The sequence below is a fragment of the Dokdonella sp. genome (genome assembly GCF_041395345.1).
GTDB lineage: Bacteria > Pseudomonadota > Gammaproteobacteria > Xanthomonadales > Rhodanobacteraceae > Dokdonella.
Window position 1 is genome coordinate 1 of sequence record NZ_JAWLAR010000002.1, and the last position, 56,093, is coordinate 56,093.

At 61.7% G+C, this 56,093-nt stretch carries 58 protein-coding genes, 1 tRNA gene and 1 pseudogene (1 of these 60 running past the window's edge); 25 read left to right on the top strand and 35 right to left on the bottom strand.

What is annotated here, in order from left to right:
* From R3F00_RS02020 to R3F00_RS02060, 9 genes and pseudogenes are all read right to left on the bottom strand, one after another.
* Window positions 1-318, bottom strand: a 318-nt coding sequence (locus tag R3F00_RS02020; protein WP_371280035.1) for a YerC/YecD family TrpR-related protein, incomplete at its 3' end; no start/stop codon positions are given.
* A gap of 314 nt (window positions 319-632) precedes the next feature.
* Complete coding sequence (locus R3F00_RS02025; RefSeq protein WP_371280036.1) at window positions 633-1,172, bottom strand: GNAT family N-acetyltransferase; 540 nt, start codon at window positions 1,170-1,172, stop codon at window positions 633-635.
* A gap of 8 nt (window positions 1,173-1,180) precedes the next feature.
* Window positions 1,181-2,434 (bottom strand): cysteine desulfurase, encoded by a 1,254-nt coding sequence (locus tag R3F00_RS02030; protein ID WP_371280037.1) that lies wholly within the window; start codon window positions 2,432-2,434, stop codon window positions 1,181-1,183.
* A complete protein-coding gene (gene sufD / locus R3F00_RS02035) occupies window positions 2,431-3,762 on the bottom strand; it encodes a Fe-S cluster assembly protein SufD (RefSeq protein WP_371280038.1) in 1,332 nt (443 codons plus the stop codon). The genes R3F00_RS02030 and sufD overlap by 4 nt, the downstream gene beginning before the upstream one ends.
* A complete protein-coding gene (gene sufC / locus R3F00_RS02040; protein WP_371280039.1) occupies window positions 3,762-4,523 on the bottom strand; it encodes a Fe-S cluster assembly ATPase SufC in 762 nt (253 codons plus the stop codon). The genes sufD and sufC overlap by 1 nt, the downstream gene beginning before the upstream one ends.
* 49 nt (window positions 4,524-4,572) lie before the next feature.
* Window positions 4,573-5,055 (bottom strand): annotated as a pseudogene (locus R3F00_RS02045) (N-acetyltransferase family protein); the annotation flags it as partial.
* Between the two features lie 15 nt (window positions 5,056-5,070).
* A complete protein-coding gene (locus R3F00_RS02050) occupies window positions 5,071-5,412 on the bottom strand; it encodes a DUF3703 domain-containing protein (protein WP_371280040.1) in 342 nt (113 codons plus the stop codon).
* Entirely contained in the window at window positions 5,409-6,881 is a 1,473-nt protein-coding gene (gene sufB, locus R3F00_RS02055) for a Fe-S cluster assembly protein SufB (protein WP_371280041.1), read from the bottom strand. Before sufB ends, R3F00_RS02050 begins: the two co-directional genes overlap by 4 nt.
* A gap of 71 nt (window positions 6,882-6,952) precedes the next feature.
* Window positions 6,953-7,402 carry an SUF system Fe-S cluster assembly regulator gene (locus tag R3F00_RS02060; protein ID WP_371280042.1) on the bottom strand — a complete coding sequence of 150 codons (450 nt, stop codon included), beginning with the start codon at window positions 7,400-7,402 and terminating at the stop codon, window positions 6,953-6,955.
* 243 nt (window positions 7,403-7,645) lie between these two features.
* Between R3F00_RS02060 and R3F00_RS02065 the strand changes: the two genes are divergently transcribed.
* Both R3F00_RS02065 and murU read left to right on the top strand, forming a co-directional pair.
* A complete protein-coding gene (locus tag R3F00_RS02065; RefSeq protein ID WP_371280043.1) occupies window positions 7,646-8,716 on the top strand; it encodes an aminoglycoside phosphotransferase family protein in 1,071 nt (356 codons plus the stop codon).
* Window positions 8,717-8,730: 14 nt separating this feature from the next.
* A complete protein-coding gene (gene murU, locus R3F00_RS02070; RefSeq protein WP_371280302.1) occupies window positions 8,731-9,432 on the top strand; it encodes an N-acetylmuramate alpha-1-phosphate uridylyltransferase MurU in 702 nt (233 codons plus the stop codon).
* Here the strand turns inward: murU and hda are convergent.
* From hda to R3F00_RS02090, 4 genes are read right to left on the bottom strand one after another with little or no spacing between them, the layout of a single operon-like run.
* Window positions 9,427-10,146, bottom strand: coding sequence for a DnaA regulatory inactivator Hda (gene hda / locus R3F00_RS02075; protein WP_371280044.1), 720 nt, complete (start codon window positions 10,144-10,146; stop codon window positions 9,427-9,429). The genes murU and hda overlap by 6 nt on opposite strands.
* Window positions 10,143-11,360 carry an AI-2E family transporter gene (locus tag R3F00_RS02080; RefSeq protein WP_371280045.1) on the bottom strand — a complete coding sequence of 406 codons (1,218 nt, stop codon included), beginning with the start codon at window positions 11,358-11,360 and terminating at the stop codon, window positions 10,143-10,145. Before R3F00_RS02080 ends, hda begins: the two co-directional genes overlap by 4 nt.
* Window positions 11,341-11,898 (bottom strand): CDP-alcohol phosphatidyltransferase family protein, encoded by a 558-nt coding sequence (locus R3F00_RS02085; RefSeq protein ID WP_371280046.1) that lies wholly within the window; start codon window positions 11,896-11,898, stop codon window positions 11,341-11,343. The genes R3F00_RS02080 and R3F00_RS02085 overlap by 20 nt, the downstream gene beginning before the upstream one ends.
* Before the next feature lie 6 nt (window positions 11,899-11,904).
* Window positions 11,905-12,648: a DUF2066 domain-containing protein gene (locus R3F00_RS02090; RefSeq protein ID WP_371280047.1), complete on the bottom strand. Its 744-nt coding sequence runs from the start codon at window positions 12,646-12,648 to the stop codon at window positions 11,905-11,907.
* 109 nt (window positions 12,649-12,757) lie between these two features.
* On the opposite strand from R3F00_RS02090, the gene purM reads away from it, so the two are divergent.
* The 3 genes from purM to R3F00_RS02105 all read left to right on the top strand — a co-directional run bounded on the left by purM (window position 12,758) and on the right by R3F00_RS02105 (window position 15,254).
* A complete protein-coding gene (gene purM, locus R3F00_RS02095; protein WP_371280048.1) occupies window positions 12,758-13,795 on the top strand; it encodes a phosphoribosylformylglycinamidine cyclo-ligase in 1,038 nt (345 codons plus the stop codon).
* Between the two features lie 18 nt (window positions 13,796-13,813).
* Window positions 13,814-14,488, top strand: a complete 675-nt coding sequence (gene purN / locus R3F00_RS02100; RefSeq protein WP_371280049.1) for a phosphoribosylglycinamide formyltransferase — start codon at window positions 13,814-13,816, stop codon at window positions 14,486-14,488.
* Between the two features lie 61 nt (window positions 14,489-14,549).
* The gene (locus R3F00_RS02105) at window positions 14,550-15,254 is read left to right on the top strand and encodes a DUF3108 domain-containing protein (protein ID WP_371280050.1); all 705 of its coding nucleotides are present in this window, start codon (window positions 14,550-14,552) and stop codon (window positions 15,252-15,254) included.
* Window positions 15,255-15,396: 142 nt separating this feature from the next.
* Here R3F00_RS02105 and murA read toward each other — a convergent pair whose 3' ends face one another.
* Together murA and R3F00_RS02115 are read right to left on the bottom strand one after the other, a co-directional pair.
* The gene (gene murA, locus R3F00_RS02110; protein ID WP_371280051.1) at window positions 15,397-16,656 is read right to left on the bottom strand and encodes a UDP-N-acetylglucosamine 1-carboxyvinyltransferase; all 1,260 of its coding nucleotides are present in this window, start codon (window positions 16,654-16,656) and stop codon (window positions 15,397-15,399) included.
* Window positions 16,657-16,761: 105 nt separating this feature from the next.
* Window positions 16,762-16,998, bottom strand: a complete 237-nt coding sequence (locus R3F00_RS02115) for a BolA family protein (protein ID WP_371280053.1) — start codon at window positions 16,996-16,998, stop codon at window positions 16,762-16,764.
* 246 nt (window positions 16,999-17,244) lie between these two features.
* On the opposite strand from R3F00_RS02115, the gene R3F00_RS02120 reads away from it, so the two are divergent.
* The 5 genes from R3F00_RS02120 (at window position 17,245) to lptB (ending at window position 20,768) form a co-directional block, all read left to right on the top strand.
* Window positions 17,245-18,189, top strand: a complete 945-nt coding sequence (locus tag R3F00_RS02120; protein WP_371280303.1) for a KpsF/GutQ family sugar-phosphate isomerase — start codon at window positions 17,245-17,247, stop codon at window positions 18,187-18,189.
* A 149-nt stretch (window positions 18,190-18,338) separates the two neighbouring features.
* A complete protein-coding gene (kdsC, locus tag R3F00_RS02125; protein WP_371280054.1) occupies window positions 18,339-18,887 on the top strand; it encodes a 3-deoxy-manno-octulosonate-8-phosphatase KdsC in 549 nt (182 codons plus the stop codon).
* A gap of 42 nt (window positions 18,888-18,929) precedes the next feature.
* Entirely contained in the window at window positions 18,930-19,505 is a 576-nt protein-coding gene (lptC, locus tag R3F00_RS02130; protein WP_371280055.1) for an LPS export ABC transporter periplasmic protein LptC, read from the top strand.
* Complete coding sequence (lptA, locus tag R3F00_RS02135; RefSeq protein WP_371280056.1) at window positions 19,471-20,049, top strand: lipopolysaccharide transport periplasmic protein LptA; 579 nt, start codon at window positions 19,471-19,473, stop codon at window positions 20,047-20,049. The genes lptC and lptA overlap by 35 nt, the downstream gene beginning before the upstream one ends.
* Entirely contained in the window at window positions 20,049-20,768 is a 720-nt protein-coding gene (gene lptB / locus R3F00_RS02140; protein WP_371280057.1) for an LPS export ABC transporter ATP-binding protein, read from the top strand. The genes lptA and lptB overlap by 1 nt, the downstream gene beginning before the upstream one ends.
* 135 nt (window positions 20,769-20,903) lie before the next feature.
* Here the strand turns inward: lptB and R3F00_RS02145 are convergent, their stop codons facing one another.
* Window positions 20,904-23,135: an arylsulfatase gene (locus R3F00_RS02145; protein ID WP_371280058.1), complete on the bottom strand. Its 2,232-nt coding sequence runs from the start codon at window positions 23,133-23,135 to the stop codon at window positions 20,904-20,906.
* 367 nt (window positions 23,136-23,502) lie between these two features.
* On the opposite strand from R3F00_RS02145, the gene R3F00_RS02150 reads away from it, so the two are divergent.
* The 14 genes from R3F00_RS02150 (at window position 23,503) to R3F00_RS02215 (ending at window position 36,968) form a co-directional block, all read left to right on the top strand.
* Window positions 23,503-24,951 carry an RNA polymerase factor sigma-54 gene (locus tag R3F00_RS02150; protein WP_371280059.1) on the top strand — a complete coding sequence of 483 codons (1,449 nt, stop codon included), beginning with the start codon at window positions 23,503-23,505 and terminating at the stop codon, window positions 24,949-24,951.
* 153 nt (window positions 24,952-25,104) lie between these two features.
* A complete protein-coding gene (gene hpf / locus R3F00_RS02155; protein ID WP_371280060.1) occupies window positions 25,105-25,425 on the top strand; it encodes a ribosome hibernation-promoting factor, HPF/YfiA family in 321 nt (106 codons plus the stop codon).
* 148 nt (window positions 25,426-25,573) lie between these two features.
* Window positions 25,574-26,053 (top strand): PTS sugar transporter subunit IIA, encoded by a 480-nt coding sequence (locus tag R3F00_RS02160; RefSeq protein ID WP_371280061.1) that lies wholly within the window; start codon window positions 25,574-25,576, stop codon window positions 26,051-26,053.
* Window positions 26,041-26,991: an HPr(Ser) kinase/phosphatase gene (hprK, locus tag R3F00_RS02165; protein WP_371280062.1), complete on the top strand. Its 951-nt coding sequence runs from the start codon at window positions 26,041-26,043 to the stop codon at window positions 26,989-26,991. The genes R3F00_RS02160 and hprK overlap by 13 nt, the downstream gene beginning before the upstream one ends.
* A 4-nt stretch (window positions 26,992-26,995) precedes the next feature.
* On the top strand, window positions 26,996-27,880 hold the full coding sequence (rapZ, locus tag R3F00_RS02170) for an RNase adapter RapZ (protein WP_371280063.1): 885 nt from the start codon (window positions 26,996-26,998) through the stop codon (window positions 27,878-27,880).
* A 102-nt stretch (window positions 27,881-27,982) separates the two neighbouring features.
* Window positions 27,983-28,375, top strand: a complete 393-nt coding sequence (locus R3F00_RS02175; protein WP_371280064.1) for a PTS sugar transporter subunit IIA — start codon at window positions 27,983-27,985, stop codon at window positions 28,373-28,375.
* Complete coding sequence (locus R3F00_RS02180; protein ID WP_371280065.1) at window positions 28,368-28,637, top strand: HPr family phosphocarrier protein; 270 nt, start codon at window positions 28,368-28,370, stop codon at window positions 28,635-28,637. Before R3F00_RS02175 ends, R3F00_RS02180 begins: the two co-directional genes overlap by 8 nt.
* Window positions 28,638-28,875: 238 nt before the next feature.
* Window positions 28,876-30,654 (top strand): phosphoenolpyruvate--protein phosphotransferase, encoded by a 1,779-nt coding sequence (gene ptsP / locus R3F00_RS02185; RefSeq protein WP_371280066.1) that lies wholly within the window; start codon window positions 28,876-28,878, stop codon window positions 30,652-30,654.
* A gap of 48 nt (window positions 30,655-30,702) precedes the next feature.
* Window positions 30,703-31,647, top strand: coding sequence for a 2OG-Fe(II) oxygenase (locus R3F00_RS02190; protein WP_371280067.1), 945 nt, complete (start codon window positions 30,703-30,705; stop codon window positions 31,645-31,647).
* A gap of 6 nt (window positions 31,648-31,653) precedes the next feature.
* Window positions 31,654-33,057 carry an MBOAT family protein gene (locus R3F00_RS02195; RefSeq protein WP_371280068.1) on the top strand — a complete coding sequence of 468 codons (1,404 nt, stop codon included), beginning with the start codon at window positions 31,654-31,656 and terminating at the stop codon, window positions 33,055-33,057.
* A gap of 12 nt (window positions 33,058-33,069) precedes the next feature.
* Entirely contained in the window at window positions 33,070-34,941 is a 1,872-nt protein-coding gene (locus R3F00_RS02200; protein WP_371280069.1) for a hypothetical protein, read from the top strand.
* A gap of 4 nt (window positions 34,942-34,945) precedes the next feature.
* Window positions 34,946-36,088, top strand: a complete 1,143-nt coding sequence (locus R3F00_RS02205; RefSeq protein ID WP_371280070.1) for a hypothetical protein — start codon at window positions 34,946-34,948, stop codon at window positions 36,086-36,088.
* 71 nt (window positions 36,089-36,159) lie between these two features.
* Complete coding sequence (locus R3F00_RS02210) at window positions 36,160-36,549, top strand: hypothetical protein (RefSeq protein WP_371280071.1); 390 nt, start codon at window positions 36,160-36,162, stop codon at window positions 36,547-36,549.
* A gap of 113 nt (window positions 36,550-36,662) precedes the next feature.
* On the top strand, window positions 36,663-36,968 hold the full coding sequence (locus R3F00_RS02215; protein WP_371280072.1) for a hypothetical protein: 306 nt from the start codon (window positions 36,663-36,665) through the stop codon (window positions 36,966-36,968).
* A gap of 188 nt (window positions 36,969-37,156) precedes the next feature.
* Here the strand turns inward: R3F00_RS02215 and R3F00_RS02220 are convergent, their stop codons facing one another.
* Window positions 37,157-38,419: a 2OG-Fe(II) oxygenase gene (locus R3F00_RS02220; protein ID WP_371280073.1), complete on the bottom strand. Its 1,263-nt coding sequence runs from the start codon at window positions 38,417-38,419 to the stop codon at window positions 37,157-37,159.
* A gap of 74 nt (window positions 38,420-38,493) precedes the next feature.
* Between R3F00_RS02220 and R3F00_RS02225 the strand changes: the two genes are divergently transcribed.
* Entirely contained in the window at window positions 38,494-39,294 is an 801-nt protein-coding gene (locus tag R3F00_RS02225) for a methyltransferase domain-containing protein (protein WP_371280074.1), read from the top strand.
* 13 nt (window positions 39,295-39,307) lie between these two features.
* Here R3F00_RS02225 and tsaB read toward each other — a convergent pair whose 3' ends face one another.
* From tsaB to aspS, 18 genes are all read right to left on the bottom strand, one after another.
* Window positions 39,308-40,006 (bottom strand): tRNA (adenosine(37)-N6)-threonylcarbamoyltransferase complex dimerization subunit type 1 TsaB, encoded by a 699-nt coding sequence (tsaB, locus tag R3F00_RS02230; protein WP_371280075.1) that lies wholly within the window; start codon window positions 40,004-40,006, stop codon window positions 39,308-39,310.
* The gene (gene creD, locus R3F00_RS02235; protein WP_371280076.1) at window positions 40,003-41,343 is read right to left on the bottom strand and encodes a cell envelope integrity protein CreD; all 1,341 of its coding nucleotides are present in this window, start codon (window positions 41,341-41,343) and stop codon (window positions 40,003-40,005) included. Before creD ends, tsaB begins: the two co-directional genes overlap by 4 nt.
* A 129-nt stretch (window positions 41,344-41,472) precedes the next feature.
* Window positions 41,473-41,547, bottom strand: a tRNA-Lys gene (locus R3F00_RS02240).
* 363 nt (window positions 41,548-41,910) lie between these two features.
* Entirely contained in the window at window positions 41,911-42,591 is a 681-nt protein-coding gene (queC, locus tag R3F00_RS02245) for a 7-cyano-7-deazaguanine synthase QueC (RefSeq protein WP_371280077.1), read from the bottom strand.
* Between the two features lie 244 nt (window positions 42,592-42,835).
* Entirely contained in the window at window positions 42,836-43,525 is a 690-nt protein-coding gene (gene queE, locus R3F00_RS02250) for a 7-carboxy-7-deazaguanine synthase QueE (RefSeq protein WP_371280078.1), read from the bottom strand.
* Window positions 43,526-43,550: 25 nt separating this feature from the next.
* Window positions 43,551-44,411: a tol-pal system protein YbgF gene (gene ybgF / locus R3F00_RS02255; protein ID WP_371280079.1), complete on the bottom strand. Its 861-nt coding sequence runs from the start codon at window positions 44,409-44,411 to the stop codon at window positions 43,551-43,553.
* A 50-nt stretch (window positions 44,412-44,461) separates the two neighbouring features.
* Entirely contained in the window at window positions 44,462-44,974 is a 513-nt protein-coding gene (pal, locus tag R3F00_RS02260) for a peptidoglycan-associated lipoprotein Pal (protein WP_371280080.1), read from the bottom strand.
* A gap of 111 nt (window positions 44,975-45,085) precedes the next feature.
* A complete protein-coding gene (gene tolB / locus R3F00_RS02265) occupies window positions 45,086-46,381 on the bottom strand; it encodes a Tol-Pal system beta propeller repeat protein TolB (protein ID WP_371280304.1) in 1,296 nt (431 codons plus the stop codon).
* Window positions 46,382-46,690: 309 nt separating this feature from the next.
* The gene (gene tolA / locus R3F00_RS02270; protein ID WP_371280081.1) at window positions 46,691-47,584 is read right to left on the bottom strand and encodes a cell envelope integrity protein TolA; all 894 of its coding nucleotides are present in this window, start codon (window positions 47,582-47,584) and stop codon (window positions 46,691-46,693) included.
* Window positions 47,584-48,036 (bottom strand): protein TolR, encoded by a 453-nt coding sequence (gene tolR, locus R3F00_RS02275; RefSeq protein WP_371280082.1) that lies wholly within the window; start codon window positions 48,034-48,036, stop codon window positions 47,584-47,586. Before tolR ends, tolA begins: the two co-directional genes overlap by 1 nt.
* Before the next feature lie 134 nt (window positions 48,037-48,170).
* Entirely contained in the window at window positions 48,171-48,851 is a 681-nt protein-coding gene (gene tolQ / locus R3F00_RS02280; protein WP_371280083.1) for a protein TolQ, read from the bottom strand.
* Window positions 48,848-49,264 (bottom strand): tol-pal system-associated acyl-CoA thioesterase, encoded by a 417-nt coding sequence (gene ybgC, locus R3F00_RS02285; RefSeq protein WP_371280084.1) that lies wholly within the window; start codon window positions 49,262-49,264, stop codon window positions 48,848-48,850. Before ybgC ends, tolQ begins: the two co-directional genes overlap by 4 nt.
* 37 nt (window positions 49,265-49,301) lie before the next feature.
* Complete coding sequence (gene ruvB / locus R3F00_RS02290) at window positions 49,302-50,348, bottom strand: Holliday junction branch migration DNA helicase RuvB (RefSeq protein ID WP_371280085.1); 1,047 nt, start codon at window positions 50,346-50,348, stop codon at window positions 49,302-49,304.
* 168 nt (window positions 50,349-50,516) lie between these two features.
* Window positions 50,517-52,406 carry a potassium transporter Kup gene (locus tag R3F00_RS02295; RefSeq protein ID WP_371280086.1) on the bottom strand — a complete coding sequence of 630 codons (1,890 nt, stop codon included), beginning with the start codon at window positions 52,404-52,406 and terminating at the stop codon, window positions 50,517-50,519.
* A 64-nt stretch (window positions 52,407-52,470) separates the two neighbouring features.
* Complete coding sequence (ruvA, locus tag R3F00_RS02300) at window positions 52,471-53,061, bottom strand: Holliday junction branch migration protein RuvA (RefSeq protein ID WP_371280087.1); 591 nt, start codon at window positions 53,059-53,061, stop codon at window positions 52,471-52,473.
* Window positions 53,058-53,579 (bottom strand): crossover junction endodeoxyribonuclease RuvC, encoded by a 522-nt coding sequence (gene ruvC, locus R3F00_RS02305; RefSeq protein WP_371280088.1) that lies wholly within the window; start codon window positions 53,577-53,579, stop codon window positions 53,058-53,060. The genes ruvA and ruvC overlap by 4 nt, the downstream gene beginning before the upstream one ends.
* 141 nt (window positions 53,580-53,720) lie before the next feature.
* Window positions 53,721-54,368, bottom strand: coding sequence for an esterase/lipase family protein (locus R3F00_RS02310; RefSeq protein ID WP_371280089.1), 648 nt, complete (start codon window positions 54,366-54,368; stop codon window positions 53,721-53,723).
* A 43-nt stretch (window positions 54,369-54,411) separates the two neighbouring features.
* Window positions 54,412-56,093, bottom strand: partial view of an aspartate--tRNA ligase gene (gene aspS / locus R3F00_RS02315; protein WP_371280090.1) — the 3' portion only. Its footprint extends 85 nt past the window's final position; the window shows 1,682 of its 1,767 coding nt (coding positions 86-1,767); the start codon falls outside the window, past its right edge; its stop codon occupies window positions 54,412-54,414.

Consider the following 56,093-nt stretch of genomic DNA (forward strand, 5'->3'; position numbering starts at 1 on the left):
CCTGGCAGGCCTTGCTGTCTCCGGATTCGCCAGGGCAGCGAGGTAGCCGCCGTTGCCCTGGCTCAGGAATCGGGCGACACGGCCAATGGTGGTGATGCTGACCGCCGTGCGATCGTGGATCTCCCGATAGGGCATGCCCTTGAGAATGTAGGGCACCACACGCCAGCGATCCGCCAACGCCTCCAGCTCGGAAGGCGTGCACAAGTCGCGCAGGAATGCGCGCATCGCAGGGACGGAATCAAGGGCAAGCAATGCCTTGCACAGGCTGTCCTCGGCCTTCGCAGCCGGCGTCTCCGCCTCGATCGATCGACGCTTCATAACGTATTAACGCGTTAGTACATTGGCGCGCAGTGTATCGGCACTTGTTGCGCTGCGCAAGAGCCGAGCAAAACTCTTTGGGCTGTTCGAGGGCTTGCAGGCCCCAATGGCCGCGCCTGCAAGGACGGCGACGCGGATACATCGTGGGAGGCTTCTACGACATGGCCCGTTGGAGCCCTTGCAGCTTCGACCGCGTTCTGCGGGGTATCGGTTTTGCTCGCGCCAACCCCGCATTGGCGGCCTGGTTTTCGCGCATGGAGACTCGATGCATTCTTTGCTCGCCGCAATCCATGCCGACGAAGCTTTCCCAATTCCTACTGCGCTGCTGTATTCAGGGGCTTACGCAACACTTCGAAGCGCAGGTCATCCCGGCGCGGGATGCCGAAGCGCTCGTCGCCGTAGGGAAACGGCTTGTACTCGCCCGTGCGCTGGTAGCCGCGGCGTTCGTACCAGGCAATCAGCTCGTTTCGGATGTCGATCACGGTCATGCGCATTTCCCGGCACTGCCATTCTTCCGTGGCAATCCGTTCCGCCTCGACCAGCATCCGGTTTCCTATGCCGCTGCCCTGCCCCTCGGGCCGCACCGAGAACATGCCGAAGTAGGCGATGCCGCCCTGATCCTGAAGCTCGCAGCAGGCCAGCAGCTCCGCATCACGTTCTAGCAGGACGACGCGCGCATCATCCCGTTGTATCAACTCGATGAGCAACTGCCGGTCGATGCGCTGGCCGTCGAGAAAATCGGCTTCGGTAGTCCAGCCCTTGCGACTCGCATCGCCGCGGTAGGCGGACTCGACCAGAGGAATGATCGCGTCGACATCGGCCAGGGTTGCTGCCCGAAAACTCGATTCAGTCATGAAAAACCTCAGGCAAGAAGTTTGCGTACCCGAGCCATTGCCGCGATGAATGCGTCAATCTCGTCGAAGGTATTGTAGAACGCCATCGAGGCACGCAGGGTGGCTGCCACGCCGTAGAACTGCATCAAGGGATGGGCACAATGATGCCCGGAACGCACGGCCACGCCCTCGTGGTCGAGCAAGGTTGCAAGGTCGTGCGCATGCGCGCCTTCGATCAGGAAGGAGATCACAGGCACCTTTTCCGCCGCTTCACCGATGATGCGCAGTCCGGGTACACGTCGCATCGCCTCGGTGGCATGCGCCAGAAGGTCACCTTCGTGCGCAGCCAGCTTCTCGAACCCGATCCGTTCCACATAGTCCAGTGCTGCACCGAGTCCGACGAAGCCGGCGATATTCGGCGTACCGGCCTCGAACTTGTGCGGTGGATCAGCGAAGGTGGTGCCTTCGAAACGCACTTCGCGGATCATCTCGCCGCCGCCAAAGAATGGCGGCATGGCATCGAGATGCTCGCGCCTGGCCCAGAGCATGCCGGTCCCGGTCGGGCCGAACAGCTTGTGCCCGGTCAAGGCATAGAAGTCGCAACCCAGCGCGCGTATGTCGATACGCAAATGCGGCCCAGCCTGCGAGCCGTCGACGAGCAGGGGAATTCCACGCTTTCGGCATTCGCGAGACAGCGATGCGACCGGATTGATCGTACCGAGCACATTCGAAACATGCGCGACTGCGGCCAGCTTGACCTCCGGGGTCAGCAGCTCGACGAAGCGCTCGACGATCAGCTCGCCTGCCTCATTGATCGGCGCGACCTTGAGCTTCGCGCCGCTGCGCTCGCAAACCAGCTGCCACGGCACGATATTCGCGTGGTGCTCCATCTGGGTAACGAGAATCGTGTCGCCGGGCTTCAGCCGAGGCAAGGCGTAGCTGTAGGCAACCAGATTGATCGCCTGGGTCGTCCCCGAGGTGAATACGATTTCGTTGCGTGACGGCGCATTGATGAACCGGGCGAGTTTGTCGCGGGTCGATTCATAGGCACTCGTGGCTTCCTCTCCCAGCGCATGCACGGCCCGGGCGACATTGGCATTGGTGTGGCGGAAAAAGTTGTCTACCGCGTCAATGACCGCCGACGGCTTCTGCGAGGTGTTCGCGCTGTCCAGGTAGATCAGCGGCTTGCCGTGAACCGTTCGAGCCAGCAGCGGGAAATCCGCGCGGATCCTCGGGACGTCGAGCGGGCCTTCCTCGACCCTGGTCGAAGGATTCACATTCATTCCGAATCTCCTGGCTCGAGCAGCGCTTCCGTCATTCGCGGCAGGCGCTCCCGCATCAGCGAATCCATGTGCTCGCGCAGCGCATCGTTCTCGATCGAATCAAATGCAACGCGGCAGAATGCAAGGGTCAGCATCGAGCGTGCTTCGTCTACCGACAGGCCGCGCGAGCGCAGGTAGAACAATGCAGCCTCATCCAACTGGCCAACCGTGGCTCCATGAGCGGCCTTGACCTCATCCGCGTGAATTTCGAGAACCGGCTGGGTATCGATCTCGGCCTGCTCCGAGAGCAGCAGGTTCTTGTTGCTCAGCTGCGCGTCGCTGCCGTCAGCTCCGGGCGCAACCGTGATGGCGCCATGGAACACGCCGCGAGAGCGCTGGTCGGCAACGCCGCGCCAGACGATGTCGCAAGCGGTATCACGCGCCGCATGACGCACATCAAGGCGCGTGTCGGAATGCTGGCGATTGCGCAAGGCGAACGCGCCTCGCGACACGAACTGCGCGCGGTCGCCGCGCAGACCGACAGCCAGGTCATGCCGCATCCACTGCGCGCCTGCTTCGATCGAGCGCAAGTGAAAGACCGCGTCCGCATCAAGCGTCGCTTCGGTTCTTCGCACCAGGCTGGACGACTCTGCCGCATGCTGGATCTGAAGCATGTCGAGCCGAGCGCCATCGCCGACCGAAACCTGGCTGAGCAGATTGCCCAGGTGCTGCTGCCCTGCTTCGCCGACGTGGTGCTCGACCAGCTTCAGGCTCGCCCCCTTGCCGAGCTCCACGATGCCGCGCAAATGCCAGGCCAGATCAGCTGATGCGGCAGCACCCGCGATGACCACATGCACGACGGGAGCGATGTTTTTGCCCGCAGCAACACGGATCACAGGGCCGTCAGCGGCGAGTGCCGTGTTCAGCCTTGCAAAGACCTCCGAGACATCGTCCCAGGACTGCGCCAGAAAGCGTTGCAACGACTCGGGATTGCTTTCGAGGAGATCTGAAATCGTTCCTGTTTCGAGCCCGTCGATCGCTGGTAAATTCGAAAGTTCGGCGCGGAAGGCACCATTCACGAAGACCAGACACGGACCATCGACCCCGGGCAAATCGAACAGCCTGGCGTCCAGTTCACGATCGCTGGCACCTGCGTCGCCGCGCTGGTACCTGCGCTGGTCCAGGGCGCGAAGGCTTGAATACTTCCATGCCTCGTTGCGCGGTCCGGGCATGCCCTCGCGGGCCAGTTGCTGCAAGGCGTGCGTGCGCGCCTCGTCCAGCCACGCGGCCCGACCGCCCGCGCTCACGGCGCCGTCGGCAAGCAGGGGTTCGAGAAAGCCACCGGCCATCAGGCCGCTCCGGCCAGCTTGCGCTCGGCGATCCAGGAATAGCCATGCTCCTCCAGCTTCAGGGCCAGCGACTTGTCCCCGCTTTCGACGATGTGGCCGTCGGCCAGCACATGAACGAAATCGGGAATGATGTAGTCGAGCAGGCGCTGGTAGTGGGTAATGACCACGAAGGCGCGACTCGGATCGCGCATTGCGTTGACGCCATCGGCAACCATCTTCAGCGCGTCGATGTCGAGACCGGAATCGGTCTCGTCGAGGATCGCGAGCCTGGGTTCGAGCAGGGCCATCTGGAAAATCTCGTTGCGCTTCTTTTCGCCGCCCGAGAAACCTTCGTTGACGGCGCGATGCAGCAACTCGTCCTTCAGGTGCAGCACGGCCAGCTTCTCGCGCACCAGCTTGAGGAACTGCATGGAATCGAGTTCGGGCTCGCCTCGACGCTTGCGTTGGGCATTGAGTGCGGCACGCAGGAAGTAGGTGTTGTTCACGCCCGGTATTTCCACCGGATACTGGAAGGCCAGAAACACGCCTTCGGCGGCTCGCTCTTCCGGATCAAGCGCAAGCAAGTCCTTGCCGTTGTAGCTGACCGAACCCTCGATCACTTCATAGCCTTCACGACCGGCGAGCACGTTGCCAAGCGTCGATTTGCCGGCCCCGTTCGGCCCCATGATCGCGTGCACTTCCCCCGCCTTCACTTCAAGATCGAGGCCGGTGAGGATGTTCTTGCCCGCAATGCGGACGTGCAGGTTTTCGATTTTCAGCATTTCATGTAGTCCATGTGGCGCCATGCGGCGCACCTTGTTTCAAATGAATTCAATGTGTCTGATTCGTTACTTGTCCGGGACGCACCGCGACATTTCTGCGGTAGACGACCTCTCCCCTGGCATTGAGCTCGCCGCGCTCCCAGCCCTGCTTCAGGTAAAAATTGTCAGCGCGGGTTTGCGCAGCCGTACTCAGTTCAATGACTGTGACACCTTCCGAAGTCAGCCACCGGGCAGCCAGATCAAGCAGGCGCTGGCCGATGCCGCGCCCTTCGAACTCTGGATCGACGAACAGCGCCCAGATGTCCGCTTCGCGAACGCGTCCAGTCGAGAACCCGACGATTTTTCCGTCGAGCTCGCAGACCCACGAGTTCGCGTTGCCACTCGCTTGCAGGCCATCGAGCCACATCCGCGGAGTCAGATAGCCGGGATCCGAAAGCCGGTTTTCGCGCACGGCAAAACGTACGGCGACCATTCCCGGAATATCCTGCTCGCCGGCCACCCGAAACCTGATCGACTTGTTCGCGTTCATTGCCCGTTCGCAATGCCTTCAATCGACATGGTGGCGCAGGTCATCCGCAACCGGCATCGACCGGAACGGATTGACGTTGGCGCCTCCGGTGTTGCCAACCGGCACCCAGATCCGGGATTTGGTCAGCGCCGCGGGGATGCGCAGGATTTGACCGACCACCTCGCGCAGGTCGCGCTGACGCAGTCCGAAGCGGAACATCCGCCAATGTGCGCGGGTGTGCGCCAGGGTCATGCGCTGCCCGAGCACATGTGCACGTTCCAGATGGGCAAATTCGGCTTGCGCATCACCGCGGACCTGCGCGGCGGAGGCCGCTGCCAATTCGCGTTCGAATGCTTCCCTCTGTCCGACCTTCCAGCTCATCCGACCGCTCCTTCCAGCGAGACTTCGAGCAATTTCTTGGCCTCGACCGCAAATTCCATCGGCAATTCGCGGAACACCTGCTTGCAGAAGCCATCGACAATCAGGGACACCGCATCTTCCTCGGCAATGCCTCGCGTGCGGCAATAGAACATCTGGTCATCGGATATCTTCGATGTGGTGGCTTCGTGCTCGACGATCGCACTCGGATTCCTGACTTCGATATACGGGAAGGTGTGCGCACCGCATTGTTTTCCGATCAGCAGGGAATCGCACTGCGTATAGTTGCGCGCGCCGGCAGCGCCCTTCTCGACCTTGACCAGGCCGCGATAGGAATTCTGGCCGCGCCCGGCGCTGATGCCCTTGGCGATGATCTTCGACTTCGTGTTCCTGCCGACATGAATCATCTTGGTGCCGGTGTCGGCCTGCTGGTGGTGATGCGTCAGCGCAACCGAATAGAACTCGCCGACTGAATCGTCTCCACGCAACACGCAGCTCGGGTACTTCCAGGTGATCGCAGAGCCGGTCTCGACCTGGGTCCAGGAAATCTTCGAGCGCGCGCCACGGCAATCACCGCGCTTGGTGACGAAATTGTAGATGCCGCCCTTGCCATTTTCGTCCCCCGGGTACCAGTTCTGCACGGTCGAATACTTGATGCTGGCATCATCCAGCGCAACGAGTTCGACGACCGCGGCATGCAGCTGGTTCTCGTCGCGCATGGGCGCCGTGCAACCTTCGAGATAGGACACGCTGGCACCTTCCTCGGCCACGATCAGGGTGCGTTCGAATTGCCCCGTGTTGATCGCGTTGATGCGGAAATAGGTGCTCAGTTCCATCGGGCAGCGCACGCCCTTCGGAATGAAGACGAAGCTGCCATCGGAAAACACTGCCGAGTTGAGCGCGGCGAAATAGTTGTCGCTGCTCGGCACCACGGTTCCAAGATAGGCCTGGACCAGCTCGGGATGTTCCTTCAGTGCTTCGGACATCGAGCAGAAGATCACGCCTGCCTCGGCCAACTCCTTGCGGAATGTCGTGCCGACCGAGACCGAGTCGAACACGGCGTCGACCGCGACACCGGCCAGTCGGGCCCGCTCATGCAGCGGTACGCCGAGTTTCTCGTAGGTCTCGAGCAGTTTCGGATCGACGTCGGCCAGCGATTTCGGTCCTTCCTTCGGCGCGGCGAAATAGCTGATCGCCTGGAAGTCGATCGGATCGATGCGCAATTTGGCCCACTCGGGCGAGATCATGGTCAACCAGTGACGATACGCCTTGAGACGCCATTCGGTCATCCATGCCGGCTCACCCTTGCGATGCGATATCCAGCGCACGACATCCTCGTTGAGGCCGGGAGGCAGACTGTCGGTTTCGATGTCGGTGACAAAGCCGGCCTCATAGCGACGATTCATCGCCTCGACGATGCGCTCGTTGCCGATGCTGGTGAGAGGTTCGGCGATTTGGGCGTCGGTTGTCATGAAGTCTGGAAATCCTTGGTCAGGTTGCGGCGTGGATTCGTCGAATCCGTCCAGCCGCTCGCCTTCGAGAGCTATGCAATGGCGACGTGGACGGGGATGCCCATCGAACGTCTTGGGGGTACCGCAATCATGTCGGCCAGGGTGACGCCTTCCAGGGCAACCCGGATGGCCAGGCTGATGCGCTGCCAGTTGATGCGCACACCGCAGTGCGGCTCGTGGTTGCAGGTTCCCGACTGCGCACTGCATTCGGTCATCCCGATCGGCCCCTCCATGGCGGTGACGATATCCGCCACGCTGATCGCGGCCGGCGCACGCGCCAGACGATAGCCGCCATTGACACCGCGTCTGGATTCAACCAGCTCGGCATGGGCCAGCTGCTTGAGCAACTTGCTGACCGTGGGGACCTCGAGACGCGCGCGTTCAGCCAGCTGCTGCGCACTGAGGATTTCCTCGGCATCCGCCAGCGCGAGGCAGGTCATCACGACCGTCGCGTAATCGGTGAGTTTGCTGACACGAAGCATGGCGCCTCCAACTAGGACCGAAATTGTACTATTTAGACCGGATGCTTACAAATCAAGGTCGTCTGGCTCGCCTGGGTATCTGTCGAATGGAGCGCAAATGACTCTTCTCCCGCCAGCGGGCGAAGCAACGGTTCGGACAATTTGCGGGCCGAACTGATATTGCGACCGGCCAGCGATTCGGCAATCCGCTCCCGCGGCGTGAGTCAATTACACTGTCTGCCAATTCGCTGAATAGAAATTCCCTTGAGTACCCGCACCGACCGCCCCGCCCAGTTGCGCCGTTTTGTCGAAGCCCGGCTTGGGCGTACCGACCTTGATATCGAGCGCGCCTCTGCCGACGCCAGCTTCCGCAGCTACTGGCGCGTCTCGGGCCAAACCGGCGATTCCGGCAGCCTGGCCACCTGGGTCGTCATGGATGCGCCGCCCGACAAGGAGGATCTGCTGCCCTGGCTCGAGATCGATGCGCGCCTGCGCGAAGCAGGCTTGCATGCGCCCGAAGTGTTCGCCGCCGATGCGCAGCAGGGCTTCGTGCTGATGGAGGATCTCGGCCATCGCACCTATCTGCCCGAGCTGAATGCGCGTACTGCCGACCGTCTCTACGCGGACGCACTCGATGCACTGTCGAGGATGCAGCGTGAGGTCCGCGTCGACGGATTGCCGCACTACGACCGTCGGCGCCTGATCGATGAAATGAACCTGATGCCCACCTGGTTCCTGCAGCGACACCTCGGATACAGCCCGAGCGATGAAGACGAAAAGATCATCGAAGCGGCCTTCGGTTTCCTGGTGGAATCCGCCGAAGAGCAACCGCAAGCGTTCGTCCACCGCGACTACCACAGCCGCAATCTGCTGCTCATGTCACCCGGACCGTCCGAAAGCCATGACGGGATGCTCCCGAATCCGGCCATCGTGGATTTTCAGGATGCCGTGATCGGTCCGGTTACCTACGATCTGGTGTCCCTGTTGCGCGACTGCTACATCGAGTGGGATCGCGAACACGTGGATGGCTGGGTCGAAAGCTATCGCATGCGCCTGCAGTCCAGTCACCAGATCGGGCCGGAAGTCGATGCGACCCGCTTCGCGCGCTGGTTCGACCTGATGGGTCTGCAACGCCACATCAAGGTGCTCGGCATCTTTTGCAGGCTCTGGTATCGCGATGGCAAGAACCAGTATCTTGCCGACCTGCCCCTGGTCTGGCGCTACACCGTCGAGGTCGCCGCCCGCTATCCCGAACTGGATGGATTGCGCGCACTGCTCTTGCGTGCAAAGGGTCAGCGCGATGTGCGCGATGCTGCGGAGACGACTGCGTCGTGAGCGCACGCCATGCCATGATCTTTGCCGCCGGACGCGGCGAGCGCATGCGCCCACTGACCGATACCACGCCCAAACCCTTGCTCAAGGTCGGCGGCAGGAGGCTGATCGAATGGCATCTGCAAGCGCTGGCCGAGATCGGCGTCAGCGATGTGGTCATCAATACCTCGCACCTGGCCGGGCAGTTTCCATCGGCCCTGGGCAACGGCGATCGCTGGGGCCTGAAGCTGCACTTCATCGACGAGGGGCCGATTCCACTGGAAACCGGTGGCGGCATGCCCAATGCACTGCCCGTGCTCGGCCAGGACCCGTTCCTGCTGCTGAATGGCGATGTCTGGTCGGACTTCGATCTGCGCGACCTGCCCGCAAACCCAGGCGGCGCGGCACATCTGGTCCTGGTCGCAAATCCGCAGCACAGCGAAAAAGGCGATTTCGTCCTTCAGTCCGATGGATCGGTTGTCGACGAAGGAGCGCCACGTCTGACCTATTCCGGAATCGGCATTTATCGAGCCAGCCTGTTTGACGGATGGCAGGACGTTTTTGCGGGCCAGCCGTGCACCCTGCAGTCGTCACCGCGTTTCCCACTCGCACCCCTGCTGCGCGCAGCGATGCTGAGAGGCGAGGTCAGTGGCCAGCACCATGCCGGTCACTGGACCGATGTCGGAACGCCGCAGCGCCTGCAGGATCTCGATGCCGAGTTGACAGCCGGACGTTCATGAACCGGGTTCGTCGGGCTGCCTGACATTCTCCAGCAGCTCGCGCAGGAACGGCACGGTGACCCGGCGTTTCGCAGCCAGCGCGGCAAGATCGATCTGATCCAGCAATTCGGTCAGGGCGCCAAGATCACGTGCCCGACGCGTGAACAGCCAGTCAAGCACAGCCTGATCCAGCTCGATGCCGCGCGAAGCGGCGCGTTCGCGCAAGGCCTCGCGCCGGCTGGTTTCGTCCAGCGCGCGCAGTTGCCACTGCGTGCAGGCCGACAGCCGTGAGGTCAGGTCGGGCAAGACCAGCGGCAATGCCGCCGGCGGATCGGAAGCCGCGAACAGGAGCGTGGTTCCTTCGGCGACGCAGCGGTTGTGCAGATCAAACAGTGCGTGCTCGGCTTCGGCGCTACCGGCGATGAGGTCAACGTCATCAATGGCGAGCATGTCGCTGCCGCCGAACTGTCTGATGGCCTCGGTCAAGGGGCCTGAAACGGTGGCCGGATCCAGGTATTGCGCACGGCGGCCGAGACTGCTTGCCTCGGCACAGGCAGCAATCAGCAAATGCGTCTTGCCGCTGCCGCCGGGCCCGGCCAGAAACACCTTGTCGATGCCATCCGCATGGGCCGCCCGGCGCAGAATATCGACGCCCGCCGCATTGGCACCGGCCAGGAAACTCTCGAATCGCTGGTGCGCCGGCCATGGCAGCGCCAGCGGAAGTTGCCTGTTCATGCGCTGGCGTCTGGGCCCTGCTTGTCCGGAGCCGGAACGACGCCTCCAACGACGGCCGTGCTTGTCCCGCTGCCTGTCGGGTTACCCGCTTCATCGGCAACGACGATGTCGGAAACCGCCTCTGCCTCCTGGTACATCTCGCTTTGCGTGTATCGCTCATAGGCATAGCGAAGCAGGACCATGGCCACCGCAGCCAGAGGCAAGGCCAGCAGCACACCCACGAAGCCGAACAGCTCGCCACCGGCCAGGATCGCGAACATGACCGCTACCGGATGCATGCCGATCTTGTCTCCGACCAGTTTCGGCACCAGCACATAACCCTCGAGCAGCTGTCCGATCACGAAAACTGCCAGCACCATGGCGATGTGCAAGGTGTCCAGACCCTGAACGAGCGCAGCGACCACACCCATGCCGACGCCGACGATGGGCCCCAGATAGGGCACGAAACTGATCAGGCCGGCAATCATTCCGATCAGGGGTCCGACGTTGAGGCCAACCGCCCACAAACCGATGCCGTAGAGCGTTCCCAGAATGATCATCACGCTGAGCTGGCCGCGCAGGAACCCGCCGAGGGTGTCATCCGACTCATGGGCCAGCCGTGCCACGACCGGCTCGATCGAGCGCGGCACCAGGGCGTGGATGCGTTCGACAACGATGTTCCAGTCACGCAACAGATAGAAGGCGGCAACCGGGATGATGACCAGGTTGACCACCCATCCGACAATGGCGAATCCGGATTTGGACACCTTGGCCAGAACCGATGTCGCGAAACCGCCTGCCTCCTTCCAGTGCCCCTGCAGCATGCCGATCAGGCCTTCGCTGTCCACGGACTCGAGGCTGATCCCGAAATGCGATTCGATCCACGGGGAGGCCACGTTGCGTCCCCATTCTGCCCAGCGCGGCAATTGGTCGATGAATTTGGAGACCTGACGATCGATGAAAGGAATCAGCACCAGCACGATGCCGACCATGGCCAGGGTCAGAATCAGGAAGACCAGGGTGGTTCCGAGAGCGCGCCCGACGCCCACGCCCTGCAGTTTCTGCACCAGCGGATTGAACAGATAGGCGAACAGGGCGGCGATGACGAAAGGCACCAGGGCCGGCCCCAGCAGGTACAAGATCCAGCCGACAAAAGCGACAAGAATCAGCCACTTGAGACGGATATCGAGATTTCCGCCCACGCTCGGCGGGAGGCTATTGGGAGTTGCGCTCATGCAGAGTCCTCCTGGCGCGAAGCGACCAGATCAGCACATAGTGTAGACCGCTGATCAGGGTCAGCGCTGCGCTGAGGACGAGCAGGAGCTGGCGGCCGGGCAGCTCCGGAAACCAGGCCAGGCGCAGGAGTTCCTCCAGCACGAACAGGATCTGCACCACCGTGGTCAGCTTCGACAACTGGCTCGGCTGTGCATCGAAGGGGCCGATCAGGTTGTGGTAGGCGACGGCACCACACACGATGAGCACGTCGCGGCCGATCACGAGGAAGAGAAACCAGCCCGGCAATATCCCGATCACGGTCAGGGCCAGAAAACACGCCAGCAACAGCAGTTTGTCGGCCAGTGGATCGAGCATGCCGCCGAGTCGGCTCTGCCAGCCAAAGTGCTTGGCCAGGAATCCGTCGATGGCATCGCTGAGCCCGGCGACCGCCGCCAGGATCAGGGCGAGCTTGAATTCGGAGGTCGATATCAACCAGAAAACCGGCCACACCAGAAGGATACGCAGCCCGGTGATCAGATTGGGCAGGTGGCGCAGCATGGTCGATCAGGGATTCAGGACCAGGGTGGCATCGATGCCTTCCAGCGGTGGGCTGGCGCTGTTGACCCGCAGCACACCCTCGCGGTCAACCGTATCAAGCCAACGTTGCAATCCACCACTGACGCTCACACGCACCAGCAAGCCATCACCGCGGGCCTCGACCGGCCAGGATTGGCGAACCAGCGACTGTTTGGAAAGGTAGCCCAGACCACGCGCGTAATCCTCCGCAGAATGGATTCCACCGAGCCATATGCGGTGCTCGGTCGGCGTCGTATCGATGGCGACGGCGGAACTGGCCGAACCCAGGCCCAGACCTGCCAGCATGCGATCCACCGCGTTGCTGTCGAATTCGGCGACCAGGACCAGTGCCGGAGCAGTTGCATCGGAGGAATCCGCACTAGCCGTGCCGCGCTGATAGCGATACTGCAGCACGTACTTTTCTGCTTCCGCCACCGCAGCCGCCACGTTGCCGTTTGCGAGGATGCCGGGATCGCCGCTGAGACGAATGACGACGGCGGCCAGGGCCGTTTTCAGGGCTTCGGCGCGTTCGCCCTCGGACTGGCTCGCGACAGGCGCCTCGCCCGAATAGGTCGCCGGCGCTGCATGCGCAACTGCCATGCCTGCCGACAGCAACAGGATCAGGAACAGCGCGAGCGCCTTTCCCGATCTCGCGAATAGCGCGGCTTGATGCCGAAATTTCCACGCCAGTCGGTCGGCGCGCGCCGATCCATCCAATTCAGCAACACCCATACGGAAGATTCCCGGCACGACAAGAATGACAGCAAGTCTGCCCGAAGGGTCCTTACCTAGTCCATCCGGACTGATATGATGCGCGGCCCCGCGTATCCGGCTTTGAAACATGTCGAACGAGAACGAGGCCCTGACCTACCGATCCGCTGGCGTCGATATCGATGCCGGCAATGCCGTTGTCGACCGGATCAAGCCCCTGGTCGCCAGGACCTTCCGCAAGGAAGTCATGGCAGGACTGGGTGGATTCGGTGGATTGTTCGAGCTGGGTGGACGCTATCGCGAGCCCGTACTCGTTTCGGGCACCGATGGCGTCGGCACCAAGCTCAAGCTGGCCCAGATCCTCAATCGCCACGACACGATCGGCATCGACCTGGTCGGCATGTGCGTCAACGACGTGCTTGTCCAGGGTGCCGAGCCGCTGTTTTTCCTCGACTACTTTGCCACCGGCAAACTCGATGTCGACACCACCGTGTCGGTGGTCGGCGGCATCGCGACGGGTTGCGAACTGGCAGGCTGCGCACTGATCGGTGGCGAGACCGCCGAAATGCCGAGCATGTACCCGCCCGGGGAGTACGACCTTGCCGGATTCTGCGTGGGCGCCGTCGAAAAACTCGCCTTGATCGACGGCAGCCGCATCCAGGCAGGAGACGCGATCATCGGCATTGCCGCCTCCGGTGCCCACTCCAACGGCTATTCACTGATCCGTCGCATCGTCGATCGTGCAGGCAGTCCGTTCGATCTGGATCTCGGTGGCATCAGCCTGGCGGATGCGCTGATGGCGCCGACCGAAATCTACGTCAAGCCGGTGCTCAAGCTCATGCAACAGCTGACCATCAACGGCATGGCTCATATCACCGGTGGCGGGCTGCAGGAAAACATCACTCGTGTCGTGCCCGAAGGCCTCGGCATCGACATCGACAGCAGCACCTGGAAGGCGCCCGTCGTTTTTGACTGGCTGCAACGCGAGGGCAATGTCGCTCGAGAGGAAATGTGGCGGACTTTCAATTGCGGCATCGGCTACACGCTGATCGTTGCGCGCGATCATGCCGTCGCCACCCTGGATGCCCTCGAAACACTGGGTCTGCAGGCCTGGAACATCGGCGAGATCGTCGCTGCCCAGGCTGATGATCGCGTCCATATCCGCTAGCCGAAGTTGCAGCAGTCCATGAAAGCGCCGATGCGGGTTGTCGTCCTGGCCTCCGGCCGAGGTAGCAACCTGCAGGCCCTGATCGACGCGCAACGAGACGGCCGGTTGCCGATCCGCATTGTCGGCGTGCTTTCCGACAAGCCCTCGGCCAGGGCACTTGAGCTGGCCGCCGCTGCCGGAATCCCTGCATTCGTCTGCGACCCGCGCGAAGCCACGGACAGACTTGCCTATGACCGCTCGCTGTTTGCCCGGATCGAAGCGCTGGAGGCGGAACTCGTCGTTCTGGCCGGATTCATGCGCATCCTGGATCCGCGCGCCTTCGCCCCTTGGCTGGGTCGCATCATCAATATCCATCCCTCCCTGCTGCCGTTGTACCCGGGCCTGCACACGCACCGACGTGCACTCGAGGCCGGTGAAACCCGGCACGGGGCAAGTGTCCATTTCGTGACTGCGGATCTGGACGGCGGACCCGTGATCGCACAGGTCGGCATCGATATCCTTGCCGGCGACACCGCGCAGAACCTCGCCGATCGACTGCTGCCACTCGAGCATCGATTGCTGGTCCGGAGTGTCGGGATGATTGCCAGTGGTCGCCTGTGCTGGTCTTCCGGAGTAGTCTGCCTGGATAGCCGTGCACTGAATTCCCCCTTGGTGCTTGAGGCTGACGACAGCCTGGCAATCAGGCCTGAATGATCGCAGGCGGCGTTCATGTGACATGAATAAGAATGCGACCAGTCCAGATCGAGGCATTTCCTTGAAGAATCTCCCTGCACTCTTCCTTTTCGCGCTGCTGCCCTGCACGGCGGCAATCGCCAGTTCACCCATCGCGCCGTTCAAGGCCGAATACATCGCCTTGCGCAACAACAGCGAAGTCGCCCGAACCACGATCCAGCTCAGTGAGAATCCGGATTCGACCTGGACCTTGCGTACGAGCACGGTCGGCACCTCAGCACTGGCAAAGATGGCCGGACTCGACGTGGCCGAAGAGTCGACCGTGAGATGGGTAGATGGCCGCCCTGAAACCGTGACCTACGATTTTCGCCAGGATCTCGCCTTCAAGAATCGCCAGCGTCATGGCGAGTTCGACTGGAACGCGCGGCAGGTCCACATGATCGATGGCAAGAGCGACGTCCGTTACGAACTGGTTCCCTACACGATCGATCGTCACGCCTTGACGCTCGCTCTGGCTTCAGACCTCTCGCGCAACTCGAATCAGTTCGAATACAAGGTTGCGCAAAAGCGGGCGATCGAGGATGTGCGCTACACCGAATGCGGCGAAACAACCATTGCAGTACCCGCCGGAACCTTCACTACCCGCTGTCTCGAACGTGTGCGCGAAAAGCGCACGTCAAAGAGCTGGTTTGACGGCGCCAATGGCTGGGTTCCCGTGCAGATCGAGCAAGTCGAGAGCAAGGGCGACATCATCACCCTGAAGCTGGCGTCGCTGGAGGGGCGCTAGCGCGACCGGGAATGGGGAATAGAGGATAGGGAGCCGGTTTGGAGCGGCTTTGCCAATTCACCTGAAGGCTATCGCGTTGCTCACCCGGTCTCAGAGCACGCCATCGCGCGCTTGTCCGATTCCCTGTTCCCCACTCCCTGCTTCAGGAGGGCAAACGTCGAATCCGCGCGCCAAGCGCACCGAGTTTTTCCTCGATGTTTTCATAGCCGCGATCGATGTGGTAGATGCGGTCGATGACCGTGTCGCCCGTCGCTACGAGACCCGCAAGCACCAGCGACGCTGAGGCGCGAAGATCGGTTGCCATCATTTGCGCACCGGTCATCGACTTCACGCCCTTGATGATCGCGGTATTGCTTTCGAGCTGGATATCCGCGCCCAGACGCTGCAGTTCCAGCGCGTGCATGAAGCGGTTCTCGAACACCGTTTCGGTGATCACGCCAACGCCTTCGGCTACACAGTTGAGCGCCGTGAACTGGGCTTGCATGTCGGTCGGGAATGCCGGATAGGGCGCGGTCGTGATGTTGACGGCCTTGGCTCGCTTGCCACGCATGTCGAGCTCGATCCAGTCATCGCCGGTGTTGACATGCGCGCCGGCGTCCTCCAGTTTCGACAACACAGAATCCAGCGTCTTCGGCCGCGCGCGCTTGGCCATGATCTTGCCACCGGTGATGGCTGCAGCGACCAGAAAGGTGCCGGTCTCAATTCGGTCCGGCAGCACTTCGTAGTCGGTGCCGCCGAGGCGCTCGACGCCGTCGATGACGATCGAGTTGGTTCCGGCGCCACTGATCTTTGCGCCCATGCTGTTCAGGCAATTGGCCAGGTCGACGACTTCGGGTTCCTGCGCGGCATTTTCGATGACGGTCGTGCCCTTGGCCAGCACGGCTGCCATCATCAGGTTTTCCGTACCGGTCACGGTGACCAGGTCGAGAACGATGTGGGCACCTTTCAGGCGCTTGGCCCTGGCCTTGATGTAGCCATTCTCGACGCGGACATCGGCACCCAGCGCCTGCAGGCCCTGGATATGCAGATTGACGGGGCGCGAGCCGATCGCGCAACCGCCCGGCAAGGACACTTCGGCCTCGCCGAAACGGGCCACCAGCGGTCCCAGCACAAGGATCGACGCACGCATGGTCTTGACCAGATCGTACGGAGCGAAGAATCGATGGGTGGTGCGCGGATCGACGTGGATCTTCATGCGCTCGTCGACCACCAGCTGCACGCCCATCTGGCCAAGCAGCTCCATGGTCGTGGTGACATCATGCAGATGCGGCACATTGGCGATGCTGACCGGCTCGTCAGCCAGCAGGCAGGCGGCAAGGATCGGAAGGACCGCATTCTTGGCGCCCGAGATCTGGACGTCACCGTGAAGCGGTTCACCGCCGTTGATTACAATTTTGGCCATTGCCCGCGTGTTTCCTGGTTCATGGGTACTGTGAGTTTGCTGCCCCGGATTGCGGGGGACAGGCGTTGCGCCAGCGCCGGCGAGGCCGGTCCGGTTGTGTGGGAATCAGCCGCCCGCGGCCTCTTCCGGTGTCAGTGTACGGAGGGAAAGCGCATGAATGGCATTCCCCATGTGTTCACCAAGAGTGGCGTAAACCATGCGGTGGCGCGCCAGGGGCAGTTTTCCGGCAAACGCCGGGCTGACCACCCTCGCCTCGAAATGGACGCCGTCCGCCCCCTCCACGGAGATGTCCGCATCGGGCAGGCCTGACTGGATGAGATCGTGAATGGTCCGGGTGTCCATGGGGAGGCGAAATCCTGTCGAAGCTGCGACGGAAGGCCCGCTCGGCCCGTCTTGAGCGCCAGCAGGGGGTAACGGATACAATAGGGAAAGCCAATGTTACTCAAAATACCGCTTCGCCGAAATCAATCGCTTTCCGATCCGGCCCTTTCGCTACTCAATCCAAGCCTGATGAATGCCCAACTGACCCCTGCCAGCTTGACCTCGACCCCACCTGTACTGGACGAACTGACCGTACGCAAGAGCGCGATGACGGTGATTGTGACCGAAGCCAGGGCCATTGAGGCGCTGCAGGCAAGGGTCAACGGCAATTTTCTGCGCGCCTGCCAGCTCATGTTCGAGTGCCAGGGGCGGGTCGTCGTCATCGGCATCGGCAAATCCGGACATATCGCGCGCAAGATCGCGGCGACCCTGGCGTCGACCGGCACGCCGGCATTCTTCGTGCACCCCGCCGAAGCCAGCCACGGCGACCTCGGCATGATTACCCACAAGGACGTCGTCCTGAGCCTGAGCAATTCCGGGGAGACCGATGAACTGCTGACGATCCTTCCGCTGATCAAGCGCCAGAATGTGCCACTGATCGCCCTGACCGGAAACGAATTCTCGTCGCTGGCCAAATTGGCCGACGTGCATCTCGATGTCTCGGTTTCCGAGGAAGCCTGTCCGCTCGGCCTGGCCCCGACCGCCAGCACGACGGCAGCCCTCGTCATGGGCGACGCGCTGGCCATCGCCTTGCTGGAGGCGCGCGGATTCACTTCGGAAGACTTTGCCCGCTCGCATCCTGCAGGCACGCTCGGTCGCCGACTGCTGGTTCGCATCAGCGACATCATGCACTCGGGCAAGCAGATCCCGATTGTCGACCAGCACGCATCGCTGACAACGGCCCTGGTCGAAATGACCCGTACCGGTCTCGGCATGACCGCGGTGACCAACGAACTCGGCGAGTTGCTCGGCGTCTTTACCGATGGCGACCTGCGCCGCGCCGTCGATGATGCCAATATCGATCTGCGCGATACACCCGTCATGCGACTGATGACCTCAAACCCGAAGACGATCACGGCCGACAAGCTTGCCGCGGAAGCCGCCCAGGTCATGGAAACGCACAAGATTCACGCCCTGCTCGTCGTCAGCGACGAAAACAGGGTTGTCGGTGCGCTGAATATCCACGACCTGCTCAGGGCGAGGGTGGTCTAGGTGCCGGGAGTGGGGAATCGGGAATAGGGAATAGGTTCAAGCAAATGCCTTGAAATGCCCGCCTCTTTTCGGTTCGCCGTATTGGATGACTCCACTTTTCGCTCTGCCGACTCCCCATTTCCCATTCTCGATTCCCAGCTCCCCGGACCATGCCCCCATCCAGCATCCCCACCGACATCCTCGAACGTGCTGCCCGTGTCAGGCTGGCCGTATTCGATGTCGACGGCGTGCTGACTGACGGGCATCTGTGGTACTCCGAAGACGGCCACGAGCTGAAGGCCTTCCATGTGCACGACGGACTCGGGCTCAAGCGCCTGCTTGCGAACGGCGTCGAGGTCGCCATCATTACCGCCCGGATTTCCCACCTCGTTGCCCAGCGCATGGCCGACCTTGGCGTGGCCCATGTCTATCAGGGCCAGGAGGACAAGCTCAGCTGTTTCAAGCAGCTGCTGAAAGCCTTGCAGCTGCAGGCCGACCAATGCGCCTACACCGGTGATGATCTTCCCGATCTCGCTGTCATGAGTCGGGTCGGACTGGCCGTGGCCGTGGCCGACGCGCACCCGTGGGTGCGTGACCGCGCGCACTGGTGCACCGGACGGAAAGGCGGCTGTGGCGCGGCGCGCGAAGTCTGCGATCTTCTGATTGCCGCACAGGGCAAGGCCGACGCGGAACTGGCCCTGCATCTGGCCAGGCCCTGATCCGATGCTACATGACGACTTCCGGGCACGCGCCTGCACATCATGGTGATCGACCGCCGATTCATCGCCGTGGTGATCGTGCTCGCCCTGCTGGCGGCGGGCAGCCAGATCCTGCTCTTCCTGACCCGTCCGCCGCCGCTTGAACCGACCTTCAGCGGCCCGCCGCGCTCGAGCTACACGCTGGACAATTTTTCCCTGAACGCGCTCGACTCGGAAGGCCGTCTCAGTTTCACGATCAGCGGGCCACGCCTCACCCGGCGCAGTCAGGATGGTTCGATCTTCGTGTCGACGCCGGACTACGTGATGGTCGACAAGGACGGCAATCCCTGGGTCGGTACCTCCGACGCTGCCTGGGTCAACCAGGATGGATCGCTGATGAAGCTCGAGGGCAATGTGGAAATGCACCGGGTTGTCTCGGATACCGTGCCACCGGCAGTCCTGTCCACGTCAGACCTGACCGCCATGCCAAAGGCAAAGAAGCTCGAAACCGCGGCAGCGGCGCAGATAAGCCAACCGGGCTCTATACTGCGGGGCACAGGCCTGCGCGGCGATCTCAACACGAAAGTTCTGGAGCTGTTGTCCGATGTCCACAATACGTTCGAACCCCGCACCCGATAATCCTGGATTTCGCCCCGCAGCGATCACTCTTCCGGCGCTGCTGCTGCTCGCCATGGCCGCTCCGGTATCAGCGCTCAGTACCGACCGCGACCAACCGCTGGACGTGCGCGCACAAACCAATACAAGCTCGTTCGGAACGAATACCGTCAGTGTCTTCAGCGGCAACGTTCGCATGGTTCAGGGCTCGCTCAAGGCGGGCGGCGACGAAGCCAGGATTTCCGAAATCGCGGGCGACGGCGACGGTCGCAGGCTCGTATTGACCGGCAAGCCGGCCAACCTGGAGCAATTGATGGATGGAGGCGGCAAGGTGACTGCCCGCGCGCTGACCATTGATTACCGCACGGATACCGGTCTCGCGGAATTGACCGGCGATGTCATTGTCGTGCAGGAAGGCCGCTCGGAATTCCGCGGCCCGCGCATGACCTACAACACCAATACCGGGGCCATGGAGGGCGGCAGCCAGCAGGCCGGCAGTGAAGTTCACATGACCTTCAAGCCCAAGCCCCGCACCGCTCCGAAACCAGCCGCGGACCCCAGTTCCTGATGCTGCATGCCGCAAACCTGCGCAAATCCTATGCAGGTCGCACCGTGGTGCGGGATTTCGGATTTTCACTGAAACAGGGCGAGGTCGTCGGCCTGCTCGGTCCCAATGGCGCCGGAAAGACGACCTGCTTCTACATGGTGGTCGGCCTGGTCGGCGCTGATTCGGGGAGTATCCGCCTCGACGAACGCACGATTACCAACATGCCGATGCATGAGCGTGCACGCCTCGGTGTCGGCTACCTGCCGCAGGAGCCGTCGATCTTTCGACGCCTGAGCGTGGCCGACAACGTCATGGCCATTCTCGAATTGCGCGAGGATCTCGACGCCGACGGGCGTGAAAGCGAGCTCGAGTCCCTGCTTGATGAGCTGCAAATCAGCCATATCGCCGCAAGCAAGGGCGTCAGCCTTTCCGGTGGCGAGCGCCGACGCGTCGAGATCACGCGCGCACTCGCAGCAAAACCGCGCTTCCTCCTGCTCGATGAACCGTTTGCCGGCATCGATCCGATCTCCGTGGTCGACATCCAGCGCATCGTGCGCCAGCTCAAGGCCCGCAATATCGGCATCCTGATTACCGACCACAATGTCCGCGAGACGCTCGGCATCTGCGATCGTGCCTACATCATGAACGAAGGCACGGTGCTGACCCAGGGTTCACCTGCGGAAGTGCTGGCCAATGAGCAGGTGCGCGAGGTCTACCTCGGTAAGGAATTCCGCATGTGACTCGTGAAAACCGGCAACCGACGCACTCCGCATGCAGCAGGCACTATCCGGAGACGGCCGCACGAGAACGGCAAGCAGCTCCGGATATGCCCGCACGAGAACCCGAGCTCCACTGAAGCCGCAGGCTCGTGGCCGCTATCTGACCTGGATGTTCACCTTCTCGATCTTTCCGGCAAAACGACTGCTCACTCCGGCACGATAGGCTTCCGTCACGGGCGTGTCTTCGTCTACACCGACGTCTGCGCCTTCATCGAGTGAAAAGATGAAGGCATTGGTTTTCTCGACGCGGCCTTCGGCCACCTTCTTGTCGTCAACCGAGAGCACAACAGTGCCGCCTTTTCCGCGGCCTCCTCCGTCATAGTCGAATTCCACCTTTATGGTCGACCTGCCCTTCGGGATCGAATCAGGTCCGGCCACGGTGTAACGCTCCACGCCCACCCAGTTGTAGGCGTACTCGGGCCTGCCTTCCCTGAGGTACAGACTCCAGCCACCAAAGCGCCCGCCCTGCGCGACGATGACGCCATTGGCGTCCGACTCGCGCACATCGATATCCGCCGTGATGGTTACCGAGCGATTCTTGACGTTGAGGAACGTGTTTTCCATCATGCCGGTCATTCCGGGATAGAGGGTCAGCGAGGTTCGCTTTCCCATCAGATCCGGGCGCCCGGCCAATTCCGGATCCATCCGCTCGATGCTTCGATCATCCAGCGGCAGCACGTTGTACTTCACGGCCTCCGTCATGAACAGCGCCTGCAATTCCGCCAGCTTCTCCGGATTCTCTGCCGCAAGGTCGTTGGCGAGGCTGAAGTCGCTTCGCGTGTCATAGAGCTGCCAGACATCCTGGTCAAATGGCGGGGGTGGTGTCGCCTCCCAGGGCACTCGATGGATCGTGCGGGCAAACCAGCCGTTGTCATAGATGCCCCGGCTGCCGGCAATCTCGAAATACTGCGTGGTGTGCCGGTCAGCCGCCCTTGCGTCATCAAAAGTGTACGCCAGGCTCACGCCCTCGAAGGGTTTCTGCACGGTCCCGTTGACTGTTTTCGGGAACGGCAGACCGGCCGCTTCCAGAACGGTCGGCGCAATGTCGATGACATGGCTGAATTGGGAACGCTGTTCTCCCTTTGCCTTGATGCCGTCGGGCCAGCTCACCACCATTCCATTGGTGCTGCCGCCGAAATCGCCGCCAACCTGCTTGGTCCATGCGAATGGGGTATTTCCGGCTACTGCCCAGCCAACAGCGAAGTGCGGATAGGTTTCAGGGTTTCCCCACGCATCAAGGTGTTCGAGTTGATCGGCGACGCTGTCCTGCACGCCATTGAAATAGGTCATTTCATTGGAAGTGCCATTCAGGCCGCCTTCCGCGCTGGCCCCGTTGTCGCCGGCGATGTATATGAATAGCGTGTTGTCCGCCACACCGAGATCTTCAAGTGCCTTGAGCAGGCGGCCAATCTCGTAGTCGGTTTGTTCGGCGTAGCCCGCGAAGACCTCCATCTGGCGCGCAAACAGCTTGCGTTCCTCAGCGGGCAAGGTATCCCAATCCTTGATGGCAGCCGGTTTCGGAGCGAGCCTGGTCCCGGGAGGCACGATACCCAGCTTTATCTGACGCGCCAGCGTTTCTTCCCGATAAGCGTCCCAACCCGCATCGAATTTACCCTTGTACTTGTCGGCCCATGCCTTCGGCACATGATGCGGCGCATGTGTCGCGCCCGGGGCGAAATAGAGGAAGAACGGTCGCTCAGGGGTCATGGTGTGCTGGAAACGCACCCAGGCAATCGCCCTGTTCGTCATGTCTGTGGTGAAGTGGTAGTTGGGGTCCTGCGGAAGCTCCACTTTCGCGACACCGTCGTAGAGCAAGGGTGCCCACTGGTTCGTTTCACCGCCCAGAAAGCCATAGAACTGTTCGAAACCGGACGAAGTCGGCCACATCGAATAGGGGCCGGAGATACTGGTCTCCCAAAGCGGCGTCAAATGCCACTTGCCGAATGCAGCCGTGTTGTAGCCGTTGAGCCTGAGCATCTCCGCCAACGGCGCCACACTGTTGGGCCGCACGCCGGTATATCCCGGAAATGCCGTGGCAACATCCTGAACGGCTCCCGTATTGTTTGTGTGGTGGTTGCGGCCCGTTAGCAGTGCAGCGCGCGTGGGCGAGCACAGCGCCGTAACGTGCAGGTTGTTGTATCGCAGCCCGCCGGAAGCCAGGCGGTCCAGTGTCGGCATGGAGATTGCGCCCCCGAATGTGCTCGGCTGCCCGAATCCCATGTCGTCAACCAGCACGATCACGACGTTCGGGGCGTTTTCTGGCGCTTTAACCTCGAAACGCGGCGGCGGCTCGGCATGGCGCACATCAAGTTCTGTGTTGGCAGACAACTGCGGCCCTGCGATGGGCAACGAAGTCCGATCCTGCATTTCCAGAGCGATGGCAGGCCCGACCAGCCCGTTGCATGCCAAGCCGAACGCCAGCATGCGTACAAAGAAGTAGCGCCTCACTGTTCCCCCTCGAATGTTCGAAAACAACCGTCTGTGAATGGCACATGCCCTGCCCATTTTGGCCATGTCCGGGCATTCCGATCTAGCCGGAAAGGCGGGAAACCAAGCGGGTGCGCACGCAACAAGAGATCCTGATCAGGACCAATCGGCTGAGATTGGACCGCATTCGCGAAAGCGTCAAGATCTGCCGCTGGGTGGCAATTGGCGCTAGGATTGCATGAGGCCAGATGGTGACCACCAAACGGGCATGAAACCCGCTCTACAACTTCGAATCCAGTCGCAGCTTGCGCTGACTCCGCAACTTCAGCAGGCCATCAAGCTGCTGCAGCTTTCAAGCATGGAGCTCGAGCTGGAGCTCAATCAGGCGCTCGAATCCAATCCCCTGCTGGATCTGGACGAGGACGAGCCGGAAGACGAAGCAGTCGAGGAATTCGCCCCGCCCGAGCACACCATCAGCGCGCCGGTGGATTCCACCGACGAGCGCAACACGGATATCCCCGACAACACGCCCGAGTACGACGACGCGCCCCTGGACCTCGGCGGGGACATGCGCGAGTACCGCGTATCCGGAGGCGGAGACGAAGAAGGCATTGAATCCCAGGATGCCGAATCGGAAGACCTTCGCGACCATCTGCTCTGGCAACTCAATCTGACGCCGCTTTCCGCGCAGGATCGCGGCATCGCGACCGCGATCATCGAGGCCATCAACGATGACGGGTATCTCGATGAAACCAACGAGGTCATCTGCGAGAGTCTGGCTGACCTGTTCACGGCAAGTGTCGACCAGGTCGAAGCCGTGCGGCATCGCGTGCAACGGTTCGATCCCGTCGGCGTCGCTTCGCGCTCGCTCAGCGAATGCCTGGACATACAACTGGAGGCACTCGAAGCAGAAACGCCAGGCTTGACCATGGCACGCAAGCTCGTCGTCGACTGCCTCGACCTGCTCGCACGCAACGACCGCACGCGGATGTGCCAGAAGCTCAAGGCCAACGAAGACGAACTCGATATCGTCATCGACCTGGTTCGCTCGCTGAATCCCAAGCCCGGCGCCGGCTATTCGAGCGGGGCCGCCGAATACGTGGCTCCAGATGCCTATGCGCACAAGATCAACGGTCGCTGGCAGGTTTCGCTTTCGCCCAACTGCCAGCCACGACTCGCCATCAACGAGCACTACGCCAGTCTGATCGCCCGCGCCCAGCGCGACGACGCGAACTACCTGAGGGGCCAACTGCAGGAAGCGCGCTGGTTGATCAAGAGTCTGAAGACGCGCGCGGAAACCGTTCTCAAGGTGGCCCAGGCGATTGTCCAGGCGCAGGAGGGCTTCCTTGAATTCGGCCCCGAGGCCATGCGTCCGCTGGTACTGCGGGATGTCGCCGAGGAAATCGAGATGCACGAATCGACAGTTTCCCGGGTGACCACGCGCAAGTACCTGCATACGCCGCGCGGCACGTTCGAATTCAAGTATTTCTTCTCCAGCGGCGTTTCCACCGTCGATGGTGGCGCGGCTTCGGCGACGGCCATTCAGGCAATGATCCGCAAACTGATCGATGAAGAAAAAGCCGCTCGACCCATGTCCGATCAGGCATTGGCCGTCGAACTCAACCGCCGCGGCATCAGCGTGGCCAGACGTACCGTCGCAAAGTACAGGGAGGCGCTCAACATTCCATCGTCGAACGATCGCTGCCGACTGGGCTGATCCGGTGCGCGCCCGACTGATCCGGGAACGCCTGCCCGATTTCCGTGTCGAATCCGATGCGCCGTTCGAACAACAGGCAGAAAAGCGGAATCGCGGTCGTACAGCGATTCCATTCGGGCCGGCAGGACCGGTCCTTTACAGAAGGAGGTTGTTATGCAGATCACAATCAAAGGCCATCAGATCGATGTCACGCCCGCACTGCGTCAGCACGCGGAGTCCAAGATGGAACGTCTGAACCGGCATTTTGACCACCTTCACGAGTTATCGATCGTACTCGGCATCGAGAAACTGTTGCACAAGGCCGAGGCCACGATCCTGGTGTCCGGCAAGGCGATGCACGCCGATGCAGTCGCTGCCGACATGTATTCCGCCATTGATGCGCTGGCCGACAAGCTCACCGCGCAAGTTCGAAAGCACAAGGAAAAGCTGACCAACCATCACAACGAGGAGGTTCGCGCCACTCGCTACGAATAGGTTCCTTGGGTATCCGGCCTGCAATTCGAAACAGGCCGGATACCCCGGCTAGCGCCCGCCGTCGCTGCAGAATCCGCCCGGATCACGTCTGGGCGCGCTGCGATGCCATACTGTGCCCTCCTCCGACTCTCGACCTTTTCTGCCTCGCATGTCATTCCTGGACCTGTTGACACCGGAACGCGTGCGAGCGGATCTGGTCGCCGCCGACAAGACCGAACTGCTGGCGGAAATCGCCACGCTGCTGGCCGGAGACCAGGGCGACGAAGAGGAAATCAACCAGGCCTTGCAGGCCCGGGAAGATCTCGGCTCCACCGGCCTGGGCCATGGCGTGGCCATTCCACATGGCCGAATCGAGGAAACCGGGCAGGTTCGCGCCGTGTTCATCAAGTTGCAGACGCCACTCGAATTCGACGCGCTGGATGCAGAGCCCGTCGATCTGGTCGCCGCGCTGGTCGTGCCAACCGGATTCGCCGATCAACACCTGCTTCTGCTGGCAGAACTCGCCGAAATGTTTTCGGACAGGCAGCTGACCGCCGACTTGCGCGAAGCAGGTGATGCCAGCGCAGTGATCGCGAAACTGGCAGAATTCAAACGCAAGAGTACCGGGGAATCCGCATGGACAGACTGACTTCGCGCCAACTCTACGATGCTGTCGGCGAGCGCATGCAATTGCGCTGGGTCGCGGGGCTTCGTGGCGAAGGCCGCGCAATCGAGCCCGGCGACAAGAAGTCCCGGCGTCCTTCGCAGATCGGCTACCTCAACATCATCTATCCGAACAAGGTGCAGATCATCGGCACCGAGGAATTGTCCTATCTGGACGGACTCGATTCACGGCAGCGCTGGGAGACGATCGAAAAGATCATGGCCTATCGCTCGATTGCCCTGATCGTGACCAAGGACCAGCCCATTCCGGGCGACCTGCGCGATGCAGCCGAAGAATCGCAGACTCCGTTGTGGACCAGCCCCAAGCGCGGCCACGAACTGCTCACCTATCTGCAGTACCACCTGGCGCGCGGACTGGCCAGGCAGGTCACCCTGCACGGCGTGCTCATGGAAGTGAATTCGATCGGCGTACTGATCACCGGCGAAAGCGGTACGGGCAAGAGCGAACTTGCACTCGAACTGATCACGCGTGGCCATCGCCTCGTGGCCGATGATGCGCCCGAGTTCACCCTGATCGCACCCGATGTCATCGACGGCACCTGCCCCGAAATGCTCAGGGACCTGCTTGAAGTACGCGGCCTGGGCGTTCTCAACGTACGCGAGATGTTCGGCCACACGGCGGTGAAGCCGTCGAAATACCTGCGCCTGGTCGTGCATCTCCAACCGATGACCCAGACCGGAGCCGATGACGAGATGAAACGGCTCTACGGCGACGTCGGCTACCGCGATATCCTTGATGTGCCGATCCCGCAAATCGTCATCCCGGTAGCGTCGGGACGCAACATCGCAGTGCTCGCCGAGGCCGCCGTGCGCAGTCACATGCTCAAGTCAAAAGGACTCGACCCGGCGCAGACTTTCGTCGACCGCCAGGCGCATCAGTTGCGCCGCCTGCCACCATGGTGACCCGATGAGCGACACCACTTCGAACGCCGCAAAGATCCGACTGATCGTCGTCAGTGGCTTGTCCGGCTCCGGCAAGTCGGTGGCACTGCGCACCCTGGAGGATCTCGACTACTACTGCGTCGACAACCTTCCCAGCGCCTTGATGCCTGCCTTCGTCAGGGCCGTGTCCGAGGACGCAAGAGACCTGCATCCGCGTCTCGCGGTCGGAGTCGACGTGCGCAACCGCGCCGATGATCTGAACCGCTTGCCCGGTATCCTGGCCGGGCTCGCCGAAGTCGGCATCGCCTATGAGCTGGTGTTTCTGGACACGCGCGATGAAGTGCTGATCAAGCGCTATTCGGAAACCCGGCGTCGCCACCCGCTCTCCGGCGACCGGCTAGGACTGGCCGATGCCATTGCCCTGGAACGCAAGCTGATGCGCCAGGTCGCCGCGATCGCCGACCGCGTGATCGATACCAGCGAACTGAATGTGCACCAGTTGCGGCGGCTGGTCATCGCCGAACTGGGCATGAAGGCCGGTTCGCTGACCCTGCTGTTCGAGTCCTTCGCCTACAAGCATGGCGTGCCACCGGACGCGGATTTCGTGTTCGATGCACGCTGTCTGCCCAACCCGCACTGGAATCCGTTGCTGCGTCCACTGTCCGGGCGCGATGCGCCCGTGCGCGAGTGGCTGGAGGCTCAGCCGGACGTGGTCCTGTTTCGGGAACATCTGCAGGGATTTCTGGATACCTGGCTGTCGCGATTCAGGGACGAAGGCCGCAGCTATGTCACCATCTGCATCGGTTGTACCGGCGGCCGCCATCGTTCCGTCCACCTGGTCGAACGCCTGGCCGAACACTTTCGCGAATCCTTCACCCAGGTTCTGAGCTATCACCGTGAACTCGAATGAAATCGACGCGCCCGCAGCGACCATGGTCCCGCCAGGACACGGAGTCGGGTACCCTGATACGCAGTTGAACCGGCGCTTCTGGCGCCTTGGGAAGTTCCAGGCATGAGCGTCGGTGTACTCCTGTTGACCCACGAAGCCATGGGCGCTGCGCTCGTCACCGCTGCGCGGCACGTGCTTGGAAAAATGACCCTGCCTCTGGACGTCATCGAAGTGGGCTCCAGCGCGGATCCCGACAACATGCTGACCGAGGCCGCACGCCACGCCCGCGAACTCGATGACGGAGGCGGCGTCCTCGTTCTGACGGATCTGTACGGCGCGACGCCCTGCAACGTGGCCCAGCGCCTGCCGGCCCTGGGCTTGAACATGCATTGCGTCTCTGGCCTCAACCTGCCCATGCTGTTGCGGGTATTGAACTACCCGGAGCAATCACTGGACGAACTCGCGCAGACCGCAGCCAGCGGCGGACGCGGAGGAATATTCATCGATCATGCTTGAACGCGAAATCACCATCAGCAACAAGCTCGGCCTGCATGCGCGGGCCTCGGCGAAACTTGTGCAGACCCTGCACGGTTTCAAGTCGACGATATTCATGGGCTACCGCGGCAAGGAAGTGAATGCGAAAAGCATCATGGGGGTGATGATGCTCGCAGCCGGTCTCGGTGCGGTCCTCACCCTGCGCGTGGACGGCCCTGACGAAGAAGCCGCCATGGCCGCCCTGGTGGATCTGTTCGAGCGGAAATTCGACGAGGGCCAATAGCATTTCCCCCGCTGCAGGAGGGCATGGCCGGTTCGCACAGCCGGGATGCATGCGCCAGCAGCCGGTCAGAGTCATCCGGGGGCCTTGAAGTCCGGCTGGGAAGCCCGGTCTTCGGTGAGCGCATGATCCATGGCAGTCCCCTGGGCCTGAAAAGCGCAGGCAGTCTGTCGGCTACCGGCCGAAATCCTTCCCCAACCGGTATAGTTCGACAGGGAGCCGACAAGGAGCAGGACAAGGCGTGCGACTGAGACTGGAAGGCAATGGTGCATCGCGAGGCATGGCGCTCGGACGCGCACGCCTCGAACAACCCAGCCGCTACCTGGTCGATGAATCCCGCCTCGAAGCCGACGAAATCGAAGGCGAGCTCGAGCGCATCGATGAAGCACTGTCTGCTGCGCGCGACGAATTGCAGGCAGTGCGCGACAAGCTTGAAGGACCGCTGGCCCGGGAAGTGGGCGAATTCATCGATGCCCACAGCCTGATCCTGGAGGACCCCGTCTTCATCCAGGGTCTGCACGACCTGATTCGCGAAGGCCGCTTCCACGCCAGTGCAGCCCTGAAAAGGCAGCGCGAAAGCCTCGTGGCCGTGTTCGAAGCCATGGACGACCCTTACCTGCGCAGTCGTCGTGAAGACATCGAGCATGTCATCGGCCGTGTCGAGGGCGCACTCAATCGCGAATCCAGCGTCGAAGAGCGCAAACTTGCGTCTCGAGTCGGCGAAATACTCATCAGTGACACGGTCGCACCGTCCGAAATGGTGCCGCTGGCCGAACACGGCGTACTCGGCTTCGTGCTGACGGCTGGCAGCACGCTTTCCCATAGCGCCATCCTGTCCCGTTCGTTGCGCCTGCCCATGGTGGTGGGTTCGCACGAGGCGCTCTCGCATCTGCAGGATGGCGACCTCGTCCTGATCGATGGCGACAGCGGCCAGATCATTGTCCATCCCACCGCTCAGGATCTCGCCGGCTTCCGCCAATGGCAGCGCGAGTCCGCCCAGCACGAAAAAAGGCGCGAGCGACTGCGTGATGCCGACACGCGAACCCTCGACGGCGTAGCCATCCACCTTCATGCCAATGCTGAGTTGCCGGGTGAAGTGGCGCAGGCGCGTTCCTGTGGTGCCGCCGGCATCGGGTTGTACCGCACCGAATTCCTGTTCCTGCAACGCAAGGATGCCCCTGGCGAGGAAGAGCAGTTCCTGGCCTACCGCGACCTCGTGCTTGGCATGGGCGGACTGCCGGTCACGATCCGCACGCTTGATCTCGGCGCGGACAAGGTGGACAGCGCAGGGCTGGTGCTGAAGGACGAGCTCAATCCGGCCCTCGGCGTACGCGGCGTACGCCTTTCGCTGCGCACGCCCCAACTCATGCATACCCAGCTGCGCGCCATTCTGCGCACGACCAGCTATGGCCCGGTGCGCATCCTGATTCCGATGGTCAGCTCGATCGAGGAAATCGTGACCGTTCGGCGAATGATCCTTGAGTGCGCCAGGCAACTCCGCTACGAGGGCCACCAGATTACCGATCAGTTCGAAGTCGGTGCCATGATCGAGGTGCCGGCGGCCGCCATTGCCCTGCCCAGCCTGATTCGCAAGCTCGACTTCGTCTCGATAGGCACCAATGACCTGGTCCAGTACACGCTGGCCGCCGATCGCAACAACAACGAGCTGGGCAACCTCTACGACCCCCTGCACCCGGCCGTCCTGCGCCTGATTGCGCAGACTATCGCCACCTGCAAGCGCGCCAATCGACCGGTCACCCTGTGCGGGGAAATTGCCGGCGACGTGTATTTCACGGCCATGCTGATTGCCCTGGGCCTGACCGAATTCAGCATGCACCCCGGGCTGCTGCTTGAGGTTCGTGAAATCGTCAACACACTCGATCAGGCCGAACTGCGCAAACTGGCGCCCAGTCTGCTTCGCGCGTCAAGTCGGGAAGGCATTCTGAAGGTCTTGCAGCGCATGCGTGTGAAATCCCCGGCAATAGTGGAAAATAGCGGGCCAGAAACGATGGCTCCCTGATACCCAATCCGCACACACCACGCGGCCTCACCGACGCGCGTAGCCCCCATGCCTGCCAATCCCGATTCCCTGCTCAATCCCGACGTCCTTGCGAACTCTGGCGACATCGCTGCGCGCTTCGCGCCGAGGAAACCGTTTCGTCACGTCGTCATCGACGATTTCCTCGACAGCGAATTCGCCGACCGCCTGCTCGCCCAGTTTCCCTCGTTCGAGAGAGGCAACGCACGCAACGAAGCCGGAGAACTCGGCAACAAGTCGACCGTGGAGCGTGTACACGAGCTCGGAACTGCCTACCAGCAGCTCGACGAGCTGATCCAGTCCGAAACCTTTCTCGAACTGGTCGGGCGCCTGACCGGCATCGATGGCCTGATTTACGATCCCTGGTACTTCGGCGGCGGCACGCACGAGAACCGCGAGGGCCAGGATCTCGATTCGCATGTCGACTTCAACCGCCATCCGGTCGAAAACTGGCATCGCCGGCTGAACCTGATCGTCTACCTGAATCGCGAGTGGGAAGATGCCTGGGGCGGCTCGCTCGAGATCCACTCCGATCCGCGTTCCGATGACGACGAAATCAGTCTGATCACTCCTGCTTTCAATCGCTGCGTGATTTTCGAGACCACCGAGTCGAGCTGGCACGGCTTCAGCCGGATCACGTTGCCGGAGTCGCGCAAGCAGCTCAGCCGGCGCTCGATCGCGCTTTACTTCTACACCAGGGATCGGCCGGCCGACGAACTGGCCGACACCCATTCCACGATTTACGTGGACCGCCCCCTGCCCGACAAATTCGTCGCAGGAAGGACCTTGAGCGAGGCCGACGTCGAGGAATTGCGCGTGCTGCTGAAGCGGCGCGACCAGCACAACCAGAGGCTCTATCGCGATATCACCCGTGCAAGCACCCAGCTGGAGCAGGCACGTTCCGCGCTCTACGCCGGACGGCTGGGGCGATTGCGCTATTTTCTCAAGGTTGCCCGCTCTCGCCTTCGCGGCTGATTGCTTGTGCTGTTCAATTCATTTCACTACGTCGCATTCTTCATTGTCGTCCTGGCCCTGAACCAGGCGCTGCTGCGCTGGCCGACGGCGCAGAAGCTGATGCTGCTGGCAGCCAGCTACTATTTCTACGGCCAATGGAGCTGGCTGTACCTGCTGCTGATCCTGTTCTCGACAGCCACGGACTACGCCATCGGTCTTGGAATTGTCCGGGTCAGGCGGCCGCGCCAGTTGCTGGTCATCAGCCTGGTCGCAAATCTCGGCGTGCTGTTCTTCTTCAAGTACGCGAACTGGGCCATTTCGAACTGGAATGCCGTGGATTCTCTGGCGGGCATCGGCATGCCGATCACGCCGCTGGATCTGCTGCTGCCGATCGGCATCTCGTTCTATACCTTCCAGAGTCTTTCCTACACCATCGATGTCTACCGCGGGGACAGTCCGCCGCGGCGCAATCCGCTCGACTACTCGCTGTTCATCGCCTTTTTTCCGCAACTGGTCGCCGGGCCCATTGTTCGCGACGGCGAGTTCTTCCATGAACTGGATCGAGATCGCAGCGTCGACTTCGGCATGGTTCGCCAGGCCCTGATCCTGATTTCACTGGGCTACGTGAAGAAGATGGTCGTCGCCGACAATCTGGCCCTCGTCGTGGATCCGGTATTCGATGCCCCGCTGGGGCAGGGATTCTGGGACACCCTGCTCGCGATCTACGCGTTTGCTTTCCAGATCTACTGTGATTTCTCCGGCTACACCGATATCGCGATCGGCTGCGCCCTGCTGCTCGGCTTCCGCTTTCCGAAAAACTTCAACTACCCGTATGTCGCGGAGTCGATCCAGGATTTCTGGCGACGCTGGCACATGACGCTTTCGCGCTGGTTGCGCGACTACCTGTACATCTCGCTGGGTGGAAACCGCAAGGGTCCGGGTCGCACCATGGTCAATCTCATGCTGACCATGCTGCTGGGCGGACTCTGGCATGGCGCAAGCTGGAACTTCGTCATCTGGGGCGGTCTGCACGGCGCCTACCTCGCCGTCGAACGCACCATCCACAAGCATTGGCCCGGATGGAACCGCGAAGGCCGATTCTTCCGCCTGCTGCGCGTCGCCATCTGCTTCCATCTTGTCTGCCTGGCCTGGATCTTCTTCCGCGCGCCCGATCTGGCAGGTGCGGCACAGATCTTCTCCAACCTTGGCGGCTTTTCCCTCCTCGATTTTGACAAGGACAGCCACCTGGGGCTGTGCGTACTGCTCGGATTGCTTGCCTATGCCCAGTTCCTCGGCAACGATCGCCGGATCAAGCAGCGCATGAGCGCCAGCGAAGGGCCGCTGTTTGTCGGCACGGTCACTTGCGCGCTCCTGGCCCTGATCTGGTTTACGCCAGCCGTCAGCACACCATTCATCTACTTTCAATTCTAGCCAGGACGGCACATGCAATCACAGGCATCCACAATCCTTTTCGGTACCGGCACGCCCTCGGCTCTCGGCCTGTTGAAGCGAACAGCGACCCTTCTGGTCACCCTGATCCTGCTGCTGGAAGGCGGCTATTTTCTTCTGACCGGGTTGCTCGAAATCGTCAATTTCGGTTGGCGCCAGCCGATGTTCGACCAGTACAAGATGTATCCGCACTACCTCGAGTTCGCGTTTCCGGAAAACATCATCCAGCTCGAAAACGGCCATCGCCCGATTCTGCCGATCCTGATCACATTGGCCGAGATCCACTGGATGAACGCCAACCAGATCCTGCATATCGTGGTGGGAGCGAGCTGCGCTTTTCTGATGGCTGCGATTCCTGCACTGGCTGTGTGGCGGCAGCACTCGATCTCCATGCCGATGCGCGCAGCCGCCGTGGCGGTAGCCCTGATCGGCATTTTCTGGCTGGCCAATGCACGCATGCTGCTACATGGCAACGAGCTGCTGCACGTCTACCTGCCTGGCTTGCTCGTGTTGCTGGCTGCCCCGTGCACGCAGCGCGCATCACGGAATGCACCAGCGCGCTGGATGACACTGGCGACACTCTTCTGTACGGGCGCCATGTTCTGCTTTGGTGCGGGTGTCGCCGCATTTCCTGCCGTCGCACTGGTGGCCTGGTTGTCTCGGGTTCCCTTGCGCGCCGTTGCCATCCTGGCCGTTGGCCTTGGCGTTTCGCTGTTCGTATACCTCTGGGTGCTGCCAAGCGACGACGGCGTCCGCCAGATGCTGCAACTCCGACCGATTGACAGCATCGCGACCGCCGCGCGCTGGATCGGATCGCCCTGGGTCAATGCATGGCTGGGATTCGCCGACCCGCCGCTGTACCCGTGGATGAGCGCTGACGCACAAACCACCACCGCCGGAGTCGTGTTGGCCTCGTCCGCCAACGGAATCCAGCAACTGACCGGGTCCGGATTGCGGCAAGCCGGCTCACTCCTGTTCGGACTGACAGGCTTCCTCATGCTGGCGCTCGTTGTTGTCAAACGCATGCGTCGTCGGGCTCCCGCCACTGCCATCGAAAACATCGCCCTGACCATGTCGCTGTTTGGCGCGGCCATCTCGATACTTATCGGCATCGGACGTCTCGACTACATGGCAAGGCTGCCGGACGAACTGTTTGCTGATCGATACCTGCCCTGGTCCTGCACATTCTGGATCGGCATTGCCATCCTCGGCTTGCTCAGACTGGATACCGCGCGCCCGGCGATCCGGATGCCCACGCTTGCCGCGATATTGTGTATCCCGCTATTGCTCTATCCCAGCCATAGAAAATGGGCAGGCTGGGGCGAAGCGGTCTACAAGAACAGTCAGGCGTCCGCTGCAGCGATCCTCTCCGGTGTTTTCGATCCACGAATGTTTCCCGACGACGCTTCCGCTCGACACGAAGACGTGGCGCACACACTCGAACTCTTGCGCTCCCGGCGACTGGCCATGTTCGCCGGCCCGGAATCCTCCCTCCTCGGCGAGGCCGTCAAGACCAGGGCGCCGGACGGAGACGTGGCTGCCGTTGTCTATGGACTGAAAACCTTGCAGGACGCATTCACGGGCGAACCGGCGGCCACGTTCAGCGTAGTCGTGCAGGATGAAATCCGATGGGTCCTCAAGCAGGGCCCGATGGTCGTGCTCGACGCAGAGAACCGGATCCGAGGTTTCGCGCTGCCGAGCTTCATTGATGGCAAGCCTTCCGAACCGCGCATGAAGTTGCCGCGCAAGAAGGGCTTTACGGGATATGTAGGCAACTACCAGAACTTCGAGAAGTACCGTCTCGGAGTGCTCGACCCGGGCTTGGGACTCGCCACGGTTCTGGCCGACCTGCCGGCAGAGAGGTAAGCAGGTGTCACGAACAAGGCAAATCCTGATCGTCGTTCTGCCACTTTTTCTGGTGGCAGCCGTCGAGCTGCTGTTTCGCCTGGGTGCCTGGGAGCCGGTAGCCGAACCTCGCAGCCATGCAGGTAGAAGCATCGAGGTCAAACGCAGCCTGCTTTCCGCCTCCCTGTCGAAACTGGACTTCGTGACTCTCGGAAGCTCTCGCCCCGAGTACGGCCTTGACCACGAGCTCATTGCAGACGCTGCCCGCAAGCACGGTATGGTGCACGCAAACCTGAGCATGCCCGGCACCCACTGGATGACAATAGGAGTACTTTCGGATTGGCTGGAACAGCACCATCCGGAAATCGAGGGCGGCGTCATTGCGCTTTCGGTTCAGGACTTGGCCTGGTACGGAAACGGGTACTACGAGCTCGGCATCGTGCAGCCATTCCGGACCGCTTCGGAGGATGCATGGGTTGCCGCACACGTCCCGTTTGAAGCTTCCAAAATCGAGAGTTTCGGCAGTCGGCTGGCACTTTTCGCCTGGCGTGAAGACATCCGCGCCTTTCTTTCCGATCCATTTTCGAGGCTGAACAGAATCCGCAAGAAATCCGCAAGAGACGAAACAGAAAGACTCTTCCAAAAATTCGAATTGCCCGGCAACATGTGCAAGTGGCATGTGGCAACGCTGGCATCATGCGACGCAGTCGAAGCGGCTGTTGAATCGCTGCCCGGGCTTAGGAGTCAATGCAGCCAGATTCGGACGACGTTGGCGTCAAGGCAAGACTATGCCCGACTCAGGCGCGAGTCGCCTGAGCCTGAGTTCATGGTGCGGACCCGCGAGCTCGTACAGGGGCAGCTTCGATCCATCCAGTGGCCCAGGCGGCCGATCGTCATTCTGATGCCCACCGCAAGAATCTGGCGATCGGACGCCAATGCCGATGGACTCCACCAGTGGGCTCTGGACGTGCTCCAGCCGCTTGCTTCAGATGGAACAATCCAGCTGATCGATGCGACGAATTTTTTCGACTCGAGAGGTGCAGAAGAATGCCTGTACTTCGGCGATTTCTATCACCAGAGCGTCCTTGGCCGAAACGTCTTTTCCGAGTGGCTGATTCCACGAGTTTCGGATGTGCTGTACGCTCCGGCTCAACATCCCGCTCCCTAGCCGATCGCTTGCTGCGCTGATTGAACAACCTCGCGCCTTGACTGGCCCAATGAGTTTTCAGGACGAACCAAGTGCAGCCATCCATTCCTGACGCCAAGACTTTCGCGACTCATTTTGAGCCACATGACAATACCGATTGGGAGTACTTGACGCATCACTACCGTCGATTCGCCACAACGCTTGAAGAGTTCTGTTCGAGTTGGGAATTGTCTCGAGGAAAGCGGGTGCTGGATATTGGTGCGCATTGGCTGCACCAGGCAATTCTCTGGAAGCAGGCTGGTTTTGAAGTCATCGCGGTAGACATGCCGATTACATTCGAGATGACGAGCGTGCAGTCGCTTGCGCGTGCGAACGATATCGAACTGATACCTTGCCACGACCTTGAAGCCGGCATCGAACTCGACGTACTCCCGGATTCAAGTGTCGATGTAATCCTGTTACGGAAATCATCGAACACATAACCTTCAATCCGGTGAGGTTCTGGAAGCAGGTTCACAGGATTCTTGCTCCGAATGGTCGCCTGTTGGTGACCACGCCCAACTACTAGGCCTGGAATGGTCGCGCGTGGGACATCATGAGGTTCCTGCGTGGATTTGCTGGCGGGTTGAGCGTCGATGGAATTCTGAATACGCGCACGCATGCCCATCATTGGCGTGAATTCTCGAAGCATGAACTGGTCCGCTATTTCAGTCTTCTGTCACCCGACTTCAGGCCAAGCAAGGTAAAGGTCATTCGGGACTACTATCTGGTGCAGGGCACCGGATTGAAAAAACTGGCAGCCCGCGCAGCGGAATCCATTCCGGTTCTTCGGCCGAACCTTCATCTTGAAATTGATCTGCATACCAAAGAACACGGCATTGTCATCGAGCCAGGATGGTGAATCGATTCACCAGGGCCTCGGAGAGTCCGATTGCTTTCCAGCGCCGGCTGTGTGCCCGGCCCGCAACCGGAACACGGCCGGGAGCGGGAATGGCGCTTCATTTCTTTTCTGAAGCGAAGCAGAAACGGGATCGGATTCGACAAGAATCGGTTCGCACTGGCAATGGCCCAGCTGCTTGAAAGACTGGTTCAGTGGATCAATTGCGCGGAAACGATCTTGTACGCCAGGTCCCGGCAATCACCTGATGGGTCGTCCACGGAGGGGCGCCAAGATTCTGCCGCGTGGATCCTGAGGTTCACAGCGGTTCCGGCGCCTGAGCGAATCTTCAGCTTGATCGGGGTGCGTGAACCGCGCACCAGATCCTGGTTGAATACTTCCCCGTTCATCTCGATCCGTAGCACCTGATCCGTCTGCAGTTGATTCGGCACCCAGAGGTCCAGGACTATCGCCTTGGCTCGTCGCGTCGGCTCGAAGGCAGCTTCGAACTCGGTTGCTGCCCATCCATCTGGCCAAAGCCCTTTCGCTCCTCTTGGCTGGACTGCATAACCCTGCAATTCCAGGCGCTGCGAGTCCCGAGCTTCGGCGAGCGCACGTTCGAGAGCAGTGATCTGCGCGCCGAAATGCTTCTCGCGATCGTAGAGATATCTGAGTTGGGTGCGCAAACGCGCGAAGCGATTGCGCAAAGCGCGAAGGTCCGATTCGGACAGCTCCCGGCCGGCTCGCCAGTCCACCGGCATCATCTCGGGAACATAGATAGTCGCATGCGGCGGCGCCGTTTCCTCGACAGGCCGGGTCCGCGTATAGAGATAGATCGCAAATGATTTTCGCGACAGATTCTGGCGATTCTCGGGAAGCCGGACACTCGAAAAGCCGTGCCATGAAGCCTCGGTCGTTTCGAAAACCACGGCCTTGTTCATCAGCGGGGACACGCTGGTCGTACGGTTGCTTGCTGCGTCCCAGGGATCAGAATGCAATTCAAGCTCCCCGCCCCAGGCTGCATCCCATTCGTCATTGAGATAAACGATCAGATTGAGGCGGCGATGCCAGTGCGTGCGTGGGTGGTAGTTGAAATCGACGTGCGGGTCGAGCCCCTGCCCGTGACGGTTCTCATGGGTACCACCGCCGACATAGTCGGGATCGTAGAGCAGATCCGGAATACCGGTTAAAGTTGAAACGTAGTCGAGAAATTCAGAGGTCTGCAGGAATTCGTCCAGCTCCCTGTAGGCATCTGATATGTCGCGCACATCCATTCGCACGGCCTTGCCGCCAACCTGGCCCATTTCATTCAGCGCGTGACGCTCTTCAAACCCTGGAAAATCCTGTGCCAGCCGAGCGCAGAAATCCGGATCAAGAAAGCCATTGATGACCACATGTCGAAAAGGCTCTGCTACGCTGAACGCGCGCGCAAGATCCTCCCGTTGCCGCGCTGCTGTTGAAGAAATCAGGTTCATTGGGGCATCCGGGCCAGGTAGTCCGGGGATTATACGAAGCGTTCGACTCAAACAGGCATTGGAGCCCAAGACCCATGTTTTTCAAGCGAAAGCCGATAACGCTCTGCCGCGCCTGCAGGGAGAACGCGAAGCTTGCAGTAGTCGGCAAGGTTTCGCCAACGCATCCAGGTCCGTTTCACACTTCCGAATTCGAGCTGATTCACTGCCCGCGGTGCGACTCGGTGTATCTGAGCCCTGCTCCTACTGATGACGACCTGCGCGTTCTCTACGAGGAGTCGGTCCAGTTCGCGGATGATCACTACACGTCCGAGGAACAGGTCGAGCGAATTCTCGATTACTACCGAGGTGCGGTCCGTCATCGGCGGTTGCTACCGGGAAGCCAGGCCCGCGTACTCGAGGTTGGAGCCGGATACGCCTGGGTTTCCAGGGCAAGCAAGGATTCGGACTCCAGCTGCCATACGGTAGCTCAGGACGTCAGCGGCGAATGCGCGGAGAAATGCGACTGGGTCGATCAATACCATGTCGGAAGTCTGGATACTCTGCCGACGGACGAAAAGTTCGACCTTGCATCAATGACCCATGTCATCGAGCATCTGGTGGATCCGGAAGCAATGCTCGGCGCGATATCACGTCGCCTCAAGCCGGGTGGGAAACTCTTCGTGACTGCACCCTACCGTCCAACAGGGTGGAAGCCGAACATGGGCATTGATGCCTGGAAGAACTACTCCTACCTGCACGTTCCGGCGCATGTCACGTATTTTTCACGCAAGTGGTTTGATCAGGTCGCGCCACGCCATGGCATGCAGGTAGTCCACTGGGATGCCCGGCATGAGGACGGTCAAGCCTTCGAATTGGTACTTCAGCGCAGAAGCTGACGGGACTTCAGGATCATCCCTGCCGCGCGTTCGCCTGCTCCGTGCTGGTCAATGCGACCTTGTCTCGCAGGTAGACCGGCAAGGCCAGTTCCGGGGCAAGGCCGATGCCGGCCTCGTGTTCTTGAACGGCGAGTCGCGCCACACAGGCTGCCTGCGGATAGCAAAGGCCTTTCGCCCAGACCGGCTCGCCATGCATCCGGTTGCGGATGATGGCGGCATAGGTTTCCCACCCGGTTCCGACGACGTTCCACTCGCCTGCGCCCGAGAAATCCAGGAACTCGGCGGAACCCACGCTTTCGGATCCAATCGGTTCGACGAGGCCCTCCGCTGTCTTGCGGAAGGTTCCGGCATAGACCTCGCCCATGCGCGCGTCGATCACGGCGAATATCGGCTTGCCATTGGCGGGGGCTTGCATGGCCAGCGCCGCCAGCGACGAAACCGGGATCACCGGAAGATCCAGGGCAAGCGCCATGCCCTGCGCCGCTGAAATGGCGAGACGCACACCGGTGAAGGCGCCGGGACCTCGACCTACGGCAATCACGTCCAGCTGCCGGCGCGATACACCGGCTTGTGCAAGCACCTCGTCGCACATGGGCAGAAGCAACTCCGCGTGGCGACGAGGCGCAATCTCGCTACGCGCGTACAGGGCACCGTCGCAGCTCAGGGCGACCGAACAGCATTCGGTTGACGTTTCAATGGCGAGAAGATTCATGACGGCATTCTACCTGTGCTGTCGACGGACACGCCGCCCAGGCCGTACCAGTCGATGCGCCGGGTCAGGTACATCAGCGAGCCGATGGCAAGCAGCAGGGCTATTGCGCCCATCAACAGGGAATACTGTTCGCTGATGACCAGGCCGTAGAGCAGCACATAGACCAGGGCCAGCAGCGCACCGAGCATCCTCCCCGCTCCGCGGCTGCGGGCCGAGGCTGCAGCGTAGCCCGCGATGATGCCGACCACGGCCATGGCAGCAAGGGCATAAGCCCAGGCGAAGCCGATCTGCTCGGACAAGGCCAGCAGCACGACATAGAACGTGCAGAGGGCCAGACCCACCATCAGGTACTGGACCGGATGCACGCGCCAGCGCCCCAGGGCCTCGAACAGGAAGAGGGCGACGAACGTCAGTGCGATGAAGAGAACGCCATATTTGCCGGCGCGCTCGTTGCGCTGGTAAGTGCCGACCGGCTGGAACAATTCGACGCCAAACGCTGACTGTTGCAGGGCCTGGAATTGCAGACTCGAGGTCGGACCCTGCTGCCCGTAGCTGCGATTGAGGTCGAGCACCTGCCAGTGGGCCTCAAAGCCGGACGCATCGCCCTTGCGCCGCTCGGGCAGGAAAGAGCCCGCGTAGCTCGGATCCGGCCAGGTCCCGGCCAGGGTGACGTCGGTCTCGCGGCCCAGTGGCAGAAAATGCAGCTCGGCCGTGCCCGCAAGTCGCAGTTCAAGCGAGAACGCATGCTTGCCCGCGGAAGGAGCGGTATCGATCGGCCATGGCACTTCGGTTGCGCTGATGCCGCCCAGGCCTTCGCTTCCGGGGCCGAACGAGCGTTCTTCGCCGTTTAGTCGCAAGGGCGACAGGTTGCGTATGCCGCGCACGTCCGATACCGGAAAACGCAACACGGCCTGGTCCCAGCGAGGCACGCCGCCCTGGGATGCCAGTTTGACCATGGCCTCGTCGCTGAAATGGCCGGACATGGATAGCGCGGCTGTGTAGATCGGCGTCGCGTAGATTCCGTAGCTGCGCACTTCGGACTCGAGACTTCCACGGATATCAAGGCGTTCCGGGAGGACATAATAGGGCTCGTCGCGATTGATCCAGCCCTTGTCGGTCTGCACCTGCCAGCGCACCGGTACCACGAGGACCGGACCCCCTACACGCTGGATCCCACCCCAGCGCTCGGCGATCTTCATGCGCGCCTGTTGCTCGAGACCCTGGCGCTCGAAAGTCAGGCTTTGAACCTGCCAGAGCGGTATCAGCATGAGGAGGGCAAGCAAGCCCACGCCCATTGCCTTGATGGTGACACCTTGAGTCCAGTTGCGCGCCTGCATGATCGTGCTCCTCGTAGGTTTCGAGGACCATGAGACCTGCAGGAACGGGCGCGGCCCGGACAGTCTTGTGGCAATTGTCGGGCGCCGCAGGGCGCCTGGGCGACTGGTCGGCCTGCGAGTGACCGGGAGTGGTGGGCCGTGAAGGATTTGAACCTTCGACCAATGGATTAAAAGTCCACTGCTCTACCGCTGAGCTAACGGCCCCCTGCTTCAATCAAATACCGCTGTCGCGCAAAGCGCGACGATCACTCCCCCTCTCCCCGTGGGAGAGGGTACGGGGTGAGGGTCCGGGCTGAGATGACAAGCATCAAAGCCTCGAATCGATCACTCCCCCTCTCCCGCCGGGAGAGGGTACGGGGTGAGGGTCCGGGCTGAGATGACAAGCATCAAAGCCTCGAATCGATCACTCCTCCATTCGAAGGAAGTCGCAAAAAAGCATCGTGGCTACAGCCGCTCCTGCCAAGACCCGCAATTCGACGACAGCAATTCGGGCCGGCTGGACCAGGAAACAGTCGGCCGCTGCCCGCATGTGACGTGCGAACCGCCAAGTTTAGCGACATTCGACGATTAACGGTAGCGTGTCGGATCCTTGATTCCCGCGGCCGCGAATCCTTCGGCGCGCAACCGGCAGGCATCGCAGTGTCCGCAGGCCCTGCCCTCCGCATCCGCCTGATAGCAGGACACGGTCTCGGCGAAGTCGATACCGAGGCGCATGCCCTCGCGGGCGATGTCGGCCTTGCTCATCCGCATCAATGGCGCGTGGACACGCATGCGATGCCCCTCGACGCCCGATTTCGTGGCGAGATTGGCCAGTTGATCGAACGCCTCGATGAAGGCAGGTCGACAATCCGGATAGCCCGAGTAATCGACCGCGTTGACCCCACAGAAGATGTCGTCCGCACCGAGCACCTCGGCCCAGCCAAGCGCGATCGACAACATGATCGTGTTGCGCGCGGGCACATAGGTCACCGGGATGCCATCGCCCCCCTGTTCGGGCACCTCGATATCCGCTGTCAGCGCAGAGCCGCCAATGGAGCGAAGGTCGACCGTCACGGTCTTGTGCTGGGCGGCACCCTGCTGCCGTGCGATGCGTGCCGCGGCAACCAGTTCGGAAGAGTGCCGTTGCCCGTAGGAAACACTGAGGGCGTGGGCAACAAAGCCTTGCTCACGCGCCAAGGCCAGGGTGACAGCGGAATCCATGCCACCGGAGACAAGAACTACGGCCGATTTGCTTGTTTCTTTGTCCATGGTGGTTTGAGTTCTAGATTCCTGGCTGTGTCGCCAATAAGTACTTCTCAGCTGGAATTCGACACTTTCGTTCTACCGTGATTCTGAAATGCGCCACCGAAAGTTCCTTGAGGCATGCCCCGAGTACGCGGTGACGGGGCTGTACGTAGGAGGAGGCTTCAGCCCCGATGCTCTTGTCGCGATGCGCCGAAGAGCATCGGGGCTGAAGCCTCCTCCTGCAAAAATCCTTCGATTCAGCACAATCCTAATGCCCCGGTGTCTCGCCCCAGAGCAACTTGTGCAATTGCATCTGGAAACGCACCGGCAAGCGGTCAGCGACAATCCAGTCGGCCAGTTCCCGCGGTGAGAGTTTTTCGTGAACCGGCGAAAAAAGCACGGGGCAGCGTTCCTGCAGCTTGTGTTCGCGGACCCTGGCTACCGCCCAGTCATAGTCCTCGCGATTGGCCAGCACAAACTTGAGCTGGTCGTGCCTGTTCAGGTGATCGAGATTGCTCCAGAGATTTCTTGAAACCTCACCCGAGCCCGGCGCCTTCACGTCGACCACCTTGCGCACGCGCGGATCGACATCCGCAACGTCCAGTGCGCCGGATGTCTCCAGCGAAACTTCAAGGCCGCGGTCGCACAACGCCGTCAGCAGGGCGAGGCATCGCTTTTGTGCCAGCGGCTCGCCACCGGTGACGCAGACATGGCGAACGCCGAATTCGGCGACCTTCGCCACGATGTGGTCGATGACCTGCCATTCGCCACCGTGGAATGCATATTCGGTATCGCACCAGACGCAGCGCAAGGGGCAGCCGGTCAGGCGAACGAAAACGGTGGGCCAGCCGATACTGTCGGACTCGCCTTGCAGGGACAGGAAAATCTCGCTGATCCGCAACCGCGACAACGTGCTGTCCGATGCGAGCGGATCCGCTACGGAGCTTTCCACGACCATGACGAGGGGGAGCCCGTTTCCGGGCTCAGCGTCGGTTTTCCAGTTGCAAGGCGCGCATGCGCCCCTGGGCCAGCCTCGAAACGGTGGTGTCCGGATAGGTGGCGATCACCTGGTTGAGAGTCGCTTCGGCCGCATCCCACTGCTTGAGCTCGTATTGGCAATAGCCCGTCTTGAGCAAGGCATCGGGAGCCTTCTGGTTCTGCGGGAAACGGGCCAGCAGCGTCGCAAAGGTATCCAGTGCAACCTGGTAGTTCTGGGTCACGTAGTACGACTCACCGAGCCAGTAGTACGCGTTGCCGGTCAGGTCGGTATCCGGATAGTCGGTAATGAATGCCTGGAATCGACGCGCCGATTCCGCATAGCGGCCATCTTTCAGCGCGGAAAAGGCCTCGTCGTACGCACGCTTTTCGGCTTCCGGGTCGGCGGCGGCAGGAAGCTCCTGCGTGGCCGGCTCACCGAGCTCGAGCGGTGCACTGGTGCTGGTCTCGGCTGGCGGCAACAACTGCATGTCGGTGGCCGTCAGCGACCCTGTGTTCGCTTGCGATGTCGTACCGAGCTCGATGTCCTGCAGATCCTGGTTCATGGAACCCGGTTCCGGTGTCGCCGAAGTCGCGGCCGCGCCGCCCTCGATCCGGCCGATGCGCGAATCGAGATCGATATACTGGTCCTTGGAGCGCTGCTGCGCCTGGCCGAGTTCGTGGCGCAGCTCCTCGACCTGCCCTTGCAGAACCTGCACCTGCGATTGCAGAGCCTGGATCTGGTTGACCAGATCGATGCTGCCCGAACTGCCGTTGCCCGAAACCTGCTGCTCGAGGCGCTCGACACGCTCGGACAGGCTCAGGCGTTGCTGGGCCTGCGCCGGCGCAACAAGCACAGCAGCGGTCATGACGACCGCTGCTACAACGCACTTGCTCAAACGTGATTGACGCAGAAACATCAGTTGGCGCTGGTGTAGACGATTTCGACGCGGCGGTTCTTGGCCCACGCGGCTTCGTCGTGGCCACGATCGACCGGACGCTCTTCGCCGTAGCTGACGACGGTCAGCTGGTCGTAGGATGCACCTGCTGCACTCAGTGCGCTCTGCACGGCATTGCCACGACGCTCGCCGAGACCCAGGTTGTACTCGCGGGTGCCGCGCTCGTCGGCATTGCCTTCAAGCGTCACGCGCGCATTCGGGAACTGACGCAGATAGGCTGCATGGCAGGAAATCTGGGCCTGGAACTCCGACTTGATCACGGTCTGGTCGAGGTCGAAGTAGACGACGCGCTGACGCAGGCAGGAGTCGCTGTCGAGGTCACCGACCTTGTACTTGCCGCTGGTATCAGCAGGCTTGGTCTGGGCAACCGGCGGCGCCGATTCTTGCTGCTCTGGCTTGACGGTCTTCTTTGCGCAGGCGGCCATGCCGGCGACAAGGATGGTTGCAAACAGAATACGTACGGCAAACTTCATGGGTGTTCCCCTCGGACAAATAGGTTGGTTACGGATGTTCATTGATGGGACAGCTGTTCACGACGTGTTCGTGCCGGTGCTCCGGACTTCTCATTCTTATGCTGGGTTCGATTAACGCTGGCGGAACGGGCCCCAGGCGGGCTCCCTCACATCTCCGTCCGCAAGCACCAGGCGCTGCCTGACCCGTCCATCGGCAGACACTGCATAGAGCACGCCTCTCGGTCCTTCCGTGGCGGCATAGAGAACCATGCTGCCGTTCGGCGCGAAACTCGGCGATTCGTCCATGTTGCCCGGTGAGATCTGGTTGTAAGTCCCCGTAGCGCGGTCCAAAACCGTAATACGATACACGTTTCCATTACCCTGTGCCATGGCGATTTTCTTGCCGTCGCAGCAGATCGTGGCGCGCGCATTGTACTGACCCTCGAAGGTCAATCGGGTGGCATCGCCCCCGGAAACCGGCACCTCGTATAGCTGCGGTTTACCAGAGCGGTCGGAGGTAAAGACGATGCTCCTGCCGTCCGGCATCCAGGCCGCTTCGACATCGATGGCGAAATGGTTGGTCAGGCGTCGCTCGCTGCGCGAAGCCAGGTCCATGATGTAGATATCCGGATTGCCGGCAAACGACAGGTTGACCGCCAGGCGCGATCCGTCGGGAGAGAATGCGGGCCCACCGTTGATGCCCTTTTTCGCGGAAACAAGTTCGCGAGAGCCGGTGGAAAGATCCTGGATATAGATCGAGGAATTGCCGCGTTCGAACGAGACATAGGCCAGGCGGCGGCCATCCGGCGACCAGGCGGGTGACATCAATGGCTCCCGCGAGCGCACCACGACCTGCGGGTTGAAGCCGTCCGAGTCGGCAACCATCAGCGCGTACTGGGTGTTCTGCCCGAGCCCGACCGAGGTGACATAGGCAATGCGCGTCCAGAATGCGCCGCGCTCGCCAAGGATCTTTTCATAGACCAGATCGGCGATCTGGTGGGCCACATCACGCATGGCCGTCCGCTGACCGCTGATGGCGAGGCCGATCATGCGGGTCTGCCGAGCCACATCGAACAATTCGAATTCGACGCGCAGGGCGCCGTCTCCGGCATCGGCCACCCGGCCGACCACCAGATAGTTCTGCTTGAGCAGGCGCCAGGTAGCGAACTTTACCTCGGCTTCGCGGGTCGGAAATTCGACGATGTCGCGCCTGGCCAGGGTGAAGAACTTGCCGGAACGGGCCAGATCGGCGCGCACGATTTCCGAAACGTCGGTCTCGGGCGGCAGGCCCGCGCCTTCGAAGGCGAATGGAACGACAGCGATCGGATCAGCCGTGCGGCTGCCATCGGTGATATCGATGCTCAGGCCCTGGGCAAACACGCCGTGGCTGCTCGCCAGCAGCAGCAAGACCAGTCCGAGACGCCCCATGAAACGGCGAGGGAAACGCTGATCGGATGGCACGATCGCCATGGCATTCACAAGGTCTGCGAGTCGTGCTGCGAGGCGCCGTGAAGGCTTGTTGCCCTGACAAGACTCGCGGTGCCACTGGCGGGCCTTCTGGACACCGCTTCTTTCCGTGAAAACCGGTCGGTCAGACGACGCCTGTCTGCGCGCAGCTCCTCGTTGCGCTGCCTTGAAGGACGGCCAGTCCATCCGCGTCAGCGCGCCGCGATCTGCCCGCAGACTGGGGTCGTGACGCTTGCGCCATTTGATCAGCGTTGCCTTAATCATCAGCATTTATCCTTGCCCGTCGAATCTGAAATTGAAGGTGATGTCGCGACTGAACACTTTCTCGAAGCCCCGATACGGCAGTGGCGCCGCGCGCAGGACAGCCTGCTCGATCGAAAGTCGCGCCGCGCCATCGGCGTTGCATGGCGAGGTGACATTGGCTGAAATCACGTCGCCTCCCGGTATCTGCACGATACGCAAGGTACAACGCAAACCCGGTTGAATCGACTCCGGCCGATTCCAGTTCTGCGTCACGGCTGCCTGGATCGCGGCCGCATAACGTGCGACCAGATCGGCGTCCTGACCTCCGGCGCCGGTTTGGGCCTCTCTTGATTCCTGCTCGATCATTTCATTCTGGCGCTCGGCCTCCTGGCTCTTGAGCTTGGCCAGATTCTTGTCCTGAAGCTGCTTGAGGCGCTCTTTTTCGAGGTTCTTCTTCTTTTCCGCGGCAGCCAGCTGCTTGCGTACCTCTTCGAGCTTCTTCTGCCGTTCCGCTTCCTGTTTTTCCTGCTCCAGCAAGATCTGCTCGCGCCGGCGTTTTTCCTCCTGGACCTTTTTATCCGCCTCGGCCTTCTGTTCTGCCAGCGCCGCGATCCGCTGCTGCTCGATGAGATCCTGCTTCGGCGGCTCAGGCGGGGGTACTGCGTTCGGCTTGGGCTCCTCGACCTTCGGCGGAGGCGGCGGTGCGGGCTTGGGTGGCGCCGGTTTTGGCGCGGATTTCCTGGCCGAGGGTTTCGGCGCACTGGTGGGTCCGACCAGGCTGGCCTCGATCACCGGTCCCGGCATGACCACGACGCGCGACTCCTTCGTCCACAGCAATCCCAAGCCGATAAACAGCACGAACAGGCCATGCAGCAGCAGCGAGAACAGGACTGCACGCGCCTTGTCGGAAAAGCTCTCCATCACCTGGCCTTCGCGTCCCCGGCCGGAGGATTCGGCTGGCTCATGAGCCCGACTTTGGGTGCCCCAGCCTGCTGCAACAACACCATGGCTGCGTAGATCCGACCATAATCAACCCTCTCGTCGCCGCCGATCATGACCGGCACTTGGGGATTCTGACGGACGAAAGCTGAAACCTTGTTGACCAGGGTGTCCTCGTCGACCGGCTCGCGAGTGCTGGCTCCAATGGTGAGGAACAACGCGCCGTCCTTGTCGACACTGACTATCACCGGTTCCTTGTCGTTCTGTATCGAGGCCGCGTTCGACTTCGGAAGCTCGATGTCGACGCCCAGATTCATCAGCGGCGCAGTGACCATGAAAATGATCAACAGCACCAGCATGACGTCGATATACGGGACGACGTTGATTTCCGCCTTGAGCTTGCGGCGCTTGCGGTTGCGATAGCTATGCTGCATCGGGCCACTCCAGGCTCAGGGACGTGCGCCGCCGTGGGACAGACGGAAAGGTGCAACGCACCCGGGCACGGCGCGGGGTTCGGCCTGCCGCCCACGATGCACCTGGAACATGGCTGCACTCGATCGAGGACGCATTAGTCATCGACATGCGCCTGACGCTGCAGGATCGATGAAAATTCCTCGAGGAAGGTCTCGTAGCGCAGTGCCACGCGTTCCACGCGGGTAGCGAAGCGGTTGTAGGCCCAGACGGCCGGAATGGCGGCGAACAAACCCATGGCGGTCGCTATCAGGGCCTCAGAAATGCCCGGCGCGACCATGGCGATGGTTGCCTCCTTGACGTTCGCGAGACCCTGGAACGCAATCATGATGCCCCAGACCGTGCCGAACAGGCCCACGTAGGGGCTGATCGAGCCGACGTTGGCGAGGAATTCAAGGTTCTGCTCGAGGCGTTCGACCTCACGCGACTGCGACACGCGCATGGCGCGCTGCGCACTTTCGAGCAACGACCTTGAATCCACACCGCGACGCTGTCGCTGACGCGCGAATTCTCGGAAGCCCGACTCGAAGATGGCCTCGATGCCGCCAATCCGCTCACCGCTGGCATTGACGTCCTTGAACAGGGCGGCCAGGTCGGAGCCCGACCAGAAGCGCTCCTCGAACTCGTTGGCGCTGGAGTCGGCGGAGTTGATCATGGCCTGCTTGCGGAAAATGATGATCCAGGAGATCAGCGAAAACAGCACCAGGATGAACAGTACAAACTTGACCGGAAGGCTTGCGCCCCACACCAGGGCGAAAACGTTGAGTTCGTGATTCATGGTTTGGAGATCTCTTGGAGCAGGAATTCGGGAATGGCACACGGTCGCCAGCGTTGTGGCTCGACGCAGGCGATACGCACACGCGCATCGACAAGAACAGGTTCCTCGGCATGCCGGCGCAGGGCTTGTTCAACCTTGAAACTGGCACTTCGCAACTCGGTCACGACCACGCTGGCCTCGAGAAGATCGTCCAGCCGGGCCGGACGATTGAAACGGATGTCCATCCCATGGACTACGAAAACCACGCCGTGTTCCTCACGGAGTGCCTGCTGACCGATGCCTGCCGCTCGCAACCACTCGGTTCGCGCACGTTCGAAGAAGCGCACGTAGCCTGCGTGATAGACGACTCCGCCAGCATCGGTATCTTCCCAGTACACGCGCAAAGGCCAGATGAACGGAACTGTCCGATTCAACGTATTGCCACTCCGTTCCGGATGAACTGCGCATCGGTCATTCGGGCGCACCATCGAACAACTCCCCGCTGGAGGCGACATCCCTGCCGCGCGGCGGGGTCAGGCCGAGATGGCGCCAGGTCCTGTTCGTCACCATGCGGCCACGCGCGGTGCGGATCAGGAATCCCTGCTGGATCAGATAGGGCTCGATCACGTCTTCCAGGGTTCCGCGCTCTTCGCTGAGCGCGGCAGCCAGTGACTCCACACCCACCGGCCCGCCATCGAAGAATTCGATGATGGTCGAGAGCATGCGTCGATCAAGCGCATCAAAACCTTCTGCGTCGACATCCAGCATCTTCAGGGCATCGCTGGCGACCGCGCTGGTGACCTTGCCGTCAGCGCGAATCTCGGCGAAATCGCGTACCCGTCGCAGCAGTCGGTTGGCGATACGTGGGGTTCCGCGCGACCTGCGTGCAATCTCGCTTGCGCCTTCCGCATCGCAGTCGACGCCGATGATGCCCGCCGCGCGGGTGACAATCCGGGTCAATTCCGCGGCCGAATAGAATTCGAGGCGCTGGACGATACCGAAGCGGTCGCGCAACGGCGCGGTCAGCAGGCCGGCACGGGTGGTGGCGCCGATCAGCGTGAACGGCGGCAGATCGAGCTTGATCGATCGGGCAGCCGGGCCCTCGCCGATCATGATGTCGATCTGGAAATCCTCGAGCGCGGGGTAAAGTACCTCTTCGACCACCGGCGAGAGCCGATGGATCTCGTCGACGAACAGGACATCGCGCGGCTGCAGGTTTGTCAGCAGCGCCGCCAGATCACCGGCACGCTCGAGCACCGGGCCCGAAGTGCTGCGAAGATTGACCCCCAGCTCGTTGGCAATGACGTGCGCCATCGTGGTCTTGCCGAGCCCCGGTGGACCGAAAATAAGCACGGGATCGAGCGCACCGGCGCGCCGGCGGGCCGCCTCGATGTAGATGCCCATCTGCTCGCGCACCTTCTCCTGGCCGAGATAGTCGACCAGCCGCTGCGGCCGGATGCTGGCTTCGATCTGCTCGTCCTCGGAGTCGGCGCTGGCGGCGATCAGGCGGTCGGTCATTTGAAGGGCGGGAGTGGGGAATGGGGAATGGGGAACGGGCAGAGCCATTATCGTTGGCTTTTCAGGTTCCCGAAAGCTCGCACTTCAAGAAATGCGTTGAATGCGCAGTAAAACACATGCCGCCAGCCCCTACCCATTCCCAATTCCCCATTCCCTATTCCCCGCAATTCAGATCTCCACCTGCGTGCCGAGCTCGATCAGCCGATTGCCGGGGATTTCGAAGAATGCGGTGGCCGAGGTGGCGTTGCGGGCGAGGAATTCGAACAGGCGGTCACGCCAGATCACCATGCCCGGCCGGTCGCCGGCGATGATGCTTTCGCGGCTGATGAAGAAGGTCGTGTCCATCATGTCAAACGGGAATCCGCAATCGCTGACGGTAGCGAGGGCGGCCGGGAGGTTGGTGTCCTCGGCAAATCCGTAGCGGATGCTGATCGAATAGAAGCCATCCGCGAGAGGCGCGACGCTTATCCGGTCTTTGGCCTCGGCAAACGGCTCGTCGAGCACCTCGACAGTGAGGATGATGTTGCGCTCATGCAGCACCTTGTTGTGCTTGAGGTTGTGCAGCAAGGCGTTCGGCACGCCGTCCGGGTTGGCGGTGAGGAAAACCGCGGTACCCGTCACACGCACCGGTGGATGCGCGCTGATCGAAGCGATGAACGGCTCGAGAGCGAGTCCTGCGCGTTTGATCTCGCGCATGACCAGCTCGCGACCCTTGCGCCAGGTCATCATCAGCGTAAACACGATTACGCCGAGTGCCAGCGGGAACCAGCCGCCGTAGATGAACTTGTCGATGACCGACGTCATGAGCAGTGAATCGACGCCAAGAAAGACGATAGCGACGGCGACTACGCGCCCGTAATTCCAGCGCCAGATGCGGCGAGCCACGATGACGACAAGCAGGGTGTTGATCAGCATCGTGCCGACGACGGCAAGTCCATAGGCACTGACCAGGTTTTCCGAGGAACGGAAGCCGATGACGACTGCAATCGTCAGAACCAGCAGGATGCGATTGATTGTCGGCAGGTAGATCTGGCCTTCCTCCTGATTGGAGGTATGCAGGATCTTCATTCGCGGCAGGTAGCCGAGCTGAACGGCCTGCCTGGCCATCGAGAAGGTTCCGGAAATGACCGCCTGCGAGGCGACGATGGTGGCCATGGTCGCGAGCACGATCATCGGTATCAGCAAGCCCTCGGGCACGAGCCGATAGAAGGGATTCTCTGCCGTGCTGGCGTCCGAGAGAACCAGCGCGCCCTGGCCCAGATAATTCAACATCAGGCAGGGCAGGACAACGAAGAACCAGACCAGGCGTATCGGTTTCTTGCCGAAATGACCCATGTCCGAATACAGCGCCTCGGCACCCGTGATCGAAAGGACGACGGCGCCCATCGCGAAGATGCCCATCTTTCCGTTGTGCACGAAGAACATGACCGCGTGGTGCGGTACCAGCGCCTCGAGCACCGCGGGTTCGTGCGTGATGCCCATGATTCCCAGCGTGCCGAGGGTGATGAACCAGACCAGGGTGACCGGCGCAAACAACGGTCCGACACGGCTTGTTCCGTGTTTCTGGATCGAGAAGATGGCCAGCAGGATCAGCACCGTGACCGGGACCACATAGCGCTCCAGCGAGGGCGCCAGGACTTCGATGCCTTCGACAGCCGAAAGCACCGAAATGGCGGGGGTCACCACGGCATCGCCAAAGAACAGGGAAGCGCCGAACAAGCCGATCACCATGATGATCCACTTCGCGCGAAGCCGCCTGACGCCACGCTGGGCAAGGGCCATCAGGGCCATCACGCCGCCCTGCCCCTTGTTGTCGGCGCGCAGGATGAAGGTCGCGTACTTGATCGAGACAACGGTGATCAGGGACCAGAAAATCAGCGACAGCACGCCGAGTACGTTTTCGCGCGCGACAACCACGCCATGCTGCTCGTTGAAAGCCTCGCGAAATGCGTACAGCGGGCTGGTACCGATGTCGCCATAGACAACGCCGATAACGCCGAAGCACAAGGCCAGCAGGCGCTTGTTGCTGGCGCTGTTTTCGTGCGAGGAACTGCTCATGCCGTAATTCCATGATGGGGCCGGGCGGGCTCGAGTCGAGCTGCCTGAGCTGGCTGATTCGCGTTCAACGGAGTGCCGCCTTGAGCGCCTTGCGGATGATGTCCTCGGCGCTATCGCCCGGCGCGCTCGCATCCCTGACCAGACGAGTGACTTCGTTGGGCTTGTAGCCGAGCGATTGCAGGGCAACGCTGGCTTCACTGATCGGATCCTTCGGCGGGTTCCCCGGGATGAAGCTGGACGAACCATCCACCAGGCCATCAACCCGATCACGCAACTCGACAATCATGCGCTCGGCGGTTTTCTTGCCGACTCCGGGAATACGCACCAGGGAAGCCACATCACCGCTCTCGATGAATCGCGCGAAATCCTCCGCCGATACGCCCGAAAGCACCGCCAGCGCAATCTTGGCACCGATGCCGCTGACCTTCTGCACGCCGCGAAACAGGCTGCGCTCCGACTCGCGCAGGAATCCGTACAGGGCGACCGAATCCTCCTTGACCGCATAGTGCGTGCACAAGGTGACCGGCTGTCCGACCTCGGGCAAGTCGTAGAACGTCGACATGGGTGCTTCCATCTCGTAACCGACGCCGCCCACGTCCACCATGATCCAGGGCGGCTGCTTGGCCACGAGCGTCCCTTTCAGCCGGCCGATCATCGACGCCGCCTCCAGGCCGTTCTGGGGATGCCGAGGCGCTCGGTGCTGGAGCGCGTATGCGCATGGGTCAGGGCCACGGCCAGCGCATCGGCCGCATCGGGCTGAAGTCTTCCCGGGATGCCGAGGAGCACGCCGACCATGTGCTGTACCTGGCTCTTGTCCGCGCCACCGCCACCGACGACGGCCTGCTTGACCTCCTTTGCGGCGTATTCGGCCAGGGCAAGTCCGCGATTGACCACGGCACAGATCGCCGCACCGCGTGCCTGGCCCAGCTTGAGCGCGGAATCCGGATTGCGCGCCATGAAGACGCGTTCGATGGCGACTTCGGCCGGGGCATGGGTTTCGATGATCACGCCAATCTCGTCGAATATCTGTTTGAGCCGGAGGTGGAAGGTCTCGTTGTCGAGCACATTGATCGCCGCATGGAAGACATGATGCGAACGGCCGTCCTCGCCGACGTCGATCACGCCGATACCGGTGCGCTGGCTACCCGGGTCGATGCCAAGGATACGGATCACTGGATTCCCTGCCCCGGCGCTCTGACTGGATGGGCCGTCATTCGGCTGACTCGGATAGCTGTCATAGATCTGAACCAGGCACCGGTCGGGATCCGCGAAACAAGATGCGGACTCTATCAGGAGGTTGCTTGCGGCGTGACATCAGGCTGCAGCCCCGAGTGTCGGGAAACGGCCCTCGCGCAAGAACGATGCGGTCAACGAGGCCACTTCGGCCGAAAACAGCAGGCCGGTATGCGACGTCTCAACGATGCAGTGCGCGTCGGCGCCGGCCAGGCGGGTCTCCTCGACACTGACCGTGCCGTCGTGCGGTCGAGGCAGACCTCCTATCAGGCCACCAAGGCCGAGCGGCCTGCTGCCGGCGATGATGGCTAGCGGGCGCCTACCCGACCAGTGCGCGAGCCCGCGGTCCAGGACCGGCGCGCTCTGCCCCATCAGCCAGCGTCCACCTGGTACGCGCAGCAGCCGGCTGGCCGCCGCACTGCCATTCAGGGGCGAGCCGAGGCAGACCAGGCGGCCAGGCGGCAGATCGTTCTGTTCCTCGGCCACCTGCGCAGCCAGCATGCCGCCGAGGCTGTGCCCGACCACATGCACGGTATGCCCGGTCATTCCACGCCAGTGCCGGCAGAGCCGGCTCGAGGTATCGGTCCAGGCGCCGACCACGCTGGGATAGTCGATGGTCTCCACGGTAAAACCCGCAGTACGCAATCGGCGCGCCAGCGGCAGCATGGTGATGCCGCGCATCCAGATGCCATGCAGCAGGATCACATGTTCGGGTTGGACGGAAGCCATCGGAGGTCGACGTCGGTGCTGTGGAAGGGCCGATCGATCGCTGCTATTCGGCCTCGGGCTCGATCGTACGGATGTGCAGATCGGCAAGCTGGCCCGCGACGATCGCCGAGGGCGCATCGGTCATCAGATCCTGCGCACTCGCGGTCTTCGGGAAGGCGATCACGTCGCGAATCGATTCGGTGCCCGCCATCAGCGCGGCAATCCGGTCGATGCCGAAGGCGATGCCGCCGTGCGGAGGCGCGCCAAAGCGCAGGGCTTCGAGCAGGAAGCCGAACTTGGCCTCGGCCTCTTCTGCACCGATTCCGAGCAGTTCGAACACCGCGCTCTGCATGTCCGGGCGATGGATACGAATCGAGCCGCCGCCGATCTCGTTGCCATTCAGCACCATGTCGTAGCCGCGCGAAACAGAAATCGCCGCATTGGCCTGCAAGTCGGCGACGTCATCGATCTTGGGTGCGGTGAACGGATGATGCAGGGCGACGAAGCGCTTCGCCTCGCCGTCGTACTCGAACATTGGAAAATCGACCACCCAAAGGGGCTTCCAGGCGTTTTCGACCAGGCCGAGATCGCGCGCAACCTTCACGCGCAAGGCGCCGAGGAAGTCGCAAACGGTCTTGTAGTCGCCAGCGCCAAACAGCAGCAGGTCCCCGCTTTGCGCCGCCGTTGCCGTAAGCAGCTTGTCCAGGCAGGCATCGTCAAGGAACTTGGCCACCGGCGAGTTGATGCCGTCGCGTCCGGCAGCGCGGTCGTCCACGCGCAGCCAGGCCAGGCCCCTGGCGCCGAATTTGGCTGCGTGCGCACCGAGCTCATCGATCTGCTTGCGCGTGAATACGGCACCACCCGGCACGCGCAATGCCGCCACGCGTCCGCCCGGATCGTTGGCCGGCCCGCTGAACACCTTGAACTCGAGGTCGCGCACATGCTCGGCAATATCCACCAGTTCCAGCGAAATGCGCAGATCGGGCTTGTCCGAGCCATAGCGGGCCATGGCCTCGGCGTAGGTCATGCGCGGAAATGGCCCGCCGAGATCGACCTCGCTGACTTCAAGGAAAACATGCCGGATCATCGCCTCGACGGCATCCTGCACGTCCTGTTCCTGGACGAAGGCGAACTCCATGTCGAGCTGGGTGAATTCGGGTTGACGGTCCGCGCGCAGGTCTTCATCGCGGAAACAGCGCGCGATCTGATAGTAGCGGTCAAAGCCGGCCACCATGAGCAGCTGCTTGAACAACTGTGGCGACTGCGGCAGGGCGAAGAATTCGCCGGGATGGACGCGGCTCGGCACCAGATAGTCGCGCGCGCCCTCGGGCGTGGCCTTGGTCAGGATCGGTGTCTCGATATCCTGGAAGCCGCGTCCGTCCAGATAGTGGCGCAAGGCCGAAACAAGCCGGGTGCGCAAGCGCATCTTGCGCTGCATGTCGGCCCGTCGAAGGTCGAGATAGCGGTACTTGAGACGCGTTTCCTCGTTCGGATTCTCGTGCAGCGCGAACGGCAGGCCTTCGGCCTTGTTGAGGACTTCGATGCGCTCGGCCACCACTTCCACCTGGCCACTGCGCAACTTGTCGTTGGCACTGACGCGCCGGCGAACCCGCCCTTGCACGCGCAGACAGAACTCATAGCCGATTTCGGCCGCCTGACGGAAGGCTTCGGTCGATTCGCGTTCGACGACAATCTGGACGATGCCCTCGTGATCGCGCAGGTCGATGAAGGCGACATGACTTTGCA

Excerpts from the sequence above, each read along its gene's own strand:
- R3F00_RS02025 (WP_371280036.1), bottom strand. The coding sequence starts at position 1,172 with ATGACTGAATCGAGTTTTCGGGCAGCAACCCTGGCCGATGTCGACGCG.
- R3F00_RS02030 (WP_371280037.1), bottom strand. The coding sequence starts at position 2,434 with ATGAATGTGAATCCTTCGACCAGGGTCGAGGAAGGCCCGCTCGACGTC.
- sufD (WP_371280038.1), bottom strand. The coding sequence starts at position 3,762 with ATGGCCGGTGGCTTTCTCGAACCCCTGCTTGCCGACGGCGCCGTGAGC.
- sufC (WP_371280039.1), bottom strand. The coding sequence starts at position 4,523 with ATGCTGAAAATCGAAAACCTGCACGTCCGCATTGCGGGCAAGAACATC.
- R3F00_RS02050 (WP_371280040.1), bottom strand. The coding sequence starts at position 5,412 with ATGAGCTGGAAGGTCGGACAGAGGGAAGCATTCGAACGCGAATTGGCA.
- sufB (WP_371280041.1), bottom strand. The coding sequence starts at position 6,881 with ATGACAACCGACGCCCAAATCGCCGAACCTCTCACCAGCATCGGCAAC.
- R3F00_RS02060 (WP_371280042.1), bottom strand. The coding sequence starts at position 7,402 with ATGCTTCGTGTCAGCAAACTCACCGATTACGCGACGGTCGTGATGACC.
- murU (WP_371280302.1), top strand. The coding sequence starts at position 8,731 with ATGATCTTTGCCGCCGGACGCGGCGAGCGCATGCGCCCACTGACCGAT.
- hda (WP_371280044.1), bottom strand. The coding sequence starts at position 10,146 with ATGAACAGGCAACTTCCGCTGGCGCTGCCATGGCCGGCGCACCAGCGA.
- R3F00_RS02080 (WP_371280045.1), bottom strand. The coding sequence starts at position 11,360 with ATGAGCGCAACTCCCAATAGCCTCCCGCCGAGCGTGGGCGGAAATCTC.
- R3F00_RS02085 (WP_371280046.1), bottom strand. The coding sequence starts at position 11,898 with ATGCTGCGCCACCTGCCCAATCTGATCACCGGGCTGCGTATCCTTCTG.
- R3F00_RS02090 (WP_371280047.1), bottom strand. The coding sequence starts at position 12,648 with ATGGGTGTTGCTGAATTGGATGGATCGGCGCGCGCCGACCGACTGGCG.
- purM (WP_371280048.1), top strand. The coding sequence starts at position 12,758 with ATGTCGAACGAGAACGAGGCCCTGACCTACCGATCCGCTGGCGTCGAT.
- purN (WP_371280049.1), top strand. The coding sequence starts at position 13,814 with ATGAAAGCGCCGATGCGGGTTGTCGTCCTGGCCTCCGGCCGAGGTAGC.
- murA (WP_371280051.1), bottom strand. The coding sequence starts at position 16,656 with ATGGCCAAAATTGTAATCAACGGCGGTGAACCGCTTCACGGTGACGTC.
- R3F00_RS02115 (WP_371280053.1), bottom strand. The coding sequence starts at position 16,998 with ATGGACACCCGGACCATTCACGATCTCATCCAGTCAGGCCTGCCCGAT.
- R3F00_RS02120 (WP_371280303.1), top strand. The coding sequence starts at position 17,245 with ATGACGGTGATTGTGACCGAAGCCAGGGCCATTGAGGCGCTGCAGGCA.
- kdsC (WP_371280054.1), top strand. The coding sequence starts at position 18,339 with ATGCCCCCATCCAGCATCCCCACCGACATCCTCGAACGTGCTGCCCGT.
- lptC (WP_371280055.1), top strand. The coding sequence starts at position 18,930 with ATGGTGATCGACCGCCGATTCATCGCCGTGGTGATCGTGCTCGCCCTG.
- lptA (WP_371280056.1), top strand. The coding sequence starts at position 19,471 with ATGTCCACAATACGTTCGAACCCCGCACCCGATAATCCTGGATTTCGC.
- lptB (WP_371280057.1), top strand. The coding sequence starts at position 20,049 with ATGCTGCATGCCGCAAACCTGCGCAAATCCTATGCAGGTCGCACCGTG.
- R3F00_RS02150 (WP_371280059.1), top strand. The coding sequence starts at position 23,503 with ATGAAACCCGCTCTACAACTTCGAATCCAGTCGCAGCTTGCGCTGACT.
- hpf (WP_371280060.1), top strand. The coding sequence starts at position 25,105 with ATGCAGATCACAATCAAAGGCCATCAGATCGATGTCACGCCCGCACTG.
- R3F00_RS02160 (WP_371280061.1), top strand. The coding sequence starts at position 25,574 with ATGTCATTCCTGGACCTGTTGACACCGGAACGCGTGCGAGCGGATCTG.
- hprK (WP_371280062.1), top strand. The coding sequence starts at position 26,041 with ATGGACAGACTGACTTCGCGCCAACTCTACGATGCTGTCGGCGAGCGC.
- rapZ (WP_371280063.1), top strand. The coding sequence starts at position 26,996 with ATGAGCGACACCACTTCGAACGCCGCAAAGATCCGACTGATCGTCGTC.
- R3F00_RS02175 (WP_371280064.1), top strand. The coding sequence starts at position 27,983 with ATGAGCGTCGGTGTACTCCTGTTGACCCACGAAGCCATGGGCGCTGCG.
- R3F00_RS02180 (WP_371280065.1), top strand. The coding sequence starts at position 28,368 with ATGCTTGAACGCGAAATCACCATCAGCAACAAGCTCGGCCTGCATGCG.
- R3F00_RS02190 (WP_371280067.1), top strand. The coding sequence starts at position 30,703 with ATGCCTGCCAATCCCGATTCCCTGCTCAATCCCGACGTCCTTGCGAAC.
- R3F00_RS02200 (WP_371280069.1), top strand. The coding sequence starts at position 33,070 with ATGCAATCACAGGCATCCACAATCCTTTTCGGTACCGGCACGCCCTCG.
- R3F00_RS02215 (WP_371280072.1), top strand. The coding sequence starts at position 36,663 with ATGAGGTTCCTGCGTGGATTTGCTGGCGGGTTGAGCGTCGATGGAATT.
- R3F00_RS02220 (WP_371280073.1), bottom strand. The coding sequence starts at position 38,419 with ATGAACCTGATTTCTTCAACAGCAGCGCGGCAACGGGAGGATCTTGCG.
- R3F00_RS02225 (WP_371280074.1), top strand. The coding sequence starts at position 38,494 with ATGTTTTTCAAGCGAAAGCCGATAACGCTCTGCCGCGCCTGCAGGGAG.
- tsaB (WP_371280075.1), bottom strand. The coding sequence starts at position 40,006 with ATGAATCTTCTCGCCATTGAAACGTCAACCGAATGCTGTTCGGTCGCC.
- creD (WP_371280076.1), bottom strand. The coding sequence starts at position 41,343 with ATGCAGGCGCGCAACTGGACTCAAGGTGTCACCATCAAGGCAATGGGC.
- queC (WP_371280077.1), bottom strand. The coding sequence starts at position 42,591 with ATGGACAAAGAAACAAGCAAATCGGCCGTAGTTCTTGTCTCCGGTGGC.
- queE (WP_371280078.1), bottom strand. The coding sequence starts at position 43,525 with ATGGTCGTGGAAAGCTCCGTAGCGGATCCGCTCGCATCGGACAGCACG.
- ybgF (WP_371280079.1), bottom strand. The coding sequence starts at position 44,411 with ATGACCGCTGCTGTGCTTGTTGCGCCGGCGCAGGCCCAGCAACGCCTG.
- pal (WP_371280080.1), bottom strand. The coding sequence starts at position 44,974 with ATGAAGTTTGCCGTACGTATTCTGTTTGCAACCATCCTTGTCGCCGGC.
- tolB (WP_371280304.1), bottom strand. The coding sequence starts at position 46,381 with ATGGGGCGTCTCGGACTGGTCTTGCTGCTGCTGGCGAGCAGCCACGGC.
- tolA (WP_371280081.1), bottom strand. The coding sequence starts at position 47,584 with ATGGAGAGCTTTTCCGACAAGGCGCGTGCAGTCCTGTTCTCGCTGCTG.
- tolR (WP_371280082.1), bottom strand. The coding sequence starts at position 48,036 with ATGCAGCATAGCTATCGCAACCGCAAGCGCCGCAAGCTCAAGGCGGAA.
- tolQ (WP_371280083.1), bottom strand. The coding sequence starts at position 48,851 with ATGAATCACGAACTCAACGTTTTCGCCCTGGTGTGGGGCGCAAGCCTT.
- ruvB (WP_371280085.1), bottom strand. The coding sequence starts at position 50,348 with ATGACCGACCGCCTGATCGCCGCCAGCGCCGACTCCGAGGACGAGCAG.
- R3F00_RS02295 (WP_371280086.1), bottom strand. The coding sequence starts at position 52,406 with ATGAGCAGTTCCTCGCACGAAAACAGCGCCAGCAACAAGCGCCTGCTG.
- ruvA (WP_371280087.1), bottom strand. The coding sequence starts at position 53,061 with ATGATCGGCCGGCTGAAAGGGACGCTCGTGGCCAAGCAGCCGCCCTGG.
- R3F00_RS02310 (WP_371280089.1), bottom strand. The coding sequence starts at position 54,368 with ATGGCTTCCGTCCAACCCGAACATGTGATCCTGCTGCATGGCATCTGG.